Source organism: Bradyrhizobium sp. LeoB3 (assembly GCF_055456055.1).
Window position 1 is genome coordinate 1 of record NZ_JBVBEF010000050.1, and the last position, 57127, is coordinate 57127.

Below are 57127 nucleotides of genomic sequence, written 5' to 3' on the forward strand. Positions count from 1 at the left end.
GGTCCTACCCCCGTGCTTTTTGTTGCACGGGACCCATGGGTGCAACCGGCACCCGGCTTTCCCTGCGCCCTCTGTTCAATGAGAGGGTGGAATGAACGCAAAGCTCGGGCGTGACTCGCCGCGAGAACGCGAACTCACATCCCTCACCATACTCCACCGTCATGCCCGCGAAGGCGGGCATCCAGTAACCGGCGGCTTCTCGGCTCAAACACTGCTGCCTCTGGAATACTGGATCGTCCGCCGGAGCCTGTCATCGGGCGGCCGTTCGGCCGACCCGGTGGCGGACGATGACAGCAGAAAGCTGTTTGACAGTTGAATCAGAACCCACCCCGTGTCGTCCTGGCGAAGGCCAGGACCCATAACCACAGGCCTTTGTGATCTGCTCCGCTATCACCACTTGTTTCGCGCCACAACGCCTCCTTGTGGTTATGGGTCCCCGCTTTCGCGGGGACGACACCGGGGGTGACGAGGTCACACGCGGAACGGCTTCACTAATCGTCCACATCCTCCTGCGGGCGGCCGAACAGGTGCACGATGCCGGGCGTCGCCAGCGTCACGAACACGAAGCGCGAGAGGTGGTGCGCGCCGACGAAGATCGGGTCGATATGCAGCGTCAGCGCCAGCGCCAGCATGGCGTCCATCGCACCGGGGGCAAAGGCGACGACGACGTCGGAGAGATGGACCTGCGTCGTCAGCGTGATCGCGGCAACGAAGATCGCGGAGATCACGATCGCGACCGCGAACGAGCCCAGCCCGGCATTGATGTGGCTGCGCAGGGTCGAGAGCTTCATCCGTGCAAAACGCGAGCCGATCAGGGCGCCGATGCCGACCAGCGCGACGCCGCGCACCCACGGCGGCAAGCCGCCCTCGATCGCGCCGACGCCGTGCAACAGGCTGGACGCGAGCATCGCGCCGAACATCCAGCTTGCCGGAAATTTCGCCCGGCGCAGCACGAGCGCCGCTCCGATGGAGGCTGCGATCAGCGCCACGAGCTCGATCGGCGAGGCGCTGGCGGAGGCAATCGTCGGCGGCGCCGCCGGTGCTATGCCGAGCACCGCCAGCATCAGTGGTAAAGCGGCGGTCAGGATGATCACGCGCATGGTCTGCACCACGGCGATCGCGGCGACATCGGCGCCTTTCTCGATCGCGAGCATCGTGATTTGCGACAGCGCGCCGGGGCTGCCGGCGAGGAAAGCCGAGGTCTGGTCCCAGCCATGTACGCGCTGCAGATAGAAGCTGCTGCCGAAGATCGAGCAGACGGTGGCGAGCGAGAGCAGCGCGATGGTGAGCGGATAGGCGCTCACATGCTGGATCAGTTGCCGCGATACCAGGGAGCCCAGCGAGATGCCGAGCAGAATCAGCACGGTCTGGGTCACCACCGGCGGCACGGTGAGCGGCCGGCCGGCGAGTGCGGCGATGCCGACCGCGATCATCGCGCCGGAAATCAGCCCGCCCGGCAGGTTAGCCCACAAAAACAGCAGGCCGCCCGCGGCGCCGATGACGAGCGTCTCGGTCGTATTGAGGATGTTCGCGCGGCTGGGAATGGCAAGCGCCATCGATGCGGGAAGCTGGTTCACGCTGGCGTTATGCCAAATCCGCAGGCCCGCGACAAATGCATCTCGCGATTGCAGCAATGCGCCGGATTTTTAGAGCGTCGCTGCTCGCCATCCCCGTGTTCGGGAGGGCGGGGTGACACCCTTACTTCGTGCCCGCGCTTTTGTCGGCGGCTTCCTTCAGGCACTCCCGGCGGAATTTCTTGCGCTCCTTGCCGTGCAGGCTCTTCGCATCCGCCTGCTTGGAGCAGTCCAGCGAGGCGGCGCTGCGCGCCTTCTTCTCTTCCGGCGTCGGCGCCGCCTTGGTCTCGGTCTTGGCCGTGTCCTTCGGTGCGGGCGTGGTGGTTTGCGCAAAGGCGGTGCTCGTCAGCAGGAACGCGGCGAGGGCGGTTGTGGTGGCGAGGGAGGAAAACTTCGGCATGGGGCGCACCTCGAATGAGTGGACGCGAAACCGTCGTCGCCCGATGCTGAACCGCCGATGAATATCGCGCGTATCGGGCGCCACAATATTTTGAGCGGGCGGTTCGCCAATGCGTTGTCGCAAGTTCCGGTTGCGTTAGGATGCGGCCCTCGTCAACGCGCTGAGGTTTGACGGAAAGGGAGAACAACCATGACAATTCAAGCCAAACTGCTTTGTGCGATGGCCGCCTCGGGTCTGGCCGCATTCGTGATGTCGGCGCCGGCGCAGGCCCTCACCGCGCAGGAATGCAGCGCCAAGTACCAGGCAGCCAAGGCAGCCGGGACACTGGGCGGCCAGAAGTGGAACGACTTCCGCAAGGCCGAGTGCGGCGCAAACGCAACGCCAGCCGCTGCCGCGCCCGCTGCACCGACAGCCGCCGCGCCCGCGCCGGCCCCGGCCGCCAAGGAGGCCAAGAAGGAAGCCGCTCCAGCCGCAGCGCCCACGTCGCCGGCAGGACCGGCGGTATTCCCGAACGCGGTCGATCCGAAATACGCCAAGGAGACCGAGGGCAAGGCCCGCATGCACACTTGCGTCGACCAGTACAATGCCAACAAGGCCAGCAATGCCAATGGCGGCCTGAAGTGGATCCAGAAGGGCGGCGGCTACTACAGCGAATGCACCAAGCGGTTGAAGGGCGCTGCTTGACCTCGAAGCGGTTGGCGCGGCCGGAGTACGACACTGGCCGCACCAGCCTTCATGGTGCCGTGTTTCGGCCGACATTGCGATGGGCTGTGCGGGCTCGGCAAAGCGGCGTGACATCTCGGCCCGCCGAGCGTAGACAGCGCAGGCAGCCGCGAGATTTGACATGAGCCCATCGACCGATCGTGCCGGGATCAATCCGGAACCCACGCGCCGCGCCGCGCTCGGCGTGATGGCTGTCGGCGTTACGCTGCTCAGCCGCGCTGCCGCCGCGCAGGACGAAGAGAAGGTGTTGACCGAAGCGGCCGTGCTGCGCGATCCGGAGATCCCTGTCGCCGGCAACGCCAAGGGCGACATCAGCATCGTCGAGTGGTTCGACTATCAATGTCCCTATTGCCGCAAGATCGCACCTGAACTGCAGCAAATTGCGCAGGACGATGGCAAGGTGCGCCTTGTGTGGAAGGACTGGCCGATCCTGGGCGACGTGTCGAAGGTTGCATCGCGCATGGCGTTGGCGGCGAAGTATCAGGACAAGTTTCAGGCCGCGCATGAGGCGATGATGGGCCTCACCACGAAGCTGACCGAGCCGCGGATACAGGAGGTGCTCGCAGGTGCGAGCATCGATATGGATCGCTTGAAGCGCGATCTTGCGGCCAATGCCACATCAATCGATGCCATTCTTACGCGCAACAACGCGCAGGCCGAGGCGTTTGGTTTTCAGGGCACGCCGTCCTTCATCGTCGGTAAATTCCGCGTGCCCGGCATCCTGACCAAGGAGCAGTTCGTGCAGGCCATTGCCGATGCGCGCAAGGCGAACATGAGCCGCTAGTGACCGTCGTGCTCGCTAGCGCGACGAAATCCTCTGCCAATCCTCATGGGCGCGAGCCTTCAGCGCCTTCAGGTCATCGGCGGCAACGTCCCAGTTGACGATGGTACGGCCGTTCTGCGCGAGTTGGCCGCCCGCGACGCTCGACGTTCGCATCGAATCATAGAGATAAACGCCCGCAATCAGCAGCAGCGCACCCAAGATCATTCCGAAAAACGTTCGCATGACGAAACCTCCGGTGACCGCAGATAACGGGGATGGCCGGCGGATGGTTCCGGGTCGGGCCGGAACCGCACTCACGCCCGCCCGAAGGCGTGCATCACGTAATCGATGAACACGCGCACGCGCGGCGAGAGCTGGCGATTGCGTGGGTAGAGCAGGGATACCGGGACCGAGGGCGGCGGACATTCCGTGAGCACCTCAACGAGGGCCCCGCGCCCGAGATCGGCTTCGGCGTGGAAGCGCGGCACCTGGACCAGGCCAAGGCCGAGCCGCGCGGTAGCGAGGTAGCTCTCCGGTCCCGTCACCGACATGATCGCCGGCAGCATCACTTCGCGAACTGCGCCGTCGACCACAAACTCCATCGGCCGCAGCCGTCCCGTTGTCAGCGAGCGTATCCCGATCATGCGGTGGCCTTCGAGCACATCGGGACCAGACGGCGTGCCGAAGCGCTCGAAATAACGAGGCGCCGCGCAGGTGAGGCGCTCCAGCATCACCACCTGCCTTGCGATCATGTCGCTGTCGGGCAGATGGCCGAAGCGCAACACGCAATCGACGCCTTCCTCGATCAGGTCGATCCAGCGGTCGCTCTCGCTCATATTGATCTCGATGTCGGGATATTCCGCGAAGAAGCCCGGCAGGTTCGGCAACAAGAAGTGACGCGCCAGCGTGCCCTGCACTTCCAGCCGCAACAGCCCCTTCGGCTTGCCGCCGCCGAATGCACCTTCGGCATCCTCGAGGTCGGCGATCAGCGACAGGCAGCGGCGATAATACGCTTCGCCATCGAGGGTCGGGCGGACATGCCGTGTCGTGCGTTCGATCAGCCGCACGCCGAGCCGCGCCTCCAGTGACTTGACGGCGTCCGTCACCGTCGAGCGCGGCAGCCCGAGATCCTCCGCCGCCAACGAAAAGCTGCGCCGCTCCACCACGCGGGTGAACACCCGCATCGCATCGAACCGGTCCATGCGATTATCCGCATATTCCGAACAGTGTTTCCAGATAATGCATGATTATTCGGACAAAGGAAGTGATTACGTTACTCCCATCAGCCAGCGGCCAAGCCGCCAACTTGCAGGAGAACGAAAATGTCGGACGAAACCAACAAAGTAGCCTTGGTGACCGGCGCGTCGCGTGGGATTGGCGCCGCGGTGGCCGAACGCCTCGCCAGGGACGGCTTCACCGTCGTGATCAATTACGCCGGCAACGCCAAATCCGCCGAGGCGGTAGCGAGCCGGATCGAGGCGGCCGGCGGCCGGGCGCTCACGGCCAAGGCTGACGTCAGCGATCCCAACGCGGTGCGCGGCACGTTCGATGCGGCGGAGGCTGCCTTCGGCGGCGTCGACGTGCTCGTCAACAATGCCGGCATCATGAAGCTCGCCAGGATCGCCGAGAGCGATGACGCACTGTTCGACCAGCACATCGCGGTCAACCTAAAGGGCAGTTTCAACGCGATGCGTGAGGCCGCGCGCCGGCTGCGTGATGGCGGGCGTATCATCAATTTCTCGACCAGCGTCGTCGGCACCAAGCTCGAGACCTACGGGGTCTACACCGCAACCAAGGCGGCGATCGAGACCCTGACCGCGATCCTGTCCAAGGAATTGCGCGGACGCGCGATCACGGTGAACGCGGTCGCACCGGGCCCGACCGCGACCGATCTGTTCCTGAACGGCAAGTCGCCCGAACTGATCGACCGCTTTGCCAAGATGGTTCCGCTGGAGCGGCTCGCCGCACCCGAGGACATCGCCTCGGTGGTGTCGTTCCTCGCCGGTCCCGACGGCTCCTGGATCAACGGCCAGACGCTGCGCGCCAATGGCGGTCTGGTCTGAAGCCCCGACCTCGATGAGCACACATGCGCCAGCGTAGCTGATGGTCACGGGCTGCGCTGGCGCTTCGCCGGGCTACGGCACTTCGTTCAGCCATTCCAGGATCACCGCGTTCATCTCGCGCGGATAGGTGTGGCTGAGATCGTCGAGCTCGCGATAGGTGACGGCAGCGCCGGCTGCGCTCAGCGCTTGCTGTGTCTGGCGCGCGACCTGTACCGGGAACATCCAGTCGAGCTTTCCATGCACGATATGGATCGGCAGGCCGCGCAACCGATCCGCATCCGCCATCTGCGCCATCAACGGATGGAAGGTCGCGGCGACAGGCGCAAGATGGGTGAAGGGCGAGGCGCCGTCCAAGCCTGAAACATAGCAGAACGTGCCGCCGTCGCTCATTCCCGTCATCAGCATTCGCTTCTCGTCGATAGTCCAGCGCGCCCGCACGAAATCGAGAATGCGGACCAAATTCGGCGTGTCGATATCGTCGCCCATCAAGGCCCAGGTGCTTCCGCGCGCGGTCGGCGAGACCAGGATGGCGCCGCGGCTGCGGGCATCGCGCAGCCAGCTCCACAAGAAGCCGCGGCCATTGCCGCTGCCGCCGTGCAGCGCCATCACCAGCGGCCAGGCGCGCTCGGGTGTGTAATATTCCGGCACGTAGAGCGAAAAGCCGCCGCGGCTGCCGGGCTCGTTGCTGTCGTGCAGGATGCCGGTGGTTTCACCGGCGGGCTCGGCCAGCCGCGCCAGCAGTTCGGCATCCCCGCGCAAGGCGGGTTCGGTGAAGAACTCGTTCACCGGCGGTAATCGCGCGGCCAGCGGATAGAGCGCCTCCAGCGCGCGCGGCGTGTAGCGCAGCGCGCGGAACACGCTCACCAGATCGCCATTGCCGTCCTGTACCGCGCGCAAGCCTTGCCAGGCGGCAAGCGCCGCATCGCTTGCGGCTTCGAGCTGCGCGCTGATCGCGGCAAATTGCTCCGGCCAGTCGGCGAGCCGCGGGCGCACCGCACGCAGCGCTTCGTCCGGCTCGCCCGCGATCTGCACCACATGGCCGAACTCCGGCGGGTGCAAATGGCGCGCGATGAGCCGAGCGATTCGAGCGTCTGCAACAGCGGCGGCAGCACGGCCACGATGTCGTCCACCACGGCCTCGCTCATTGCGACGCTCCCGGTGCTCAATGCAGCCGCGGCCCCTTCAACAGTTTCGTGCGATCGATCGAGGCCAGCGTGACGTCGAAGGTGACGCCTTCGTGATAGACGGTGAGCGGCACGTCGACGCCGGCGGTGCCGAGCGACCAGAGCTTGCGATAGAAGCTCGCCTGGCTCATCACCTTTTCGCCATCGACGGCGAGAATGACGTCGCCGGTCTTCAGCTCGGCGCGCGCCGCCGGCCCCTTGCCGGCGATGCCGACCACGACAATGCGGTTGTCGATCTCGGTCGTGTACATGCCGAGCCAGGGCCGCGATGGCCGGTTGACGCGGCCATATTTGCGCAGATCGTCGAACACCGGCATCAAGAGGTCGATCGGCACCATCATGTTGACATGCTCGGCGCGGGCGTTGCGCTCGCGTTCGAGCTGCAGCGAGCCGATGCCGATCAATTCGCCTTTGCCGGAGATCAGCGCGGTGCCGCCCCAATTCGGATGCGCGGGATAGGTGAACATCGCTTCATCGAGCAGATATTCCCAATAACCTGCGAATTCCTGCTTCGCCACGATCTGGCTCGCCAGCGAGCGGGTGCGGCCGCCGGCGCCACCGACCACGACATTGTCGCCGACCTTCGTCGCGGCGGAGGAGCCGATCGGCATTGGCTCGATGCCCGGCCGTCCCAGCGCCTGCACCAAGCCGAAGCCGGATTCGAAATCGAAGCCGAGCGGATGGCCCTCGATCACACGACCGTCGCCGAGATGCAGCCACACGGTTTCCGCTTCAGTGATGAGATAGCCGATCGTCAGCACCAGCCCGTCGTCGATCAGGACACCGTTGCCGGCGCGCTCAGTGCCCAGCGTCTCCGCGCTGAACGCATCGGACGGGATGATGGAGTGCAGTCCCACCACGGCGGTAAGCGTGCGGTCGAGATCGAATTTGTAATTGCCGGAACTGGGCTGGTGCGCCGGTGGCACTTTCCATTCGGTCAAGGAAGACATGAAGGATCTCCGTAAGAATCGCGTTTCCTTCGACTAACGCCGCACCCAATATTCAATGTCCGGTCGATCGTCCCGGAGGCAATATAACAACGAAATGAGCCCAGCGCGAGCGGGCTTCATCGTTTGGAACGACTACAAATGCGTCAGCCCCGCCATTGCCGATAGTCGCGCCGAACCTTCCCGTTCGCGACGGTTGCCGCTGCTTGCAGCCAGCCGCGTGGGCGCCCTTTCAAGTCGGCTTCGATGGCCTGGCGTCCGGCCGGGCTGGCGGCGTGGATGGACGCAACATCGAATGCCATGGCGTGAAGCAGCTTCAGGTGCAGCTTTCTCCCGGCGCTCTTCCCGAGTTCGATTTTCTTGGAATCGGCGGAGATGCGGCGGAAGATGAACTTGTTGTGTACGGTCAGAAAGGGATCCGGCGAACGGTACCTGCCGTTGGCCGATTTGAGGAAGTTCGATTTTCCGTGTCCTGTCGGGTTGTGAGCCCAGGTCCACGCCGACGGCACCAGCGCCTTTGCCTCGCGAACGACCAGGCCTTCACGCCATTTCGCGATCACGGCGTAACGCGGCCGCCCCAGGCTGCCGCCGCCCTTCTTGAAAACCTGGCATAACCGGATGTGGCTAGCGTCCTTTGGCAGGCTTGCCTCCAGCACCTTCTCGACTTCCTTCTGTCGCGGGCGGGGCTTGCGATATTTTTCGATGTCCTCCCAGAATTCCTTCGTTTCTCGGTCGTCCGGCTCGGCGTGGGGCCTGAGCCAGGTTCGGTTCTCGAACAACAGCGCCGGTCGCGGGCGTTCCAGACCCTCGCGATATCCCTTCAACAGGGTGCTGGCGGCATCTTCATCGTCGACAGCCGAACGCGGCGCGAGCTGGATGCTGGTTGCCAGGCGGACGAGATCGAGCACATAGGGCATCTCGGCGGCTTCGTCGAAATCGTTGACGCCCCAGACCAGGCGGCCGTCGGCGTCGCGCCAGGTTCCGAAATTTTCCAGATGCAGATCGCCGACCGCGAGCACCTTGGGCGCGTCCATCAACTCCGGACACCAGTCGCTGATCTTCCTCGCCCAGCGGAAATAGGTCGCGCGCAGGAAGATGAAGGTGCTCTCCTTCATTCGCTCATGCTTGTAGTCGACGTCGCTCTTGACGATATTGCACCGCGTGGCCAGCCACTTTTCGTATTCCCTGTTATCATCGCGGAAAGACATGGGAGACCTCACAAGGTTGGATCAGTGGGATAGATTCTACCTTAAGGTGTTTCGCTGCGAACCTCGCATGTAGCTTCTTGAGCCGACGCGAAACGTCGCATACATGCCGACCAATCCGGTCCTGGCCGACGGAGCCGAAAATGCATCGTGGGAGCAAAGATCGTTGACGGCGGCACGTCGCGCGCCCGCAAGTGCGGGCATCCTGATGTATCGCCGTTCGGGGGCGCGGCTGGAAGTTCTGCTCGTGCATCCCGGCGGGCCTTACTGGCGCCGCAAGGACGAGGGCGCGTGGTCGATCCCGAAGGGCGAGATGGACGGGGAAGAGGATGCAATCGCCGTGGCGCGTCGTGAATTTGCCGAGGAGACCGGCGTCGTCCTTGATCAGCCGTTTGAGCCGCTGGGCGAGATCCGCCAGCATGCCGGAAAGCGCGTGATCGCCTTCGCCGTCGAAGGCGATCTCGATGTGCATGCTATCAGGAGTAATATGTTCGAGATCGAGTGGCCACCGAGAAGCGGGAAGATGCAGGCATTCCCTGAGATCGACCGCGCCGAATGGTTCGATCTCGCGGCCGCGCATGCGAAGATCCTCGAAGGCCAGCGGCCGCTGCTCGATCGTCTCGCCGAGCTTGTCGGCCCATCAGGGAGGAGTTTATGAGCGACCGCTTTGATCTTGCGCGCTTTGTCGATGCACAGGCACCGGTTTACCGGCAGGTTGTGGCGGAGCTCAGCTGCGGCCGCAAGCAAAGCCACTGGATGTGGTTCATCTTCCCACAGCTTGCCGGCCTCGGGTTCAGCGCGATGGCGCAGCGTTTTGCGATCGCTTCCCGCGACGAGGCGATCGCCTATCTCCAGCATGATATCCTGGGGCCGCGGCTCCTGGAGTGCACGCGTCTGGTCAACGCGGTCGAAGGCAAGACCATCCGGGACATTCTCGGCAGCCCCGATGATCTGAAGTTCCGCTCCTCGATGACCTTGTTCGCCGCCGTGTCGGCCGCTCCAGAATTTCCCGCTGCGCTGAAGAAATATTATGGCGGCGAAGCCGACCCGAGAACGCTGGAGTTGCTCGGCTAGCCAGTCCATTCGCTGTCATTCCGGGGCGCGACGAAGTCGCGAGCCCGGAAATCCATCAGGCCGCATGCGCAGGTGGAGAAATGGATTCCGGGCTCGCGCTGACGCGCGCCCCGGAATGACGGTGCTCCACTCACTCCGCCTTCGCCTGCACGCGCGACGGCATGATCCGGAATGGGCGATTCTCCTTCAGCCACGCGGCGCGCTCGTCGCGCAACAGCGTGCGGCGGACCTTGCCGGAATCGTCGCGCACCTGCGCGTCCACGATTTCAAAGCTCTCCGGATGCTTGTAGCGGCTCAGCCTGTCGGCGAGGAAATCGCCCATGCCATCGGCGATCGCCTGCGCGTTGACGGCTGGATCGCACTCGATGATCGCATGGATACGCTGGCCGAATTCGGGGTCGGGCAGGCCGACCACCACGCAGGAGCGCACGTCGGGATGCGCACACACCGCAGCCTCGACCTCCGCCGGATAGATGTTGGCGCCGCCGCGCAGGATCATGTCGGCGAGCCGGTCGCCGAGATAGAGATAGCCATCTTCATCCAGCCGGCCGATGTCGCCAAGCGACTCCCAGCCGTCGGCGCGGCGCTTCGGTTCGGCGCCGAGATAGTGATAGGTGGTGCCGGCGCCATCATTGGGCAGGAAATAGATCTCGCCGGTCTCGCCGGGAGCGACGTCATTGCCGTCCTCGCCGATGATGCGCAGGCGCGCAGTCTCGCCGATCTTGCCGACCGAGCCCTTGTGCGCGAGCCATTCGACGCCGGAGATGATGCAGGAGCCCTGCCGTTCGGTGCCGCCATAGAGCTCCCAGATCCGCTCCGGCCCGAGCCACTCGATCCATTTCTCCTTCAGCCATGGCGGCATCGGCGCCGCCATGTGGAAAACGACCTGCAGGCTGGAGAGATCGTAGCGGTTGCGTACCTCGTCCGGCAGCGACCAGATCCGGTGCATCATGGTCGGCACGAAATTGATCCATTGCACGCGCTCGGCCTCGATCTGGCGCAGCGTCTCCTCGGCGTCGAACTTGGTCAGGCCGGTGAGGCGTCCGCCGCCGAACAAGGCAAAATGCGAAACGATGAATGGCGCGTTGTGATACAGCGGCCCCGGATTGAGCAGCGAGGCGCCGAGCGGGATGCTGAGCGGTGGCGCCATGGTGGTATCGACCACGGCGGGCAGATGATCGAGGATCACTTTCGGCCGGCCGGTCGAACCGCCGCTCGTCATCGCCTTCCAATAGCGCGAGACGGGAGCCGCGAGCGGCTCGTCGGAAAATCCTTCGGGCACGAAGCCGATTGGCAGCGAGTTCGGCGCATTCCAATCGGGTTCGCCGCCCACCACCAGCGCGGGCTTGAGGATATCGAGCACCGCGGCCGCTTCGCCGCGCGGCAATCGCCAGGACAGCGAGGTCGGTGTCGCGCCACACTTCCATACCGCAAAGGTGGTCTCGAAGAATGCGTTGCTGTTGGGCAGCCCGATCGCGACGAAGTCGCCGGGCTTGACGCCCTTGGCCGCAAACGCCCGCGCGCGGGCATTGGCACCGCGCTCGAGTTGCTCCCACGTCAGAGTATCCTGTCCATGACGAATGGCGATCGTATCCGCCGGCTGGCGTTCAGCATACCAGCGCGGTACGTCGGCGATCGGGATCAGCATGAAGGCGTTTCCATTTTTAGTGGGCTGCTCGCAGCCGTGTCTGTGTCTTGATCGTGTGGCGTGGCGCACTTCATCAACAGGAGTCGAGGCGAGTCAAGCCGCGGGTGAGAGTCATTGCTTGACGATCGAATCGGAATCGTAGGGTGGGTAGAGCGAAGCGAAACCCACCATTCGTGCCGCTTGCTCCGAAGTTGATGGGTTTCGCTTCGCTCTACCCATCCTACGGGATATTGCGATCTGTGCCGCCGAACACAGCGCTCGTGTTACATGAGTGGTTTGGTGGGCTCGGGCCAGAAATCGCCGGTCGGACCAGCCGGCCGCAGCTTCTGCATCTGCTCCGCGGTACAGGTCTTCTTCTGGATGGCCTCGGTGGTTTTGTGGCCGTTCTTCAGCCGATCTCCCATATCAGTCGGAAACCGGCATTTCGCCGCACGCGACTCGACATAGTCGATCAACTTGCTTTCGGCCCGGTTGTAATTGTCGATCAGCTTGCAGGCTTCGCCCGACGACGCGCGCCGGGCGGCGGCAGCCCTGATCAACCGACCTCGCTCCTCGACTTCTGCCCGCAGCGAACTAAATTCTTGCTTGCATTGGTCGGGGATTGCCTCTTGCGGAGCTACGGCGACGAGTGGCGCGCCGCCGAATGGGAACGGGCTCACGAAATTTGCCGGGGGCGCGTTGCCATTCTCCACCGGCTCGCCCGGCGCGGCCTGGCCTGGCAGCGGTGCCGGAAACGTACCCTGCGCCCGCGCACCATCTCCAATGAACGCAACAATGGTGGCTGCCGTCAACGGCGCAATCAGGCGGCGGAAGGTCAAGGCTCGTTCTCCGGTAGGATTGTGAGGACGTCCCAACGTTCGAGCAAAGCGTAGTTTCTCTTACGGTCTCTTAGCTCAATTAACAATTGAATTCCGACGCCACGATGTCCTTCACGAGCGCGCGGACGCTGCAGGACGCGATCCACCCTGTGGCTTGCGCGTGTAGATTTGTTCGATCTCGGCCGCGAAGCGATGCTCGAGCGCCGGGCGCTTGTTCTTCAGCGTCGGCGTTAGCAGGCCGGCAGCAATGGTCCATGGCTCCAGCGTCCACCATACCGCGCGCGGTGTCGCATAGGCCGGGTAGGCTTTGACGGCCTCGGCGATCCGTTTGACGAGGAATGCGGTTTCTGCGTCCGCGCCGCTGCTCGCGAGCCTGGCCTTCTCCCGCTCCCAGGCCTTCGCATTCAGCACCACGAGCGCCGCGAGGAAAGGACGATTCTCGCCGATCACCATGGCCTGCTCGAACAGGGGATCGGCTAGGATCGCGGTTTCGAGATCGACGGGAGCGATCTTCTCGCCGGTCGAGGTCACCAGGATGTCCTTGATGCGGCCGGTGATGCTGATGCGGCCGCCTTCGATGCGGGCCTGATCGCCGGTGTGCAGCCATCCGTCGGCTTGCTTGATCCGGCGCGTCTCGTCCGGCTGGTGCCAATAGCCGAGCATCACGTTCGGCCCCCGCACCAATAGCTCCTGATCCTCACTGATGCTGACTTCGATACCGTCGAGCGGCCGGCCGACCGAGCGGGGATCGTTGTCATCAGCGGTGTTGACGGAGACAACGGGTGAGGTCTCGGTCATGCCATAGCCCTGCAGGATGTCCAGTCCGAGCGCCAGGAACAGCCGGATCACCCGCTCGCCGATCGCCGCGCCGCCGCTGACGGCCACCCGCAGCCGCCCGCCGAACTGAGCCAGCACCTTGTCGGCGACCAGGCGCCTGAGCAGCGGCCAGATCATCCGATCGAACAGCGACAGCTTGCCACCTTGCTGCCTCGCATCAAAGCGCCGTCCGCCGACGGCAATGGTAAGATCGAGCAATTCGCGTTCGAAGCGGCCGGCCGCCTCGCTGTGCTGCATGATCAGGGCATAGATGCGCTCATAGATCCGCGGCACGGAGATCAGCACGGTCGGCCGCACCTGCTTCAAATCATCGGAGAGCTGCTGCACCGATCGCGCATAGGCGACGCAGGCGCCGGCGGCGATCGGATAGTAGTAGCCGCCGGTACGCTCGAACGTATGCGACAGCGGCAGGAAGGACAGGAAGACATCATTTGGGCTGGCGGCGATGCGCGCGTGGATCGCCTTGACGTTCGCCACGATGTTGCCGTGCGAGAGCATGACGCCTTTGGGGCGCCCGGTCGTGCCGGAGGTGTAGACGATCGCGGCAAGATCATCCGGCTGCAACGCGACGTCGTCTGTGACGGCCTCGGCCGCCTGTCCGCGCTCCAGCCAGGATTTCAGCGCCATGAGGCGATGATCCATCATTGCCGGGTTTTCGGTACCTTGCAGATCGACGCAGACGACACGCTTGAGCGTATCCGTCGGCGCGCCGGCGCTTGCGAGGATCCGCCAGCGGTCGGTGGTGTCGACCAAGAGCAGCGACGCCGCGGAATCCTTCAGGATGTAAACGATGCTTTCGGGATTATCGATCGCGTGCATCGGCACCGGCACTAGGCCGCGCGATAATGCGGCCTAGTCCATCGCGATATGCTCGATGCCATTGGGCATCAGGATGGCGACGCGCTCGCCGGCCGCGAACCCCTCGGCGGCGAGTGCGCGCCGCCAGCGGTCGAACTCGCGATCGATCTGGCGCCAGGAATGGCTGACCCAGCGCCCGGCCGCTGCATCGAAATGCCGGTAGGCTTCCGTATCAGGCGTTGCCCGGACGCGCCAACGCAGCAGCTCGGGCAGCGTGCGGACCTGCGCAAGCGTATCCGGCGCGCCGGTTTGCGGGATCAAAGGGGCGCCGGACCGTTCTTCCATCTGCACTTAGCCTCCCGACGACGTTGAGCGTCAAACGAAAACATGAATCTGTCGCATGGGGGCTACCTCACATCTTTGACTTGGCGCAAGAACGGTTATGTGGCGCGCCGGATGTCCGGACTCACTCCTCCAATGTGAATCCAACTCGCAGCGTGACCTGGTAGTGGCGGACGGCGCCATTCTCGATATGGCCTCGCGTCTGCACGACTTCGAACCACTTCATCTCGCGAATGGTCTTGGCAGCGCGGGCAATGGCATTCTGGATCGCATCCTCGATGCTCTTCTCGGACGATCCGACGAGGTCCAGGATCTTGTAGACGTGGTCTTTCTCGGCTGTCGTCGGCATGGCAAACCTCCTTTGCAAGTGGTTTCAGGTCATTCGCGGCGTATCCGGATTGTTGCTCCGTCCACCCAGGATCAGTCGGCAGCGGCGCGGCGTCCAGTCTGAACGAGTTCACTGCACCTGGAGTTCCGCTCGCCTCGCTGCTCGCCCAACAACATGCGCCGGTGGTCATGGCCCCAGCGCCGGTTCTGACTGGTCGAGATGTCCCGATCACGCTATCATCCCCAGGTTGCGGATCTTTCCGAGACGATAAGTTCAGATCGTCGCGCCCAGGGGGGAGCCTCATGAGATCGAGCGCTGCGGCCGTTGGCCTCTTGATCTGGTCTTGTCTTCCCGCCACCGCCGCGCAGAGTGGCGCGGAGCTTTACGCGCAGCACTGCGCCCAGTGCCACGATGCCGGCGACCCGCAGAGCCGCATTCCCAACCGCGCCGCATTGCAGTCGATGGCGTTCGAGCATGTGCTCAGAGCCATCACGTCGGGGAGCATGGCTCCCATGGTCAAGGACCGCACCGATGATGAGCGCAAAGCGATCGCCTCCTTCGTCACGGGGAGACAGGTTGGCGACAGCGCTCCTGCCGCCAAGGCCGACGCAGCGGGGCACTGCGTTGAAGCCGCCCACGGCTTCGACGGGGCGTTCGACCGGCCGCGATGGACCGGTTGGGGCGCTGATATCAACAACAGCCGGTTTCAGGCCGCCGAGATGGCGGGCCTGACGGTGGACGAGGTGCCTCGGTTGCGCCTGAAATGGGCGTTCGGCTTTCCGGGCGTCTCCACCGCCAATGCCCAGCCCGCCGTGATCGGCGGCATGCTGTTTGTTGGCGGCGCCGATAGCAAGGTGCACGCGCTCGACGCCAGGAGCGGCTGCACGTTCTGGACGTTTGCGACGGACGCGCCAGTACGCACCGCGATCAGCTTCGGTCCGCTGCCGGGGAAGAATGAGTTCGCGATTTTCTTCGGCGATATCCGTGCCAATGCCTACGCCGTCAACGCAACAACGGGCGCACTGATCTGGAAGCAGAAGGTGGAAGACCATCCCGCCGCCCGGATTACCGGAACGCCGGCTCTGTTTTCCGGCGTCCTCTATGTTCCGGTCTCCTCCATCGAGGAAGCGACGGGATCGCGGCCCGCTTACGAATGCTGCACGCTTCGCGGCAGCGTGGTGGCCCTGGACGCGGCGACCGGCGCGCCGATCTGGAAGTCGTACACGATTCCGGAAGCGCCACGTCCGACGACCAGGAATGCCGCGGGGGTGCAGCTTTACGGTCCGTCCGGCGCCTCGGTGTGGTCCGCGCCGACGATCGATGTGAAGCGCGAGGCGCTGTACGTCGCGACAAGCAACTCCTATTCGAACCCGCCGGCGGATACGAGCGACGCCATCGTCGCATTCGACCTGAAGTCCGGCCGGATGTTGTGGCATCGGCAGGCAACCCCCAAGGACAGCTATGTCGTCGCCTGCTACGGGTACGACAAGACCAACTGTCCGGAAGATCCCGGTCCGGACCACGATTTCGGCCAATCGCCAATCCTGGTGAGCTTGCCGGACGGGCGCCGCATGCTGGTGATCGGGCAGAAGTCAGGAATAGTCCACGCTTTCGATCCCGATGACGAGGGCAAGATCATCTGGCAAACGCGGGTCGGCAAGGGAGGGCCGCTGGGCGGCAGCGAGTGGGGCTCCGCGGCTGATCAGCAGCGGATCTATGTCGCGAACTCCGACGTGCGGTTTCTTCGCGATGGCACAAGGCGTCTCGATCCGAACGCCGGCGGCGGTCTGTTCGGGCTGAATCTGGCTGATGGCAAGGTCACCATGCAGGTGGCGCCGGTCTCCTGTGGTGAGCGCGAGCGATGCAGTCCAGCCCTCTCCGCGGCGGTTAGCGCCATTCCTGGTGCTGTCTTCTCTGGCGGCGTGAGCGGCTATCTGCGCGCCTACGCGACCGACGATGCGCGTCTGCTCTGGGAGTTCGACACGGCGCGCGACTATGAGACGGTGAACGGCGTCCCGGCGCACGGCGGCGCGATCGACGGGCCCGGTCCGGTGATTGTGGACGGCATGCTCTATGTCAATTCAGGCTACGCGCAATGGAGCGGCGTGCCCGGCAACGTGCTGCTCGCGTTCGAGGTGAGCCCTCCGTGAAATGGGACGCGGCGACCGATCGGGCGCGTTACGAGCGTAACAGACTAATGATCCTGCGAAATCGAGCTGAAACTCTGCGCGACCAACATACCCCTTTCGTAGACCGGGGCATGTTAGAAAGGCGGAGACTGTACGATGAGGGCAGAGACCAGCGCCAAGAATTTTTCCATTGAACCTGCTAGCGGCGAAATCCCGACACTTACCGTGGAGGAGCTTGAAGCGGATACTCACGGTGTGTTCCGCACCTACCGCAAGGAATATCCAGTGGTGCTGCACGAGACCGGCGGATATTTCGTGCTGCGCTTCTCCGATGTTGACCGTCTGAGCAAGGATCCGCGCTTTCTCCCCAGCGGAACGAGCTTTCCCGAGATGCAGGGCTTCAGCAGTGGAACGATATTCGATGCATTCGACTATGGCATGCTGACGGCCGACGGCGATGTCCATCGGCGCCGCCGTGCGCCGTTCTCACGATTATTCGCTGCCCGCGCGATCAATGAGATGCGTCCAAGCATTCGCCGTGCGGCCTCGGACCTCATCGAGGAGTGGTACGGGGATGGCGAGGTCAATTTCTTCGATGAGTTCGCAGCCAAACTGCCCGCCCGCATCATTGCCGATCTTTTGGGACTCCCGCGCGAGGACATCCCGGAGTTTATGCTGCTGGTCTATGTGGTGTCCAAGGTCTTCTTTCTCGGGCTGAGCCCGGACGAAATCGTCGAGGTGGAAAAGGCAGGGCAGCGGCTACGCGAGTATGTCGACAAAGTCCTCGATGAACGTCGCCGCAGCCCGCGAGGGGATTTCCTGTCCGCGTTCCTGGCTGCCGCGACCGAAGGGGGTGAAATGTCTCCCGAGGAGATGCTTTACCAGATTTTCCAACTGATCGTCGGTGGCACCGATACCACCAGGGTCGCGATCGCAGTACAGGTCGCTCTTCTGCTTCAGCATCGCGAGCAATGGGAGCAGGTGTGTCGCGATCCGGATCTGGTTTCAGGCGCGGTCGCCGAGGCGATGCGCTTCGAGCCGAGCGTCGGGGGGACCGCGAGGGTCACAAGCGAGGATGTCGATGTTGGCGGGACTGTCATCCCGGCCGGCCGGCTTGTTACGTTATCGACCATGTCGGCCATGCGTGACGAGATGACCTACGATCGCCCTGATATCTTCGATATTCATCGCACCAACCAGCCACGGCTGCATCCGATCTTTGGCTATGGCGCGCATCGGTGCATCGGCGAGGCGATCGCCCGCGCCGAATTGGAGGAAAGCCTCAGCGCAATCGCTGGCCGCATACCGCAGCTCAGCCTGGACGTGCCGCCGAAAATCAGCGGCCATTTCGGAATCCGCCGCGCCGACACCATGCGGCTCTCCTGGAAGCCGTAAGACGGTCCGGCAAATTCCTGCGCTACAGACGCCGGCGCGAGCGCAATTGGCTGGAGATCCGGCGGCTGCGGTCGGCCAATTCGTCCGCCTCCAGATCGACAGCGGCGGAGGCCAGGCGATAGCTGCCGATCCGGCCGATGACATCGGCGGGCGAGACCTGTGGCCGGGCGCCGCTGGAGTCACGCTGAACAGATGGACTGCCGATGGTCCGCCTGGTCGCTGCGTCGACGCAGACTGCTTGATAAGCCTCCCTCTGGGGCTTGATGACGATCACGCAGTCCCGGTTGGCCGAGTAGGGCACGCGGAAGCTCAAGTAAGAGACGGTCATCGTCGGTCCTGTTCACGGGCAAAGTTCCGCCGTTCGCAGACGAGGACGCCTGCGGCTATTGCTTCGCGGCATTGGCAAGGGATTTACGTGTTGGTTTCGCCAGCCCGCAGCGTCAGGGCGCGCGAGCAGAGTGTGTAGGTCGGGGTGCTCATGACCCGATACCTAACGCAAATCCTTGAAAAGTCGCTTCGATCTATCTCTAAAATTTGATGCAATCGCGAGATTGCTGTCGGCCGCGCGCGCTTTGCTCGATCTCCTCGAAGAGGCGGTCGCTGGGAAAATGAAGTCGGTCCGTTGATCTGTATCAAAGAAACTGGCGTGGGGGCCGCCGGAATGCAGATTTGTCGATCGGCGGTTTCAACACAGGGGCAATGAGATGAGCATCCTTTGGACGATCATCATTGGCTTTATCGTTGGAGTGATTGCCAAATTCATCATGCCTGGCGACAAGACGGAGCCGAAGGGCTTTATTCTGACGACCATCTTGGGGATCGTCGGCGCATTCGTCGCGACTTACCTGGGCCAGTCCGTTGGATGGTATCAGCCCGGTGAATCTGCAGGTTTCCTTGGTGGCGTGGTGGGCGCAGTCGTCGTACTCTTTGTCTACGGCCTGTTCGCAGGCCGCCAAGGCCGCGCGACCTGATGTGGAGGAGAGACAGCGCCTCTGACCTATCGGTGCGGGCAGCGCTGCAAGGCGGCCGAGAATGCCGCGCTACGTGACCATATCCACGTCCTGCCTGATCCGGTTGCCATCCGGATCCATCGCAAGCACGTAAGCGGTAGGCCAAACGTGCAAGTTTAAGAAATCGCCAACGGACCGTGTTCAACACATGACCGGCGAATTGTCGAAACGACCAATCGCAATGGGCTCGATCGGCGTCCGCCGCACCCGGCCCCTCGTGTTTTGGATTGCGACTTTCGCGGCAATCACCGCGGTCGTGATCTTGTTGCGCGAAGTTCTGCTGCCATTCGTCGCCGGCATGGCGCTTGCGTATCTGTCAATCCCCTGGCTTCTCGCATCGAACGCTTGGGGGTGAACCGGCTCGTGGCCACGCTTGCCATTATCGCGTTCGTCGTTGCGCTGATCAGCATCGCGATGGTTCTGACAGTGCCCGTCATCGTCCGTGAGCTCTGGTATTTCGCCGAACACCTGCCGCTCTATGTCCGACGGGTGCATACGTTGGCAACCGATCCGGACCGACCGTGGGTAAGCAGGATCGTCGGAGAGGGACTGAACCACACCGAACGCTCGATCGGCGAGCTGACGAGAATGGCTACCAGTTGGTTCGACACCATCCTCAGGTCGCTGTGGTCCGGGGGACGGGCTCTGATCTCGATCGTCTCGCTTGGCATCGTCACGCCGATCGTTGCCTGCTACCTGCTCTACGATTGGGACAAAATGATTGCGACGGTCGACAATTGGGTTCCGCCGGCACATCGTGAAACGGTTCGGATGCTTGCACGCGAGGTCGATAAGACGATCAGCGGATTTGTCCGCGGGCAGAGCTTCCTCTGCCTCGTGCTCGCGGTGTACTACGCAGCGGCATTGAAACTGATCGGTCTCGAACACGGGATCCTGGTAGGCGTCGTGGCCGGCTTGATCAGCTTCATCCCGTATCTCGGTGCGCTTTCGGGCCTGGTGGTATCTGTGTGCATCGCGATTGCTCAATTCTCTCCGGACTGGAAGCCGATTTGGCTCGTGTTGGCCGTTTTCATTGTCGGACAAGCGCTGGCCGACTACGTCCTGGCGCCAAATCTGGTGGGCCGTCGTGTGCATCTGAATCCGGTTTGGGTGATGTTCGCGCTGTTCGCCTTCGGCTATTTGTTCGGGTTCGTAGGCCTGTTGGTCGCGGTACCGCTCGCTTCCGCCATTGGCGTGCTGACCCGGTTTTCATTCCGCACTTACTATGCGAGCTCGTTGTATGCCTCGAGCGCCACCGCAGCGACGGAGACTGAGCCTTAGGCGCGCGACCAGGCGCCGGAGGCCATCGCTCGGGTTTAGCCGCGACCGACGAGATGGGCTGCGGAGCGCCAGGCGTGACGCGACAGCGCTTCGAGGCTTCGAACCGTTTCGACGCGAACGAGCGCCGCGTCGGCGGTAAGCGTTCCATTGGCGACCGCGCCCAGCGTCGCGCTGCGGTGGGTGCGCAGCATTTCGCCAAGTTGCGTCGCGCAACGCTCGAGCTCGGGCATGGCCTCGTCAGTGGAGACCGCGCGCGGACCGGCCATGACGTCGCCATGCGGGGCTGTGACCTGCGGCGATCCGTCGGCGCGGGCCGGCGCCGCCACCCCGCGCGCAATCGCGGCCGCGCTTCGCATCGCTTCTGCGCATAGCTCTCCGGCGCGGATGTCCTCCGGTCCGCCGCTCACCGAACCGAAATTGATTCCGCTATTCGCCATCTCCGTCAGTCGAGACGCATGGTCGAGTGCGTGCAGTGTGCTCGTGAGACGCTGTTGCTCGTCGTCGCTCTCAGGCGGTCCGGTCACATCAGACAGGAATATCTGTGCCTGACGCAAGGCGTCTGCAGCATCCTGCACCGATGCGGTGTCCTTCCCCAGTCGGATTGGTTCAGCACGGCCGGCCAGTGCCGCCTCGATCGAACTGCATACCGTTACGAGCGCGCGTGCAATCGTTCGCCGCACCGCTTCCACCGCCACGATCGGGGTCTCAAGCGCGGAAGGGTCGAGGCACCGCGTGAGCGGCGAGCCACGCTCGGGCAGAATACGCTCGACCAGTCGCGTGAACCAGTTGATCAGCGGCAGCAGGACCACTACGCCGACAACATTGTATGCCGTGTGATACAAGGCCAGCAGCGTGACGCCATCGACGGTGCTCGAGGCGCGCACGAGCAGAGGGATGACGACGGGGAAAAGCGCCAGCGCGATAACGGCGGCGATAAGCTTGAAAAGGACGTAAGCGATGGCCAGCCGCTTGGCGGTGGTGCTGGCGCCAATCGCGGCCAGGGCGGAACTCGTCGCTGTTCCGATGTTCTGGCCGATGATCAGCGCACAGGCCTGGTCCAGCCCGACCGCGCCGGCGAAGTAGGCGGACAGTGTGACCGCGACGGCGGCCGTTGACGACTGCATCAGCGCGGTCATCACCAGCCCGACCACGACGAGCACCAGCACGCCGAACAGGCCCGACCACCACCCGGCCTCGGGACTGCCGAGAACGGCGGGCAGGTCCGCCGGGTGCAATCGTTCGGCGAGCCCGCCCATGCCCTGCTGCAGGGTCGTCAACCCAAAAAGCACAAGCCCGAACCCGGCGAGGGCGGCACCCATCCCGGATATTCGCCCGCGGGCCAGAAGCTTGGTCAACGCGCCAACAAAGATCATCGGCAGTGCCGCAGCCGTGAGCGAGACGCGGACGCCGATGAGCGCGACCAGCCAGCCGGTCCCTGTGGTGCCGACATTCGCCCCGAAGACGAGGCCCAGCCCCTGCTGGAACGTGAGCAGACCTGCGCTGACGAGACCGATCGTCGTCATGGTCGTTGCGCTGGAGGACTGCACCAGAAGCGTGACGATAGCGCCCCAGAACGAGCCGTGCAGCGGCGTCGCCGCCGCCTTGGCTAGCACCGTGCGCAGGGCGGACCCGGCCAGCGCCTTCAGGCCGTCCGTCATCACGGTCATGCCAAGCAGGAAGAGGCCGACGCCGCCGAGTGTTGAGATCACCATCGACATGCGGGCACTCTAGCGCAGTTGCCGGACGAAGGCAGCCGTCAAGGCCCGCAATGTTCAACCGGCGCGCATTGCGGCGTAGGTCGGGAGAGGGGCCGGTTATTCGCTGTGGCGCTCGGGAGGCGGTTCAGCGCTTCCCTTCCTCGGTGTGAACAATTTTGGCCAGACCGTAGGCCAACATTGCATCGTCGTTTCTTCCTAACTTTTTCAGGATAACACCGAACAAGTGCCAGCGCGTCGCCTCCCGCGGCTCGAGGATGATCGCCTTCAACATGCAATCCAGGGCGGCATGAGTTTGGCCATCTTCGTCCAAGCGAACGGCGCGTTTTGCCTGTCCGGGATGAAAGTAAGGGTATAGATAGCACAATCTGTCGAAGCACTCGCGCGCCGAACCGGCCTTGCCTTGTTTGAAGGCCCGATTGATGAAGTCGTCGATCTCGTCAGCGCAAATGCTGCGATACAAATCGCGCAGCGCAGACTCGGCTTCGTCTGGATCAAATTTGCCGACGGCGCGAAATAAATCGACGGCCTCCCGTGACATATCCTCAGATCCCACCTGTGCATACTTTTGATTGTACTGAGCAGAGATCGCCTCCAAACGCTCAATATCGCCGGTCTCTTCCGACGAACCTTCGGAGAAAGTGATCTGCTCATTCAGCGACGGAGCTTGCTTGCAGAGCAACTGGATCACCGCGTTCTTCATCGCCAGATTTCCGGAAGCGCCGATAGACTCCAGGAACTCTGCAAGGCCGGGAGCGTTTTCGATCTCGTTCGGCTGAAATAGCTCGACCCGGCTATACATGTAAGTGTCGTCGTGAAGCAGCGTTGGCCCAGCAATGGGAGCCAGAGCTTCTGAAATTCGCGCCCATCCATCCGGCAAGGGATGCTCTCTGATTCCGAATTCCGTGACGAGATGCTGCAGGCATGTAGGCACCAGTGCCCGTTCATCGAGCATGCGGTCTTTCCAATCCGCCGTCTTACCGCTCAAAAGGCAGCAAGCGGTCGCGCACATCGTGAAATCTGACGTATACTTGAACGTGAGGAATTGGCCACTCCATATTCGAAAGAGCCTTCCGAATCCGCCTGCATCGGCCCTGATCTCTTCAAGGTGCGTCAATTTCGTAACGAACTGCAGTTCGTCCTGAACCTGGAATTCCTGAAAGACCGAAACGACCGTGCTGAGCATTGGATGAAGGGCCATTTGCCCGAGCAACCACGCATCGTAGGAATCGGCACTCAACACTTGGTCAATTTCACTTTCCGCTAGCTCGAGAAGCAGCGAAAGATCGTCCGTCAACTCGGGTCGAACCGCCGGTTTGTCGAGATCGAATTCCTTGAACTGCGTGCGCGTCCATTCCGCCGCACTCGACGGCGCGCTCTCGAGGAAGAAGTCAGCCAGATCGGAGTCATCGTCAACGCAGCGGCGAGCCTTGAGTAACAAGATCATCGCCTGTATGGCCACCAGCCGGTCGACGATCACGCCTTTGACCTGAAGGTTGATGACGTATTGAATTGCCGCATCGATTCCGCCAGGGCTGTTCACGAGCCACAGGGCGGCTCTGACGACCTTCAGAATCATCGCCGATTGCGGACTTTCTCCCAACTGAAGATTCCAACTCAGGTACCATGAGTTCAGGTGCCGTTCGAGCGGGACGTTTCCCGACGGTTCAAACACGCCAGCGGGTGGGGCAGTCGGCGGCCAGTCCAAAGTATTGTAGATGATGGGATCACCTGATGCGATCGGCTCGCGCGATGCTTCCGGATCAAGGTGATCCAACGCTGCCAGCAGCATCTTGAGGAATGCCAGTCGCGGAAGGATTGCCGAATTGAGAACCTCAGATGCTCTTGTGGAGTGATTGGCGAGGATTCCGAAAGCCCTCATTTGCCCAAAGAGGCTTTGAGCTATGTGCAGGATAGGCGAGCCGCGAAGTTGCACCATCGCTTATTCCTTTGCTTTCTTCCCGAATGCCTTTCCGACAACCGGAATCAATGCGAGCAGGTCCCGGCGTATGTCCCAGAGCGCCCGAAGGAGGATTGTGAGATGCTCCCGAACCGAAATGCCTTCGCTTCGAGAATAGGGGATGCCTCTTAGGGCCAGGAGTTCGCCTAACGCCTGAATAAATGGCTTGTCCTTGCCGCGGCCTTTCCACGAGTCATTGATGAGGCCCCAGAGTTTTCTGAGACGGTCGGCCGCGTCAGCCTGTACCCCGGAATTGAGCGGGACGAACACGGCCTCCTTGCCCGTAAGGCGCTCAGCAATCACCACGCCGGGAAAGATGATTTGATTGTTGGGAAAAAGGCTTCGTGCGAAAGCAACAACCGGACTCTCGGTGCGAATTGCTCCTAGTCCATCGATTTTGATGTCGCGAACGACACGAGACTTAGGCGTCCCTTCGTAAAGGGCGAAGACATTTGGTCCGGTGTCGTTGGCGATGGAATTGCTCTTCAAGTATTGAAATACCGAGACATCGATCTTCTCGTCCACCAAAACGATCGCGAAAATGCCGGCGTGACGCGCTTCCAGCTTCGCCAGCGCTTCTGAACTCAAAAGGTCCTCGGCAGAGCGGATTTCACCGGAAAAGTTCTTCGACCCTGGCTCCGCGGATAGCGCTTCAAGCAGAGGCCTTAACGGTTCAGCCATGATCGCGAGGCTCCCAATTCTTGGTGCTGTGCCGTACTCGAATCCAGCTAGCGCGAGTTTTCAGGTAGCATGAGACTACCACAAGTTGTTTGCACTTGCAGTATCCATTCCCGGATCTATCGAAACTTCGTGTCCCGGAGCGCCGGCAGCCGAAAAAACCTCAATGATTCCGTAGCCGGTGCGACACATGAAACGGTCGCGTGGGACTCAAAAGAGCATCTAGGATGAGCATGATTGATCCGAACGGTGCGGCGCCGCCCCATCGAAGGCGATCACGAGGCGACGGTGTTGGCCTGTGACACCGTGGGCTCCCGAAGAAGTCGTCCTGATGGGACGGCAGCTGAGATCGCAGTTGGGCTCGTCGCGAAACTGCAACATTAGGCACACCTGCGGAGCGCTTGCCTGGTCCAGCTTGCCCGACAGTCGCTTCCTGACATCCGGCCGTCAAGGGTGGATCCCCGTATTGTGGCGGGCACCACAGCAGTGGGTGGAAGCGACAACCATTGGATGAGTGGTTGTCTTCACCGAGCCGGGTTCGTCCCGGTTGCCTGCACATTCGGACTGCCTACCAGCACGTCGGCTACCGGCCCAATACCAGACTTGGCCGCTGCGATCACATGATCGATCTCGCCTTATGATGCACAGCGGACCAAGCCATCTGATTTGCTTGCGACGCACGCGGCGTCAGCGGTGGTGCGGCCTGACACGAATTGTCGGGACGGTCGCAAAGTCGGGATTGGCAGCGCAATAGGCCATGCGGCCTGATGCGGTAGCCTGACATTGCTGGTAGTTGGTGAAGCTACAATCGCCGGTGCCGGCAAACTCTTCGCCTTGGAGGCAATACCGGTACTCGCTGGCTGCGACCGGGGTTACGCCAGTTGCGAGGACGGTCGCGGACGTCGCGAGAGCAAGAAGGAAGCTACGCATCTTTCTCTCCCACGTTGAAGTGCCCCACGCGACGCTGGGACCAAACGTGCGGGTTCGACGTGAACTGGCTCACATCACTGGATTAAAATTTTCGAGATTAACTGCGCAGATGCATTACAGCCTTTTTGTGGACCGGCGGCCAAGGTGATTGCAGACTGGTGCGACACAGCCGCCACGACATCTTGGTAGACGTCCATGAAAGACTGGCGCAATCTCCTGCGTTGTCATCCTCACGAGGAGCAGTCAAATGAAGGCCACGTCAGCGCTCGCAGCATTGGTGCTTTCGCTTGCCCCGGCTTGCGGCGCACAGGCATCCACGTTCGGTCATTGGTGTGAGCGGGCGGTGAAACAGCGGATGCTGGCGCCCTCGGCGTATCGCCGGGTCAACCTCATCGAATGGCAGCAGCCGGTCTTCTTCACGCCCTATTTTGCCTGGCCTCCGCAGCAGCCGCACAGCCGCCTCGAGGCGTTCGTGGAGTATGACATTCACAACAGGTTCGGCGTTCCGCTGCGGTCTATGGCCAAGTGCGTCTATGGTCGAGATGATTGAAGGCGGGAAACGTGACACGTGCTTTTGTCATGAGTCCCAGCACGACATGTGCTGGGACTCATGACAGTGTCTAATCAGCCAAAACCTTTCTTCGGCTTAGGAACGCAAGCCCGAGTCTTGTTTGGCCTTGATATGCCCTGTACCCGCGATTCAGGTGTGCGTCGGCCAGTGCCGCTCGCGGAACCAGTTGCGATATTCCGACGACATCTTTGCGCGCTGTGCCTGCGGCGCATGCCGCTTGCACGTGGATGCCTCCTCGCTGTTGTCAGGCGCGCCCCACCTCACCTCGACGCAGTCGTTCGGGTTATAGGCCATCTCGAAGCTCGGCGCCCGATCGAGGACCTCCTTGAGCGACAGCGTCCACTGCGAGCCGTCGCTGCGGGTGTAGGATATTTTTCGCGAGGCGAGTTCGGACGCTAGCACCCCTTGCAGCTCGTTCTTCACATCCGCGATGTCCCTGCCGTTCGGCATCGCGTAGCGCGCCCCCCGCCGCACGACGCGATCAGGATAGCCCCGCACGACGTCCATCGCGATCAACAGGCGGAAATCGCGCGCCGGTGTGGAGTAATCCTCCCAGGCTCCTGACGTCTCGAAGATCGAGGGGCCGTTAGGCATGGCCACGTCGCCAGCCTGCTTCTCCTGATATTTTCGTCCGTTTTCGACCGAGGTCACACGCGTCTTCACCTGCTCGTTCAAACTCGCGATGGCGTCCGTCATCGCTTTCACGGGATCGAGCGGCTCGGGCGACATCACGTCATCCATGCGATCGTAAAAGTCCTCGGCACTCATCTTTGACTGATCGAGCGAAAAATCGGCGTACTGCGGATTGCTGGTGATTTCGGCGTTGGCCAACCGCCGCAACGAACCGCCTTTGTCGCGCGCGATCGGCCGGAAGTGCTTGAAACCCGGGCTGCCGAGCGCGGGATCGTGCACGAACAGGAAATTGCCACGCCAGAAGCGCTTTCGCGTGATCGACCCGTCCGGCTCGGCATCGACGGCGAGGAAGACGCCCGGCTTGCCGTCCATCTCCGGCACGCGATGAACGAGCATCAACACGTGTCCATAGGGATCGGCGTACACCGTGCCCGGGCGGAGCGTCTCTTGCGCTAGCGGAACGGTGTAGAAATCGGTGTTTTCGTCGCTCGCGGCGACCCGCACGGCGCCCGTATGCACGACGTCGCCGACGTCCCGCAGATATTCACTGAACGTCGTCGGCGGCTTTGGCTGCGGCTTCGGCGGAGCCGCAACGGGAGCTGGTGTCTGGGCCGACGGGGCGCCGCCGAACATGTTCAGGATCCTCGGCGTTTGCCCAGGCAGTGTGGCGTCGGCGATCGTCGCCGGCGCGATCTCCTGCTCGGGCGGCGCCGGCGGACGTGTCATCTCCGGATGCTCCATGTCGAACCACTGGTAGCATTTGGGCGCCCTGCCGCCGGTGCCGCGTGAGCAGTTGGAATAGCCGAACGGCAGCCCGACCTTGTAGGCAAAATAGGCGCGCAGGAAGTACACGAAGTCGGCGCAGTCGGGGCGAAGGCCGGTCTTCACGTTGTCTTCGCCGCGACCAAGATAGTTGAACAGGAAGTTGCGTGACCGGTCGCGCAGGACTTCATGCCAGGCTTTCCAGGACAGATCCTGATCGGGCGGCGCGTCGAACAGTTTCTCGATCCACGCCGAGAACAAGGCTTCCGTCTCGTGATTCCAGCTGTTGCGCACCTTCCAGAAGCGGCCGGCGGGAATAGCCACAGGGTCCGGCTTGCGCGCGCTCACGGAGATATCGTGTGTGATCGTGCTGCAATCCGCCGTCGGGTGGTCGAGCGCGAGCGTGGCGTGCCACGTCCCCGCGGCCGGCGCGGCGACCTCGGCAAACCAGGAATATGGCGCACCGCCGTGCCGATCAGACGATTTGGCCGCGACGCTTCCATCGGGCGCGACCAGCGACATCACACCCTCGAGCGGCTTTTCGCTGACGATCATGACGCGCAGCGGCGTCCCCTTCCAAGGAGCGAACGGCGAGGGCAAGACCGATATCCCGGCCATCTCCCCGCACGGGCCCGCCGCGTGGGCAGGCGATCCAACTGTTGCGAAAATGAACGCGGCTGTTGCAGCAGCAAACCGGCTGGCGAGATACATTTTGACAACCTTTCTGGAGGAAGCCGGAACCGCATTCGGCCCTGCCGATCCCCACTCGGACGTCCGTGGCTCAGCCGCCGCTACCTTCACGCGCCGTCACTGTCCCGGCTGAGGTCAGTTGCCACTCCAACCGGCGTAGTTCTCAAAGTAGAAGCCGAGCATGCGAATAACCGAGGACCACGATTGTCACGCGAAACGCCGTAGATATGGCGAAAACCGGCACGGCGCGATTTTGTGAAGTGGTTGTTGCCGCGCCGCCACGCAGAGGTCAGTGATGCTGACCAATGCCGGATCCCTTTGTGTTCAGAGGCGGCGGTCAGGGCAGGCGCACGGCGACATCCGCCCTGGTTCGGACAGCCGACATGATGAAAGCGGAACCGCGGTTCAGCTCAGGGGCCCAGCAGGCGACATTACCCGAAGTCATTCCGTTGACAGAGGTACACCGTTCGTCCGCCTGCCTGCGCATCGTTCGTCGCGTGTTCCAGCACGCCGAACCCAAAACGCGCGGTAAACATCTCGTATTCGGCAGGTGATAGGCTCGCGTGATACAGCGGATCGCCCCTGTATTCGCCGACGCTCTCACAGTGCTGCGGTCCGGTATTGAACATCAATATCGTTCCGACAGAGGCGTGGTCGGCAAAAACCGCAAACATTCTTCGCTGGTCGTCGTGATTGAGATGAAAGAAGCTGTCCCACGCGAGAATGCCGTCGAACCGCCGACCGAGCGACAATCGCCGCATATCCGCAACAATCCATTCTTGATCGGGCAGGCGATCACGGCAGAACGAGATCATCGTCGGTGAGGAGTCGACGCCGGTCACGCGCAGTCCTCGTTCAATCATCTGCTGCGCAACCGGTTGCCCTGGACCGCAGCCGAGATCAAGCACCGTGGCGTTCTTGGCTAGTCGGCCGATGAAGCGGTCGTGCCAGACCTTGTCGTTCCAATAGGCGTTCCGACGGTCGCGGTCCCACGCTGCTGCGTGCTTTTCGTAATGAGGGATAATCTGGCTGGCGAGGTCACTCATGCATAGGAAGTGGGAAGTTCTTCAGACTCTGTGCTGGGACTCACGTAACGGATTTGCGGCGACGCAATAGGCGCCGATCGCCGGTTGCAGGACAATCCAGTGGATCGGGCGCCCAGGTGGTCAGCCTTACAAGCGGAAGCCGAACTTTTAGCTGCTGCCAGGAATGTCCCAGGAGGGCAAAAATCCGGAGTAGGGCAAAGCCGGTGCCGTGAAGGCGGCGACGCGCCCTGACTGCGCGGCGGGGTTATGTACACGCTATAATTAGCCACTGAATGTCTCGAGCGGCATCCGGGACAAAGCCGACCACCCCAGTCTCGCCGTGGGAGAATGGCGTGCCGAACGGCTGATCGGATCAATCCGGCGTGAGTGTATCGACCACATCATTGTCTTGGGCGAGGCACATCTCCGCCGGATCCTGCGATCCTACGCCCGCTATTACAATGACATTAGAACCATTGGTCGTTGGATAAGGACAAGCGCGCAGACTCTTTCCGCCGATTGTGAACACGGAAAGTTTTTGGATTTCGCGCTAATCGCCATCCGGCCGCCGCCAAGTCCGGATGACAGGGGCTCATGGCATGCACGCGCATGATCCATTGCCCCCCTGTCGCCGAATGTCTTGCCAGCGCTGCGCCCCTGTGCCGCCGGCTCGGCCTTTGCGATCGAGCCCGAGAGCGCCAAGGTGAGCGCCGCGACCGCCTTGTCGGCTGTCTCGTCTACGAAGCCGTGACAAATTGACACGCTCCGCAGGCATGTGAGCCACGTCACTTGTCAATGAGCAATTCTAGTACAAGGATTTATTCCGCTTTTGTACAGCGACAGCGAGTGCTCTGTAATTCCAGCTTGCCTTGTAATTTATTCTTTTTCGCTGGGAGTATTTCATGGCCGGTGAGGACCGACGATCCGTCGAGCTTGCTTTTCTGCACCCTGCCATTCGAGAACGCGTGCAAGCCATCCAGCACGAACTGAACGGCGCAGGCTTCAACTTCCACATCTTCGAGGCCTTCCGGTCGCCGCAACGCCAGGCCTATCTCTATGCGCAAGGCCGCACCCGGCCGGGCAACATTGTCACCTATGCGCGGCCATGGACGTCGTATCACCAATACGGGCTGGCAGTCGATTTCGTGCTCAAGACCAATGGCAATTGGGACTGGAGCGACGGCCGCGCTAACGCCGTGGCGTGGAAACAGCTTCATAAAATCGGCCGCGCGCATGGAATGGAGCCGCTGAATTTCGAGACCCCGCACCTGCAAATGGCGGGCTTGCGCGTCGAGAACCTTCACGCCGGACATTTGCCGCCCGGCGGCGACGCCGATTGGGCCGAAAATCTCGAAGCGGCCATTGCCGGATGGAGTGGATCGCCGCAGCCGCCGCCTGCGCCGATGGCCGTTTCGCGACCCGCGCTCGCGCCGGGCGCCGCGGTCACGGCGACAGCGGCGCCATCCGACGTCGACCGTCCCGCCAGTTCTGCGAGCACAGTCATGACTTCCAACAACTTCGCGCGAATTCAGCCTTTTATCGAGAAATGGGAAGGCGGCTACAGCAACCATCCCAGCGACCGGGGCGGGCCGACCAATATGGGGATCACGCTCGCGACGCTGCGGACCTGGCGCCAGAACGACAGCCTGACCGCGGAAGACGTCAAGCAACTGAGCCGCGACGAAGCCCGGCGCATCTTCAAGGCGCGTTATTATGACGTGGTGCGCGGCGACGACCTGCCGCTGCAGATCGCCGCGGCCGTCTATAATGCCGCGGTGTTACATGGCACCGGGCGATCCGCCGAGTTCCTGCAGAACTCGCTCGTGAGTTGCGGCGCGCAGGTGAGCGTCGACCGCATCATCGGCCCCGAGACGCTCGGCGCGGTAGGCGTGGTCGAGGTGCCGCGACTCTGCAAGGTGTTCCTCGACATCGAGGACGCCTATTTTCGAGCGCTTCCCGAATTTCCAGTGTTCGGCAAGGGTTGGCTCAACCGGCTCAACGATATGCGGAGTTTCATCGCCACGCTCCCTGCCGAGCCCATAGTCGTCGCAACCGGAGGAACAACGGTGTCGGAACAGCCGAAGGCCCAGCCGAACGTGGCCGAAGTTCTCACGAAGATCGAAGAGTTGCTCGAACTGTTCGGTCAGAAGCCAAACCCGCCGATCGCCAGCACCACGCATCTGGCTGCGAACGACACGTTGTCCCGGATCGGCCAGATCGTCGACGTGCTGCGCCAACTTGGCCTTGGCGTTGCTCCGGTCCCCACCACCCCGGGCGCCGCTACCACGAGGCCCCTGACGCCGGTCAACGGCGCGCTCGGGCAGACAATCGGCAATCTGCTCGACGGCAAGAAGAGCGCGATTGGAATCATCGGCAGCGTGCTGACCGCGCTGCTTGGCGCGGTGGCGCCTGCTGCGGCGACGTCCGGAGCCGCCGGAGCGGCGGGTGGCCTCATGGGTATCCTCTCCACGCTTGGCGTTGCGGTCCCCTATCTGCAACCGATCATGCTCGGTCTCGCGGCGTGGGGCGCGCTCGGCAAATTCGACAAGTGGAGGGTCGCCGCCCAGGCGCAAGCGCCGAAGACCGCTTGAGTGCGTGAAGCGGGAGCAGCCGGGACCGCGGCAGGCGGTCAAGCGCCACACCGCACCGCCGCCACGTGCGTCCTTAGCGTGGAGCGAAAAATGCTCGGCAACGATCAAGATGCAACTGCTGCTCCCGTGAGAGGGAGCAATGAGCGCAGCGCAACGCAAGCAACGACGATCGTGCCGCGGCCAAAGCGCAAACTGGTGCTGTTCGCGGACGGCACCGGCAACGCATTCACAAAGCAGGAATCCAACGTGTGGCGCCTCTATGAGGCGCTCGACCGTACCAGGCCCGACCAGGTCGCCCATTACATCAAGGGCGTTGGTACCGCGGGCTGGGCACCGCTGGCGGCGATCGACGGCGCCACCGGCATCGGCGTGCCGTCCAACGTCCGCAAGCTCTATCGCTTCCTATGCTGGAATTGGGAGCCGGGCGACGAGATCTACATTTTCGGCTTCAGCCGGGGCGCCTTCACCGCACGCACGCTTGCGGCCCTGATCGCCTCGCAAGGCTTGGTGCCGGCGGCGATCGGGGGCGAGACCGTGACGCACGCCGAGATGCAGCGCAACGCCATGGCGGCTTGGCGCGAGTATCGCCGCAAGACTGTGCCGTGGCGGAAGACTCTGCCGACGATCTGGATCACGCGTGCGGTTCGCGATCTCGCGCTAGGCATCTACCATCGCATCATGCGGCACCGATCCTATGACGATGTCCGCAAGGCGATGGATGGCCGCACCAACGTGGAGATCGAATTCCTTGGCCTGTTCGACACGGTGGAGGCGTTCGGCGTCCCGGTCGAGGAGTTGCGCACCGCGATCGACTGGGCGATCTGGCCGATCTCGTTCCGCAACCGAAAACTGTCCGACAAGGTCAAGCTTGCGCGCCATGCGCTGTCACTGGATGACGAGCGCGCAACCTTCCATCCGATCCGCTTCGACCAGAGCGCGCCGGCGAGTGCCGAGCAGATCAGAGAGGTGTGGTTCTCCGGCGTGCATTCCGATGTCGGCGGCGGCTATCCGGACGGCACGCTGTCCTTTGTGCCGCTCGTGTGGATGGTCGAACAGATCGAGCACAGGCTGCGTTTCCAGCCGGGCCGGATCGAACATTTCAGGGCTTACCAGTCGGCGATCGGGCCGATCCACGATTCGCGCAGCGGCGCCGCGGTGATGTATCGCTACGGCCCGCGTCCGATCACCGAAACGAAAGCCGACGGTGGTCCACCGGTCATACATTTCGGCGTCGTCGAGCGCATGCTGCACGGCTGCGACGACTACGCGCCGGTGACGCTGCCTGCCAGCGCCAAGGTGCTGACGAACGGTAAGGCGCAGCCGCTCACGGCGCCCAAGACGGGGGAGGCGATGAAATCGGCTTACGAAAGAACCGCGCGAGCGCACAACGGCCAGGCAAAAATTGCCGCGGACGCATTCGAGACGATGCCCCCGCCCAATGCGGAGATAGCCGACCAGGCGCTCGACACGGTGTGGTGGCGACGGGTGGCGTATTTCTCGCTGCTTGGCGGACTTGCCCTGCTTGCCACCTGGCCATGGGTGGCACGCTCGACTGTCGGGATGCTGTCGAAGCCGTTCGACGCGGTCAGCGTCGGCGGCACCACTCCGCTCGCGGCCATCCGCTGGATAGACGATGGCGTCGGCGCCGTAGTCGGATCGACCGCGAAACTCCTCAGCGGCTTCCTGCCATCCTATGTCGCACCTTGGCTCAACATCGCGATCTATTACCCGTTCGCGACGACCGTCTTGGTCCTACTCGTGCTTGCGGCATGGCACTGGAACGCGTCATTGCGCGACCGCATTCAGGAGCGCGCGCGGCTGGCATGGGATCACCCGAACCGCGCGGTGCCGAACGTCGGCAAGGCCAGCCCGCTTCTGAAGATCGGCCGCTTCATGCGGCTGCATGCCGGGCCAGTGCGTACGCTGTTCACCAAGGGGATATTCCCGGGCATGTTCCTGCTGATTATCTTCAGCATCGCCCTGCTCGCGGTCGGCCGCAGTTACTTCAACTGGCGCGTGGGTACCGGCGGGCTTTGTGACGGCACGGCAAAACCTGCTTCCGTCGGCGAACAGGTAGTGACCGCGAGCGCGCTGTTCGACATCAGCAATCCCTGCTGGGCGAGCGGGCTTAGGGTCGAAAAGGGCCGCCGATATCGCATCTGGATCAAGGCGCGCGATCCGTGGTTCGACCGCACCATCATGTCCGGTGTGACCGGATTCAGGTACGATGAGTTTCGTCATCTCTCGGCGCTGCCGATCCGCCGCCTGTACCGCGCGGACTGGCTCCAGCCGGTGGCACGTATCGGCGATGAAGGATCAGACGACCTGCCGCTACAGGCCATCAATGGAGTGCCGGCCGATGACCTCCCGCGCACCAGCAATGCGGCAGAGAAGAGGACGCTGCCCATCCGGCTTGACGAGGTGCTGCCGTTCAAGGATGAAAACAACGAGTCGGGGCGCACCCTCGCGAAGCTCGGAACTTTCGAGCCGATTCCGCAGGCCTTGCTGCAGGCCGCGCACGAGGTCTGGCGCACGCAGGGATTAGCGGACCTGATGGTGGCGGACTTCGTGGCGCCCGAATCCGGCGAGTTGTTCCTCTATGTCAACGACGCCGTCCAGGTGTTTCCGTTCCTGGGGCCATTCAATCTCTTCTACGGCAACAACAGCGGCACGGCGGAGGTGAAGCTGCAACGCGTGCCGTTGCCACCGCCCGACAAATAACGATGCGGAAGGGTCTTCGCCGGCGAAACGCAGGTTTGCACAGCGGACTGAGCCGCGCGCACTCCGCATCGGCTTGGACGGGCTTCGTCCTTTAGGTCGATGGCTCATCGCCTCACAAGGCAATAGGCTTGGGTCGGGGGTGGGAGCGGGCCCTTGGCGTGCGCTCGGGAAGTAAGGTTCACTACCCGATGCAGAGATCTGTATAACTTCGGATTGCCAAAACACGCAGCCTGTATCAAGCTGAGCTTTTCAAAGACATTTCGGGGGAGTGCCATGCCCCAGTGTTGGTCGATATGCTTTGCTGTTTGGTCCTTTGCTTTCGCGATGAGCTTCGGGAGTTGCTTAGCGCAACCGGCCATTGACGAAAAAATCGTCCTTCAGATTTGCGAAGCTTTCTCAAATCGAGCGGCCGATCGAATGCCAGCGATTGTTACGCCGGAGGCCAGCAAAAAGTTCATCGAGACCTATAGCAGTTTCTCCGAAAGGCTGGACGGTTGTTTGTCAGCGTCCGAGGCAAAGCTGCGGCGTGGCGAAACGGGCGCGACGTTTTTGATCCAGCACACTCGTTACGAGAGCTACTGGCACTTTTCTATAGACGACAGGTCAATCAACGAAATTTCTGTTCGCCATTACAGACCGGTGACCTTAGCAGCTGACGAAGAATGGGAGGAACCATTCCGAATTCGGCCGCCTGCGCCCCGAACAGGGACGATAGGTTTCATCGACATTGACACGCCGTCGAACCAACCGAACATCGTAGAATTTTTCTATGCGACCAACCGTAAAGAATCGGATCAGCCCGTATCTTTAGAAAGAAGTCCTAGGTCGGACTCTAAGGGCAATAGGGCTCTCGTTCTAGGCGCAAACGGTTGGACAGTCGTCGGTGACTACACGGGCGAACGCAATGCGAGCCTCAGTTTCGGCGCAGCTAGGGTTCGCGTGCCGGAGGGGCATCGGATCGGGAAACTAGAGCTGCCTTCGAGCGTCAAAATTTTTGGATTCACACTTAGAACTGACAGCCCCAATCCATCTATGCACTTCACGATACGCAGCATCGCAAAAACGAGCGAAGATCAGTGGATCAAATCACTTTCCTCAACCAAGAAAAAGAGAGCGCTAATATTTGTCCATGGATTCAACACGAAGTTCCGGGATGCTGCATTTCGCACAGCGCAAATAGTCTGGGATCTTCAGTACCAGGACACAGCAGTTCTGTTCTCATGGCCGTCTCGCGGGGAAATAGCCGACTATCTGTATGACAAGGATAGCGCCCTAGGCTCACGTGACGCGTTGCTCCACGTTGTAGCCGACTTACGGAAAGCTGGATTTGACCAAATAGACGTTCTCGCCCACAGCATGGGCAACTTGATTGCTGTGGACGCGCTAGCCAATAGCGCGGCGACACGATCGCGGCCAGACGTCGCTCAACTCATTATGGCAGCTCCCGATGTTGATCGCGACATGTTTGTCCAAGCTATCCCGAAGGTGGCAACAGTCGCCAAAGGCCTAACCCTCTACGCATCCGCAAAAGATAAAGCTCTGCTGCTCTCGAAACGAGTTGCTGGAAATATTCCGCGTGCTGGGGATGTACCCGCGTCGGGACCGATCGTTGTCGCATCGGTCTCGACAATCGACGTAAGCGCTATCGGTGATGAGCTGTTTGGGCTCAATCATAACGCGTTCGCTACAACACGAAACGTTTTGAACGATCTCAAAATTCTTCTTGAAACAGGCGCTCCACCACCGAGGCTAGCCGAAATTCGCGGCTATCCTGAGCCTCCCCAAAAAGCCATCTATTTCCGGTACGCTCCTTAGGTGGAACGCTAGCTTCAAACGCTAGCTTCAATGGGCCGATGCTGTCGAAAAAGTCTCATATTGCTTAGTGACGAGTTTCCCGCTGACCGATGAAACGCGAAGAAGCCGCCGGTCGATGCATGGCCGCACGTCTTTTGGGACGCTCAGCCCACCACTTCGCAACGTCCGGGACCATGTCGCGGATGGGTTCAAAGATTTCCCTCGTCTCTGACATGGCGCACCTGCTTCCCCCTTTTTGGGTATTTTGACGTTTAATTGAGTCCCAGCGAGTTCTTGAAACTCCCGACAATCCCTTACGGATCCAGCTCGGTGTCCCAGTACAGGTAGTCGAGCCAGCTATCGTGCAGATAGTTTGGCGGGAACAGGCGGCCGTTGCGGTGGAGCTGGTGCACGGTCGGCGCGAACGGCGTCTGCTTCGGAAACATCTTGGCCTGCTGCGGCGTCAGGTTGCCCTTCCTGAGGTTACAGGGCGAGCACGCCGCGACCACATTCTCCCAGGTGGTCTGGCCGCCTTTGCTACGCGGGATGATGTGATCGAAGGTGAGATCGTCAGGCGAATTGCAGTATTGGCAGGCGAAACGATCGCGCAGGAAAACGTTGAAACGCGTGAATGCGGGATGCGTGGTCGGCTTGACGAAGGATTTCAGCGAGACGACGCTCGGGAGCTGGATTTCGAAGGAGGGGCTCCGGACCGCCCGGTCGTAATACTCGACGATATTTACGCGATCGAGGAAGACTGCCTTGATCGCGTCCTGCCACGACCATAGCGACAGGGGATAATAACTCAGCGGCCGAAAGTCCGCGTTCAGGACCAGTACCGGCCAACCGCCTTGCGAGACATGTGCGTTCAAGTAACGCTCCCGGCCTCCATATCGCTGCGAAGCAGCATGTACTGACATACTACATGCAGCGTGACGGGATTGTGAAGAGCATTGAGCCGTTTATCCGGCTCTGCGCTGCCATGATCCCGCCGTGATTGCCACCCGCCTGCAAGGCCCGTAAACGAGGCCGCAGATACCACTTGCGTCGGCGGCCTCTGCAATGCTCACCAAGTCCCGCTATCTCGAGGCACCACGCCGGCTGCGCGCCTTCGTCCGCGCGCATGAAACCAGCCTGGTGGTCCTGGCGGCGCTGACCGGAACCATCGGTGGGCTGGTGGTGGCCGCCATGAGCGGCGCGGTCTCGGTCCTGCACGTGGCCCTGTTCGACCTGCCGTTCGGCGAGCGGCTCTCCAGCCAGATCAGCCTCGATCCGCTGCGCGCCGTGCTGGTTCCGAGCCTGGGTGGGCTATTGCTGGGCCTGGCCTTCCTCGCGCTGGCGCGCTGGCGGCCGAAGCGCGAGATTGATCCGATCGAGGCCAATGCCCTCTATGGCGGGCGGATGTCGTTCCGCGGCAGCGTGATCGTCGCGCTGCAGACGATCTGGTCCTCCGGCGTCGGCGCCTCGGTCGGGCTCGAGGCGGGCTATACGCAGCTCTCCAGCGGCATCGCAGCTTCGGTCGGCCGCGCCTTCCACCTGCGGCGCATCGACCAGCGCATCATGGTCGGATGCGGAGCGGCGGCGGCGATCGCCGGCGCCTTCGGCGCGCCGCTGGCCGGCGCCTTCTATGCTTTCGAACTTGTGATCGGCGGCTATACGCCCGCGAGCCTGGCGCCGGTCGGGGTCGCCGCGGTTGCCGGCTATTTTGTCGCCCATTCCTTCAGCGTGCTGACGCTGGGGGTCGGCGTCGATGCCGCCGGCGACGTGCTGGGGCGCGACCTCGCCATCGCCGCGCTGCTCGGCGTGCTGGCGGCGCTGTTCGGCATCGCCATCATGCGCGGCGTCACGCTGTGCGAGACGCTGCTCGGAAAGACAGGGCTCTGGCCGCCATTGCGTACGGCCCTTGGCGGCTTCGCGGTCGGACTGATGGCGCTGCTGACGCCGCAGGTGATGTCCTCGGGTCATGGCGCGCTGCATCTCGGCAGCATAGTGTCGATACCGTTCGCCTTCATGGCCGGCGTGCTGTTCCTGAAAGCGATGGCCTCGATCGTCTCGCTCGGCAGCGGATTTCGCGGCGGCCTGTTCTTCGCCACGCTGTTCATGGGCGCATTGGGCGGCCGGCTGTTCGCCGCCGGTTGCGACATGTTGTGGCCGGGCCTCCAACTCGATCCGGATGTCTATGCGGTGATCTGCATGAGCGCGTTGTCGGCGTCGGTCATCGGCGGACCGCTGACGATGTCCTTCATCGCGCTGGAATCGACCGGCAATCTCTGGCTCACCACGGCGGTGCTGGTCTCCGTCATCATCTCCACGATGATCACGCGGGAACTGTTCGGCTATTCATTTGCGACCTGGCGCTTGCATCTGCGTGGCGAGACCATCCGCAGCGCCGCCGATGTCGGCTGGATCCGCGATCTCACGGTGGACAAATTGATGCGTCGGGATATGACGACGGTGAATGCGGATATGCCAATGGCGCAGTTCCGCAAGCAGTTCCCGCTCGGCTCCAAGACGCAGGTGGTCGCGGTCGATAGCGAGGGTCGTTATGCCGGGCTGGCATTGATCGCGGAGGCGCATGCGCCCGATATCGACATGCACAACGGTCTCGCCGGCATCCTCCGCCACAGCGACGTGGTGCTGCATCCGTCCATGAACATCCAGGAAGCGATCGCCGTGTTCGACGCCGCGGAAGCGGAATCGCTCGCCGTGGTCGAGGAGGGCGCGGAGCGCTGCCCGATCGGCCTCCTCACGGAGGCGCACGCGATGCGGCGCTATGCCGAGGAATCCGAGCAGCGCCGGCGCGAGGTGATCGGCGAGGTCTGATCGCGGCTCTTTAATTTGCGCATGATCTTTTCGGAAAACCGGTTCCCACTTTTCCGGATCATGCTTTAGCTACGCCGGAATCTTCTCCAGCTTCTGCAGGCAGCGCGCCACCCTTACCTCGGCCGGCATCTCGGTCTCGGGAAAGCTGGTCTTCCAGTCGGTGACGCCGACCTCGCCGACATAGATGTCGCCTTTGGAGTCGAGCGCGATGCCGTGCGGCGCCAGGAACTTGCCGGTCTCCACGCCCGGGCCGGTTTCGCCGCCGAGCCGCGCGATGCGATTGCCCTTGGCATCGACGATGGTCAGCCGGGGTCCAAGATTAGGTACCTTGCGGTTGACCGTCATGCCGGGACCGAGTTCGCCGATCACGAAATTGGGTTGCCTGCCGCCACAACAGCAGAGCGCGCAGGGACGGTGCAGATTGTTCCACTGCGTCTCGTATTCGCCGTTGCCGTCGAACACCTGCACGCGATGGTTCTCGCGGTCGGCGACATAGACAAAGCCGTCGGCATCGGTCGCGATGTTGTGAACGATGTTGAACTGTCCGGGATCGGTGCCGGGCGCGCCCCAGCTCCGCATCAGCTTGCCGTCGGGCGTGAATTTGTGGACACGGGCGTTGCAGTAGCCGTCGGAGACATAGATCTCGCCCTTTGGCGATAGAGCGGTGTGGGTGCAGCGGTTGAACGGCTCTCCGCTCATGAACGGCGCGGGCTTAGCTGGGATGCCGATCGTGAGCAGCACCTTGCCCTCGCTTGCGCATTTGCGCACGGTGTGGTCGCCGTCATCGGTGCAATAGAGATTGTCATCGGCGTCGATGTGCAGGCCGTGGGCGCGGGAGAACAGGCCTTCGCCCCAGCTCCGCAGGAAATTGCCGTCGCGGTCGAACACGATCATCGGATGCTCGCCGCGATTGAAGGCGTAGATGCGGTCCTTGCTGTCGACCGCGACGGAGGCGACGTCGGTGAGCTGCCAGCCGTCGGGCAGCTTGGCCCAGTTCTGCACCACGCGGTAGCGATGCTCGCCGGAGCCGAGGATGGTCGACATGTGTGTCTCCCCAGGATGTCATTCCGGGGCACGCGCAGCGTGAACCCGGAATCTCGAGATTCCGGGTTCGCTTCGCGCCCCGGAATGACGCCATTAACTACGCAAACGTCGCCCGCGGCCCGACGTCGCGCGGCAGCAGGCCTTCCTCGATCGCCTTGATCTGCAGCGCCAGATGCTTCGAGCCGATCCGGCATTGCGCCAGTCCGCCGGCGATCAGCCAGAGGCCAGCCTGGTGCGTGCGGGTGTACATGTTGCGGAGCTCCTGCTCCTCGCCAAAGCCCCAGATCGTGCCGACGCGGTCGGCGACGTCGGCGCCGAACAGCTTCTTCACCAGTTCCTCCTGGCGCTTGTAGCCGGTCGCGAGCACCACGAGGTCGGCGGGGAGGAGTTCGCCGTTCTTCATCCTGGCGCCGGCGGCAACGAACGTCTCGATATCGGCAAACTGCTTCAGCGCGATCTCGCCTTTGACGATCAGATCGGAGCAGCCGACGTTGAAATAATAGCCGCCGCCGCGGGTGAGATATTTGAACTGCCAGCCGGTGTTATCCTCGCCGTAGTCGAGCTTGAATCCGACGCGCGTCAGGCCCTCGAGCAGGTCCTTGTCGAGCGCCTTCGATTTCTCGGTCACCATCGCGTGGCTCTTGCGGCCCAGCTTGAGCGGCATCGACATCGCGATCAGGTCGTTGTCGTCGAGCGTTCCGTCATTGTAGGGCGCGTAGACGAGCTGCGCCGATGGCTCGATGCTGACCACCAGCGTCGGGCTGCGCTGCACCAGCGTCACGTCGGCGCCGCTGGATTAGAGGTCCTGGGCGATGTCGTGGCCACTGTTGCCGGTGCCGATGACGATGGCGCGCTTGCCCTTCCAGTTCTCGCCGTCGTCATAGCCGCTGGAATGCAGGACCTTGCCGGAAAAATCCTTCAGGCCGGGGATATCAGGCACGCTCGGAATCCCGCTGACGCCGGTGGCCAGCACCACATGGCGCGGATGCATCTGGCGTTTCGAGCCATCGGCGCCGCGCAGCGTCACCGTCCAGCGGCCTTCGTTCGCGTCGTAGTGCCCGCCCTCGAACTCGGTGCTGGTCCAGAAGTTCAGCTCTATGGCGTCGACATAGGCTTCGAACCAGTTGGCAAGCTTGTCCTTCGGGATATAGGTCGGCCAGTTCGGCGGAAAGTGCATATAGGGCAGGTGGTTGACCTGCACCTGGTTGTGCAGCGTCAGCGCGTGATAGCGCTTGCGCCAATTGTCGCCGATGCGCTCCTCGCGGTCGACGATCAGCGTATCGACCTGCAACTGCTTCAGCCGTGCGGCGATGCAGAGCCCGCTCTGGCCGCCGCCGACCACGAGCACGGTCGGATCGCGGTCGGCATAGTCGGTCGACGCCTTGCGGAGGTCAAGCCAGTTCGGCCCGCGGAAGTCACGCGAATAGGCGTTACCACGGGGGCGGTTGACGCCGAGCTGCTCCTCAAAGCCCTTGAGCTCGCCGAGCTCGGTCAGCAGCGTCCAGGCCTTGAGCGCGTTGCCGTCGGTAGGGTCAGGGATCAGGCGGACGATGCCGCTGCCGCGACCGATCGTGGTCTCGAACTTGAACATCGCCTCGATCGCATTGGTGCCGGCCCGCATCACCTTGCGCGGGGCGCGGCGGTCGGGATCGATCACAATGCGGCGTGGTGCCGCGCGGCCCGCATGCCGCTTCAACTCGGCAATGATGGCGTCCGCGCCGTCGATGGTCTGGATGTTCCAGCTCAGCGCCAGTATATCGCGCCAGAAGCTATCGGGGAGAAAAAGGAAATTGAGCGCGCCGTCGCCGGGCTTGCGAAGTGCGTCCTCGAATCGCGCGAGCCAAGTGTCGGCGGCCACCGAGATGTCGTCGGTCTTGTCGAGCATGAGCGTTTCCCATCACGGCCGTCTCCGCGGCGTGTTCCCGTGCAGCCTATACCTATTCGGCAGGCCGCAGAAAGACCGTGACGGGATGTCGGCTATTCCCAGAGTGAGAGAATAAGCCCCAGTTCCGGCGGCACGCGGCCGCTCAGGATATCGAGATAGGCGATGCGCACCGCCGCAGGGCCGAGACCTTCGGTCACCTCAAGCCATTGCTCGAGCTTCGGCGCGAAGCCAGCCCATGCGGGGCCCAGGCGCGCCTCGATTCCGCCCGGTCCCCACTCTTTGGCACGCTTGCGGATCTGCTCGGGCGCGGAGAACCAGCTCGGCTTTGCGCCCGGCAGTTCCGGCTCATTCTCCGATGAGCGGCGATGCGTCAGTCCGACGCGCCCGGAATATTTCATCTGCGCGCCGAAATGCCGGTGCAGCACCTCGCGCAAGCCGCTGTTGCCGGCCATGTCGACGAACGCCGCCGGTCGATCGGCAGCCAGTGACGCGACGCGATCATAGGTGATGACCTCGTCGTAGCAGCCTAGCGATGTTACGAAGCTGGTATTTGCCTCCGAGGTCAGGCCGATCACCTTGATGCCTCTGGAGTGCAAGAGATGCGCGAGCCCGAAGGCGGTCTTGCTGGAGGCGGAGGAGAGCATCACGCTTTCCGCGCCGAAAAATCCGTTCTCGGCGAGGAAGTCGTCGACCAGGAACGACAGCATGAACAATGGCCGCAGCAAGGCCTGGTAGTCGCCCTGCCGTCCGGCAAAGGCGGAATTGCCGCTCACGCGCGCATAGGCGTTGTAGACCGGCGCCACGCCCTGCCGATGTGCGGCGCCGTCACGCAGGCCGCGCTTGCTGACGTCGGCGGCCTCGATCACAAGGTGCGTCGCCATCGGGAAATACCCGAACAACCGTTCACCCTCGGCAACGTTCGGATGGCGGGAGGCGATGACCTCGCCAAATCCCCACACCGGAATGTTGCCGAACCCATCCGGTGCAGGAAAGAGCTGCCAGTATTTCAGCTCGTCGCCGAGCACCGCATAGGTGATGTTGTTGGCGGTCAGCGCAAAGCGCGTCACCTTGATCAGCAACGTCTCGCTTGGAAGCGCGGCGGCATCGGGCACTGTCTGCTCGATGAATTTGCATTGCTTGAGATCTTTGCGGGCGACGACGAAGTCGGTCGATTTCATGGCGGCGGCTCCGGCTCGTGACGTGCCGCCATCTTTGCGTTGGGCGATGGATGCTTTGCAACAGCAACATAGTTTAAAACGCTGTTCGCTTCCGGCGGCTGCGATGAAGCGGACACCGGCCTGACAAGCCGTTTGAAATTGTGGGTCCGAGGCAGACGCGGGGCCGCTCCTCTTGCCCTGAAGGCGGTCAAAATGAACGCGACGGTGGTGCTAACGATAGAAATCAGCATGCTTGTCCTCAACGCTTATGCCGAACGCGGCAGCGGAATGGCGGAACGGAACACGTCGTCGGGATCGTAGCGTCGCTTGATCTCCATCAGTCGCTTGGCATTGCCGCCGTAGCTCTGTCTCGCGCGATCGAGTTCATCCTTGCCGAGAAAGTTCGGATAACCGCCGGGTAGCGCTGAGGCGAAGCGCTCGCGCGTTGAGCGCGTCCAGTGCAGGTGCCGCGGCCAGTCGCTGGCGTTGGAGCGATCCGGAAAGCTTGCCAGGATTTCGACCAGCAGGTGATCGCGACGCAGTCCGAACGCCGTCGCAGCCTCCGCGACCCGGGACGCCGCGCCGCGGAATTCGTGGGTGATGATCGCACATCCCGGCGAGACCGCGTTTTCCATCGCGTGGATGAACACGTCGATGGCGTCGCAGTCGAGCGCCGGCAGCCAGCAACTGTCCATCACGGTCTGCAATCCGCTCGCGATGTAGGGATCGAACATCCCGAGCAGAGCTCTATAGGATTTCAGTTCGATTCCGCCTGCGAGCAGCGTTCCCAGCCGCGCGAACGGCTGAAGTCTCGCTTCGCTTTCCTCCGGCCGGCCGCTCCAGGTTGGAATGACCAGGACCATCACGGCGCCGCTTGGATCGGCCATGAGCGTGTGCTGCACCGTCAACTCGTCCGGCGCCGACGCCATCAATGCGCTGCATCGTTCGAGCACCGCGCGGGCCTCGGAAAAGGGATAGACGAGCATGCCGGAATGGACGCTCGGCAGTTCATGGACGCGATGACGCATCGCCGTCACCACGCCGAAATTGCCGCCGCCGCCACACAGCGCCCAGAACAGATCGGCGTTGCTCTCGCTGTCGGCATGCACGATGCGGCCGTCGGCCAGCACGATCTCGGCGGCGAGCATGTTGTCGATCGCCAGTCCGAAGCGTCCGATCAGCGGACCATAGCCGCCGCCGAGCGTGAGTCCGGCGATCCCGACGCTCGAAACCGATCCCGCCACCACCGCCAGCCCGTGTGGATCGGTGACAGCTATGACATCCGCGGCGCGGGCGCCGCCCGCAATCGAGGCGCTGCGGCGGTCGGCACTCAGCGCGACGCTGCGCATGCCGCACAGGTCGATCACCGCGCCGTCGCAGAGCGCGCGGCCCGCCCAGTCGTGGCCACCGCCGCGGACCGACAGTGGCAGCTCGCGCTCGCGCGCAGCCCGGATTGCATCCTGGACATCCCCAGCGGTTCGGCAATGCACGACCGCACCGGGCGCGACGCCGACCTGCTTGGCCCAGATACTGGTCGCCGCCGCATAGCGATCATCGCCGGGCAATGACACCAGCCCAGGCAAGTCCTCGCTCAGGCCGTAAACGGCGGCATCGATCGTAGCAGACATGGCTTCACTCTCCTGTGATCGGCGCGAGCGGAGTGCTCGGCGTGTCTGCCGATTTACGGAGAAGCGGGCCCTGCGTTCGTGAAGATTCCTGCGGTTTTGCTGGTTCGCTCAGACAAACTCGGAGGGCGCGACGCCGTACACGCGTCGGACCCATCGCGACAAATGGCTCTGATCTGCAAACCCGGTGTCGACAGCGATTTCAGCGAGACCCATTCGTCCTTCGCGCATATGCCGCGCCGCCGCCTGCAGGCGGAGATGGACCACGTAGCGATACGGCGTCATGCCGACCGATCGAGTGAATACGCGCGAGAAATGGAACGAGCTGCGGCCGGCGAGTGCGGCCAGATCGGCGACCTCGATCGGCTCGGCGAGATTGATCAGCACATAGTCTCTGATCCGCTGCAGCGCGCGTTGACCGAGCCGGCCGCGAACTGGGCGTCGCGGCGTCGACGTATAGTTGGACACCAGGCGGCCGATGAAGCGGCTCGCGGCTTCGCTCCAGAACAGCGGACCATTGGGATAGCCTTGCGCACTCTCCGCGGCCAGTGACTGCGCCGCCTGCTGAAGCATTTGGTCGTACCCCGACAGCCGTTCCGGCAGCTCTGCTTCGAGCGCGTAATCTTCCGCGGCCGCAAGCGCAAGCTGGGTCGGCTTGACCGCGACCAGCAGCATATCGGCGGTGCCGTCGGCGTCGGCGGACGAGTCAATGCCGGCCGGACAGATCGCGAGCGCGCCGTGGGTCGTCTCGTGCCGAAGCTGCCGTCCGGCTATTCGGCAATCGAGCTGCAGATGGGGTGACATCTGAAGGAAGACGAGGTGCTGATCCGGTGTGGCGCTGAAATGCGCGCCGCCGTCGAACAGCGCCCGGAACACCCGCACGCCGCTTTCGCCTGCCGGGCCGTCCGCTTGGGACGTCGTCGGCGGGCTGCCATCCTTCTGAGCCCAGCGCACCTGACCGAACTTCGTCACGCCGATCGCGCTCCATTGGCAACGCATGAAACAACGTTGCTAGGTTGGGAGCGGATGGAGGCTGCGAAAGGGCGGCGAAGCCGTTCCTAACGCACACGTGAAAAGGCGTGAGAGCGCATTTGCCTCGGCCGCATCAAACGGCTGCGCGGAGCGTGCCTTCGCGATGCAGATCGCGCAGCTTGCGTTTGAAGATCTTGCCGGTGGCTTCGCGCGGCAGCGCGTCCATGAACTGGATGTCCTTCGGCACCTTGAAGTTGGCAAGTTTGCTGCGCAGAAAATCCTGCACGGCGGCGACCGACAGCGTCGCGCCCGGCTCGGGCTCGATGCAGGCGAACAGCCGCTCGCCATATTCGTCGTCGGCAACGCCGAACACCGCGCAGTCGCGCACGCCTTCCATGCCGATCAGCGCGTTCTCGATCTCGGCGGGATAGATGTTGACGCCGCCCGAGATCACCATGTCGCGCTTGCGGTCGCACAGGAACAGATAGCCGTCCGCATCGAGATAGCCGACGTCGCCGACGCTGACGAGGCCTTCACGCCCGGCGTCGGCGCGCGCCTTGGCGTTGCCGTGATAGTCGAAATCCGGGATTGCCGTCTGCCGCATGAAGATCTCGCCGGGCTCGTTGACGTCGCATTCGGTCCCGTCGGGGCGGAAGATCTTTACGATGCCGCCCTCGATCACGCGGCCGACGGTGCCGGGCTTTGCCAGCGCCTCCGCCGCCGAATGCCAGACCGGGATCCCGGTCTCGGTGGAGCCCAGATACTCGTTCACCACCAGTCCCCACCAGTCGATCATCGCGCGCTTCACATCCTGCGGACAGGGCGCGGCGCCGTGAATGATGAAGCGCAACGAGGAGACGTCGTAGCGTCGTCTCGTTTCCTCCGGCAGCCGCAGCAGCCGCACGAACATCGTCGGCACCATGTGCATGTGGGTGACGCGGTGGCGCTCGACGAGCTGCAGCAGATCCTCGGGATCGAAGCGCGGCTCGAGCACGATGGTGCAGCCGCTGCGGAACGCCAGCATGCCGTAGCTGTGCGGCGCCGAATGATACATCGGCCCGTTCATCAGAACGATCTGGTTGTCGTTCGGCTTGATGCCGTAGGCGATCGCGCTGACGCGGGCGGCCGCGGCCTGCAGTTCGGGCGGCATCGGCTTGCGCCGCACGCCCTTGGGCTGGCCCGTGGTGCCTGAGGTGTAGAACATCGGCGAAGCGCCGATCGGGGCATCGGCCAGGGGCGGATGCGTGTCGCGCCAGTGGTCCCAGTCGGTCAGGCCGTCGGGTACCTGCGCCATCGCCGGCGAGACGCCATAGGCCGCGGCGATCTCGGGCGGCGTCGCTACGACCAGAAGCTTGAGCCCGGCGGGCAGCCCGTCGCGTATTTGCGGCAACAGGTCGGCATGACAGATCAGGACGTCTGCGCCGCTATCGGCGAGGATATACGCGACTTCCTCGGCCTTCAGGTGCCAGTTGATCGGCACGATTGGGCTGCCGAGCGCGGCGGAGGCGGCCACCGCCTCGAACAGCGCGAAATCGTTGCGCAGCATCATCGCGACCGGCCGGCGATCACGCACGCCCAGCGCGCGCAACCCGGATGCCGCGCGGGCGACGCGCTCGTTGATCTCGCCATAGCCGATCCGGCGTTCACCGCTGATGATCATGCTCACATCCTCAATCTTTTGCGACAGGCCTAGCGGTCGTCCAGGATCTCGCCGAAAGCGACCCAGCTTTTGCCGTTGAAGCGCCGCAACTGCAACTGCTGGAACGGCAGATAATCATCCGAACCGGTCGTAACGGTCATTCCCGGCAACAATAGCGGCAGCTTGACCTCGCGCAGCGACGTCGCCTGGCGCAGGATGTTGTCGCGGCTGAAATCGTCCTTGCATGCCCTGAGCACGGCCATCAGAAGCGTCGCATAGTGGTAGCCGGCGGCGTAGTTCGAATTGTTGAGGTCGGCGTTCGGCAGATACTGCTTCATGAACGCAAAATATTGTTTCACACCTGCGTCATCGGCCCACTGCACATCCATCGTGTCCTTTTGATTGCTCGAGGAGATCAGGCCGACTGCATTCTCCAGTCCCGCCGGCTCCAGGAATGAGGTCGAGGAGGCCGAGGTCGGCACGAAGAACAGTTCGGGCTTCCAGCCGAGCTCGGCCACGCCCTTGATCGACTGCGAGGTGAATTTCCCAAGCACGACGGCGAACAGCACGTTGGCGCCGGAGGCCTTCAATGTCGCCAATTGCGAACTGATTGTCGGCGCGCTGGTCTCGTAGCTCGCCTCCGCGACGATCATGCTGGCTGCCTTGGGGCCGAGCGCGCGCTTGAAGCCGGCGACATAGTCGCGGCCGAAATCGTCGTTCTGGGAGAGGATAGCGATCCTGGCGTCGGGCTTGGCCTGCAACACATATTTGGCATAGACGACGCCCTCGGATTCGTAGGCGGCCATGCCGGGCATGGTCCAGGGAAAGTTCTTCGGGTCGGCCCATTTGGTGGCGCCGCTCAAGAGGAACAGTTGCGGGACCTTCTTGCCGTTGAGGTAGCGGTGCACGGCGCTGTTGGTCGCGGTGCCGAGCGAACCGAATATCATCTGCACCTCTTCCTGCTCGACCAGCTTGCGGGTCTGCTCGACCGCCTTGGGCGGAGAGTAGGCGTCGTCCATCGTGATGAACTTCACCTTGCGGCCGTTGATGCCGCCTTCGGCATTGACCTTGGCAAAGAAGGCTTCCTGCGTCCGCCCGATGATGCCGAAGCCGGACAGCGGACCGCTATAGGGCAGGGTCTGCCCGATGCGGATGTCTTCCTTGTCCTCGGCGAAGGCCGTTGCGATCGCGCCCAAGGTAAACAGAACGGCCAATGCGTGCCGCAGCTTCATGGTCTCTCTCCCGATGACTAAAGATTTTTATTCTGAATTGAGGGCGCTTGATCGCGCCTTTCCCTCGCCCCGCTCTTGCGGGGAGAGGGTTGGGGTGAGGAGCTCTCTCCGCGAATACGATGACAGAGACATTCGCGGAGGCAGCCCCTCACCCGAAATTCAAGCGCAGCTTGAATTTCGACCTCTCCCCGCGAAGAGCGGGGCGAGGTGAATTCACGCGCTCGCGCGTCTCAGGAAATCGCTGCTCGCTTCGGTGAATTCCGTCTTGAGCCGCTCCACCAGTTCGGCGACCGGCGGGATGTCCGCGATCTGGCCGATGCCCTGGCCCGAACCCCAGATGTCGCGCCACGCCTTGGCCTTCATGTTGCCGCCGGAGCCGAAGTTCATCGTCGACTTGTCGGCAACAGGCAGATTGTTCGGATCGAGACCGGCGGCCACGATCGACGGTCCGAGGTAGTTGCCGTGCACGCCGGTGAACAGGTTCGAATAGACGATGTCGTGGGCGGCATGTTCGGTCAGCGCCTGCTTGTAGCGCGGATCGGCATTGGCCTCCTGCGTGGCGATGAAGCGGGTGCCCATGTAGGCGAGGTCGGCGCCAAGCGCGAGCGCGGAGGCGATGCTCCAGCCGTCGGAGATCGCGCCCGACAGCAGGATGGTGCCCTTGAACCATTGCTTGACCTCGCGCACCAGCGCGAACGGCGACAGCGTGCCGGCGTGCCCGCCGGCGCCGGCGCAGACCAGGATCAGGCCGTCGACGCCCTGCTCGGCGGCTTTCCGTGCATGCTTGACGTTGATGACGTCGTGAAACACCACGCCGCCATAGGAATGCGCGGCCTCGACGATTTCCGACGGCGGCCGCAGCGAGGTGATGATGACAGGAACCTTGTGCTTCACGCAGGTTTCCATGTCCCGCATCAGCCGGTCGTTGGAGGCGTGGCAGATCTGGTTGACCGCGTAAGGCGCGACCTTCTTGTCCGGATTTCGCGCCTTGTACTCGCCGAGCTCGTCCTCAATCTGCGTCAGCCATTCGTCGAGCTTCTCGGCGGGCCTGGCGTTCAATGCCGGAAACGAGCCGACGATGCCGGCCTTGCACTGGGCGATCACGAGATCGGGCCCTGACACGATGAACAGCGGCGAACCGACCACCGGTAATTCGAGACTGTTGGCGAGCGAGCCTGGCAACGGCATGTCTGGTCCTCCCGGCGCCTGCGGCACCTTATCTTGATCTTGACGCTGTCAATATAGGACTGGACGGGGCGATGGTGACGTTCAATATTGAACGGTCGATCTATCAGGAATGAACGGGGCTATCGACACCGAGAGGCAGTCGGATGGATTGGGACCTGTGCAAGACCTTCGTCGCCGTCGCTGACACCAGGAGTTTCGCCGGCGCCGCACGCCGCCTGCGCGCCAGCCACCCGACGATCGGCCGCAAGATCGCGGCGCTGGAGAAGCAGCTCGGCACCCGCCTGTTCGCGCGCTCCAATGACGGGTTGTCGCTGACCTCGCAGGGCCGCAAGTTTCGCGAGCATGCCGACGCCATGGCGGCCGCAGCGCTGCGCGCCGAGGCCGCGGCGTCCGCAACCGGCGAACAGGCTCGAGGCGTCGTGAAGCTGTCGATCGGCGCGACGATGGCCGCGCACTGGCTGATGCCGCGGCTGGGGCCGTTCCTGCGCGACCACGACCATATCCAGCTCGAGATCATCACCCATCCGTTTCCGGCGAGCGTGCGCCGCCGCGAGGCCGATGTGGTGTTGCGGCCGGTCGATGCCGGCGAGGAGAACCTGATCGGGCGCAGAATAGGCCGGCTCGGCACCGGGTTCTACGCCTCGCGCGACTATGCCGCGCGGCGCAAGCTGCCGGAGCGGCGCGAGGAGTGGCGCGGGCACAGCGTGATCGGGTTTGCCGACCAGGCATCGAACGCGCATCTGGCGCGCTGGAGCGATTTCATCACCCGGGAGGGGACTTTGGTGATGCGCTGTTCCTCGCAGGGCGACATGCTCGCCGCCGCGCGCGCCGGGCTCGGCATCTCGGCGCTGTCCTGCTTCGTCGCCGAGAGCTGCCCTGACCTTGTGCGGGTCGCGCCGCAGAAGCTCGGCAGCGTCTCCGACCTCTGGCTGCTCGCGCATCCCGACCTGATCGAGCTGCCCGCCGTCCGAGCCGTGACCAGCTTCGTCACCGCCTGTGCCCGCGAAGACCGCATCAGGCTGCGCGGCTAGTGCCCCGTAGCCCGGGTGGAGCGCAGCGCAACCCAGGACATCTGCATCAACATTGACGATCGGTCCCGGGTTACGCTGGCGCTTCACCCGGGCTACGGGCCAGTCCAGAGAACTTTCGCCGGCCGCCGCGCTTGTCAAAGGACATGAGGCTCACAATCATGCGCCGACGCTCTGTAAGCGTTACAGTCAACGACAAGATGCAGCGCGGGTACCGCTACGTCCTTACCGAACCTGCCGGACGCAATTTCGATCCGGAGTTCCGTCCCGAACTCACGCCGAAGCAGCTGCTGGCCCTCGGCATCTTCTGCGGCAAGTACATGACGGACTGCCGCAAGGAATTCCCGGCGAGCTGGTTTGCCGGCGCCCGACTTTCCCCTTCGAGACGCGACTGCTCGCTGAACTACTTCGGCGTCAACGCGAGCCAGCCTCTTTCGGTGTGGCGACAGAAAGGATGGATCCACCCCGACGATCCCCGCGGCTGGTTTCAGTGGTATTGCCGCTATTACATGGGCCGTCGCATATCGATGGAGGATGCGCGGCAGATCAGGCGCTGGAAAGCGATCCGGCGACATGTCGCGCAGATCAAGCGCAGTTGCGGACCCGGTGACCTGACGTGCAGGCCACGGCAACGCCAAGCGTTGCTCCATTGGGCCTACGACAGCCGCAAACTTTGACGCAGGCTGTGTTAGTCGTGGCACGCAGGGACAATCCTCTGCGTCGATGTCAGCGGCGGCCAAGATTGGCGAACAGTCTTGCTGAAAGCCAAGTTACCGCGGCAAACAGGACGCCAGCGTAAAGTCCAAAGAATGGACGATAGGACGAGCCTTCGAGATATCGATGAAGTTCAAGAGCTTGGAAGAAAGTGATGCTGACGATCCATATCGACGCAACGAACCATTTCCACAATATCGGGTCTAGATCACTTTCTTTCCGGGCTCTTCTGAGGAAAAAGAAAACGATCAAAGCGACAAAGATCGAAAACCAAGTCATGGTGGGTTCGTCCAATTTGACGCACAGGTAGCCCAAGACAGTTTCGGTTTTGGTCGATCATAGATCGCAATTTGATTAAATTTCGTGTGCACGCACACGGGCATGACGGGATACGTCCTACTTCGCGCCTGCAATCACGCCTTCGCGCTTCTTCAGCACACGGTAATAAGCCCACCACAGATGCGCCGCGGCGCCGCGCAGCGGGCGCCAGGGCTCGGCCAGCGGCGCCATCTGCTTTGCCGTCGGCCGTTCCTTCAGTCCCAGCCCGATCTTGACCGCTTCCTGCACGGCGAGGTCGCCCGCCGGCCAGGCGTCGCCATGGCCGAGGCAGAACAATAGATAAATGTCCGCGGTCCATGGTCCGATGCCGGGCAGCGCGGTCAGCGTGTTGTGGGCGATGTCGGCGTCTTCGTTCGCGAGCACGTCGAGGTTCAGCCGCTCGGCGGCGAGCTCGCGCGCGATGTGCTTCAGTGTCTTGATCTTCGCCGCCGACAGGCCGAGCCGGCCAAGCCGGTCGGCGCGCGCCTTGCTGATCGCATCATGATGAAAGGGATCGAATGCCTTGCTGACCCGGCCCCAGATCGCCGCGGCGCTCGCGGTCGAAAGCTGCTGGCCGCAGACGATCGCGGCAAGCCCGGCAAAGCCCGGCTCGCGCTGCCGCAGCGCCGGCATGCCGGTGATCTCCAGGACTGGCCTCAGCCGCTTGTCCTGCTTCACAAGAGTTTTGATCGCGTCTTCGAGGTCCGATTGGGTTTCGAAGTGGATGAGCATGGAGGAACAGTCTCGTCGCGTCATGCGCGGGCTTGACCCGCGCATCCATCTGCTATCGATAAGAGTCCTAGAGGATGGATTGCCGGGTCAAGCCCGGCAATGACGAATTCCAATACAATGTCGCCACCCGTTTTCCGATTCGCGCCGAGCCCGAACGGTTATCTCCATCTCGGCCACGCTTTTTCGGCGTTGTTGAATTTTGACCTCGCGCGCGAGGCCGGGGGACGCTTCCTGCTGCGGATCGAGGACATCGATCCGACGCGCTGCCGGACGGAGTTCGAGACTGCGATCTACGAGGACCTCGCCTGGCTCGACATCGCCTGGGAGATGCCGGTGCGGCGGCAGTCGGAGCATCTTGACGCTTATCGCGAGGCGGTCGAGCGATTGACCGCCGAGGGCCTGCTCTATCCGAGCTTTGAAAGCCGCGCTGAGATCGCGCGCCTGGTCGCCGAGCGCGAGGCGGCGGGACCATGGCCGCGCGATCCGGATGGCGCGCCGCTTTATCCGGGCGCCGCGCGATCGCTGCCGGCGCCGGAGCGGCGGCGGCTGATCGAGTCGGGGGCGCCTTACGCGCTGCGGTTGAACATGGCGGCGGCTCGCGCGCGGGTGAAAGATCTGAGCTGGGCCGAACAGGGGGCGGGACCTGCCGGCGAGCACGGAACCGTCATCGCCCGGCCGGAGGCGTGGGGTGACGTCATCCTGGCGCGCAAGGAGACGCCGACCAGTTATCACCTCTCGGTCGTGATCGACGACGCCCTGCAAGGGGTGACCGAAATTATCAGGGGGCAGGACCTGTTCTGGTCCACCAGCGTGCACCGGCTGCTGCAGGCGCTGCTCGGCATCGCTTCGCCGGCCTACCGGCACCACCGGCTGATCCGCGATTCGGTCGGACAGAAGCTGTCGAAGTCGACCAAGGCAACCGCCTTGCGGGAACTGCGCGCCGGCGGTGCGACGCCCGCTGATATCCGCCGTCTGGTGGGGTTACCCTAGGTGCTTCACCTCTCCCCGATGGGGAGAGGTGGTCCTCGCGGCCAGATCGAGCTCAACCAAACGGCCTCAGCCCACTTTCGCGTAATGGCGCCGTCGCCCAAAAGGTCTCCGTGACACCCACCACCCTCGCATGCCATTCTGCCGGCCGGGGCAGGGTTCACGGGAATCATGGCGGCAAGATCGCGCGTTGGGCGCACCATTCGGCATCCCAAGAAGACGCCGTCGCGGAAGCGTGTCTTGAAGGCGGCAAAGGCACGCCGCGGACGCGCGCCTGCCAAGGCGGGCCCCGGCGTGGTCGAGACTGCGCTGGCGGCCTTCGCGCATGAGGTGCGCACCCCGCTTACCGGTATTCTCGCGATCAGCAACCTGCTTGCGACCTCCGACCTCGACGAGCGCGAGCGGCGCTGGGTCGATACCATCCAGGCCGGCGCCGAGCATCTGGCCAGCCTTGCCACCCTGTTCGTCGATGCCGCGCGAAGCCGTGGCCCCGGCCTTGAGATCCGGCAGGATTTTTTCGACCTGCGCACGCTTGCCCGCAACGCCGGGAATTCACTCGCCGGGCGGGCGGCGGCCAAGGGCCTGCAGCCCTCGGTCGATATCTCCGAAAAGCTGCCGGCCTTCGCCGTCGGCGATCCCATTCGGCTGCGTGCGGCGCTGGAGAACCTGATCGACAACGCGGTCAAATTCACCGAACGGGGAACAGTCGCGTTCGAGGTTACGCCGACGCGCGCCGCGAAAGGCAAGGTCGGGGTCGCCTTCGCGGTCTCTGACAGCGGCATCGGGCTTTCGCTCGCCGAGATCAAGCGCCTGTTCCGTCCGTTCTCGCAGGCCAATGTCCGGGTCGCCTCGCGCTTCGGCGGCGCAGGCCTCGGCCTCTCCTCGGTCAAGCAGCTTGCGCGGGCGATGGGCGGCGACATCGTCGCCAGGCAGCGGCGAGGCGGGGGCACCACCTTTACGCTGACGATCGTGCTGGCGTCCGCCGGCGAACCGGCCGCATCCAACGGTGATGCCGGGAGCGACGTCCCGGCCGGGTCGCCGCGCGCGCTCCGGCTGCTCAGCGTCGAGGACAATCCGTTCGGCCGCGTCGTGCTCAACACCATCCTCACCGAGCTCGGCCATCAGGCGGAGTTCATCGGCGATGGAGAAGCGGCGCCGGAGCGGCTTCAGCAGGGCGCCTTCGACGCCGTGCTGATGGATATGGTGCTGCCCGGCATCGATGGGGTGGAGGCGATCAGGCGTATCCGCGCGCTTCAGTCGCCGCTTGGCCGCATTCCGATCATCGGGATTTCCGGCCGCAGCGAGGACGAGGCGGCATCGCGGGCGGCCGGCGCCGACGCGTTCCTGGTCAAGCCTGTGAGTCCGCGTGCTTTAGCGACTGCGCTGCTTGAAGCGATACGCCCTTCGGCAGGCGCGACTTGATGATCGCCGCGTTCAATTCGCCGCCATAGACGAAGATCGCGGCGATGAAATACAGGAACACCAAAGCGATGATCACCGACGCGAGCCCCGCATACATCGTGACATAGTTCTTGGCGAAGCGCGCCAGGTACTGACCGAACACGATGCCTGATATCAGCGAGGCCACCATGGTGAAGATGATGCCGGGCAGGATCTGCAGGAAATTACGGCGCCCCGCCGGCAGCCAGGCATGCAGGATGAACAGCGCAACGGTCAACGCCGTGATGGTGATGCCGTAGCGTGCAATGTTGAGGATGCGCTCGTTGCTCTCGACGAAGAACGGAATGTAGTGCCGTGCCGTCTCGAGCATCAAGGGACCAAGCACGATCAGGAACGCCATCACCAGTGAGGAGATGGCGGCGACAAGGGTGTAGCCGATCGATTCCAGCCGCAGCCAGTACCAGCGACGCCGCTCGACCACGGCATAGGCGCGGTTCAGCGCTACCCGCAGCGCCTCGACGCCGTTGGAGGCGAAATAAACCGCGAGCGCCGCGCCGACGGTGAGGATGTCACCGCGCGTGGTCGTGAGGACGTCATGAACCTGGCTGGACAGCGTGTCGGCGACTTGTTTGGGCCAGGTCTGCAGCAGCAGGCTCGCGGCCTGGTCGGCCAGTTCCTTGGAGCCGAAAAAGCCGGCGAGGGAGGTCAGCACGATCAGAAACGGGAACAGCGCCATCAGGGTCGACAGCGCGATATGGCTCGCAATCGCCCAGCCGTCGTCGGCGAGGAACGTGTAGAACGCATCCATCACGACGTGGTAGACGTACCGAACCTGCTTCACTTCCCACCCTGATCCGGCCAGCGAGGCCGCGCGCCAGCTTCCGATATAATCGCGCCAAACGCCAGATCGTTGCACTTGCCCCATGTGGCGCTTCAGATATCGCGGTGTTATGTAGCGCAGATGGCATCCTTCTTAAGTACGTTCATCCTCCCGATCGCGGTCGGCGCCGTCGGGGTGGTCCTGTTGCTCGGTCTCGCCAACATGATGCGCGGCGGCTCCCCGAACACCTCGCAGAAATTGATGCGGCTGCGCGTCTTGCTGCAATTCGTCGCCATCGTAATCGCGATGCTCGCGGTCTGGGCGATGGGGCGCTAGTTCCTACCTCTCCAAAAGGAAGAGGTGGTCGCAAATACCGGAGCTGGAACATGGTCGTGCTCAACAAGATCTATACGCGCACCGGCGACGACGGTACGACGGCGCTCGGAAGCGGCGAGCGGCGGCCGAAATATGATCTGCGCGTCAGCGCCTACGGCACGGTGGACGAGACCAATGCCGCGATCGGCGTGGTGCGGCTTCATCTTGCGGATAATCCCGCGCTCGACCGCATGCTCGGCCTGATCCAGAACGACCTATTCGATCTTGGCGCCGACCTCGCGGTGCCCCAGCGCGAGGGCAAGGCGGAGCGTTTGCGGATGCTGGCGAGCCAGGTCGAGCGGCTCGAGCGCGACATCGATACGCTCAATGCCGAGCTGGCGCCGTTAACCTCTTTCGTGCTTCCCGGCGGTACCCCGGCGGCAGCCTATCTGCACCTCGCCCGTACGATTTGCCGCCGGGCGGAACGAATGATGGTGGAACTTGCGGCCAAGCCGGATGAGCCAGTCAGCGAGGCTGGCATCCAGTATATGAACCGCCTGTCGGATTTCCTGTTTGTCGCCAGCCGTTTCCAGAACGACAAGGGTGCCGGTGATGTGTTGTGGGTGCCGGGCCAGAACCGCTAGAATGGGTCTCATAT

General features: G+C 63.1%; 49 protein-coding genes and 3 pseudogenes. 22 read left to right on the forward strand and 30 right to left on the reverse strand.

Translation table 11 applies throughout. The annotated features are described in order from the left end of the window. Window positions 1-91: 91 nt before the first annotated feature. The gene (locus ACZXDY_RS27150) at window positions 92-316 is read left to right on the forward strand and encodes a hypothetical protein (protein ID WP_464347615.1); all 225 of its coding nucleotides are present in this window, start codon (window positions 92-94) and stop codon (window positions 314-316) included. A 175-nt stretch (window positions 317-491) separates the two neighbouring features. On the opposite strand, the gene ACZXDY_RS27155 is transcribed toward ACZXDY_RS27150, so the two are convergent. Then, the gene (locus ACZXDY_RS27155; protein ID WP_464347656.1) at window positions 492-1556 is read right to left on the reverse strand and encodes an AbrB family transcriptional regulator; all 1065 of its coding nucleotides are present in this window, start codon (window positions 1554-1556) and stop codon (window positions 492-494) included. A gap of 142 nt (window positions 1557-1698) precedes the next feature. Then, entirely contained in the window at window positions 1699-1974 is a 276-nt protein-coding gene (locus tag ACZXDY_RS27160) for a PsiF family protein (RefSeq protein WP_464347616.1), read from the reverse strand. Between the two features lie 189 nt (window positions 1975-2163). On the opposite strand from ACZXDY_RS27160, the gene ACZXDY_RS27165 reads away from it, so the two are divergent. Both ACZXDY_RS27165 and ACZXDY_RS27170 read left to right on the forward strand, forming a co-directional pair. Beyond that, window positions 2164-2658: a hypothetical protein gene (locus tag ACZXDY_RS27165; RefSeq protein WP_464347617.1), complete on the forward strand. Its 495-nt coding sequence runs from the start codon at window positions 2164-2166 to the stop codon at window positions 2656-2658. A gap of 160 nt (window positions 2659-2818) precedes the next feature. Next, a complete protein-coding gene (locus ACZXDY_RS27170; RefSeq protein WP_464347618.1) occupies window positions 2819-3481 on the forward strand; it encodes a DsbA family protein in 663 nt (220 codons plus the stop codon). Window positions 3482-3496: 15 nt separating this feature from the next. Here ACZXDY_RS27170 and ACZXDY_RS27175 read toward each other — a convergent pair whose 3' ends face one another. Together ACZXDY_RS27175 and ACZXDY_RS27180 are read right to left on the reverse strand one after the other, a co-directional pair. Further along, complete coding sequence (locus tag ACZXDY_RS27175; RefSeq protein ID WP_464347619.1) at window positions 3497-3703, reverse strand: hypothetical protein; 207 nt, start codon at window positions 3701-3703, stop codon at window positions 3497-3499. A 71-nt stretch (window positions 3704-3774) separates the two neighbouring features. Then, window positions 3775-4662 carry a LysR family transcriptional regulator gene (locus ACZXDY_RS27180; RefSeq protein ID WP_464347620.1) on the reverse strand — a complete coding sequence of 296 codons (888 nt, stop codon included), beginning with the start codon at window positions 4660-4662 and terminating at the stop codon, window positions 3775-3777. Window positions 4663-4782: 120 nt separating this feature from the next. Between ACZXDY_RS27180 and ACZXDY_RS27185 the strand changes: the two genes are divergently transcribed. Beyond that, a complete protein-coding gene (locus ACZXDY_RS27185) occupies window positions 4783-5523 on the forward strand; it encodes an SDR family oxidoreductase (protein WP_464347621.1) in 741 nt (246 codons plus the stop codon). A 72-nt stretch (window positions 5524-5595) separates the two neighbouring features. Here the strand turns inward: ACZXDY_RS27185 and ACZXDY_RS27190 are convergent. The 3 genes and pseudogenes from ACZXDY_RS27190 to ACZXDY_RS27200 form a co-directional block, all read right to left on the reverse strand. Continuing rightward, window positions 5596-6668, reverse strand: a pseudogene (locus ACZXDY_RS27190) (carboxylesterase family protein). 17 nt (window positions 6669-6685) lie between these two features. After that, window positions 6686-7657 carry a S1C family serine protease gene (locus ACZXDY_RS27195; RefSeq protein ID WP_028164452.1) on the reverse strand — a complete coding sequence of 324 codons (972 nt, stop codon included), beginning with the start codon at window positions 7655-7657 and terminating at the stop codon, window positions 6686-6688. Window positions 7658-7800: 143 nt separating this feature from the next. Further along, on the reverse strand, window positions 7801-8862 hold the full coding sequence (locus tag ACZXDY_RS27200) for a DUF2252 family protein (protein ID WP_464347622.1): 1062 nt from the start codon (window positions 8860-8862) through the stop codon (window positions 7801-7803). A gap of 163 nt (window positions 8863-9025) precedes the next feature. On the opposite strand from ACZXDY_RS27200, the gene ACZXDY_RS27205 reads away from it, so the two are divergent. Continuing rightward, on the forward strand, window positions 9026-9517 hold the full coding sequence (locus ACZXDY_RS27205; protein ID WP_464347623.1) for an NUDIX hydrolase: 492 nt from the start codon (window positions 9026-9028) through the stop codon (window positions 9515-9517). Continuing rightward, the gene (locus ACZXDY_RS27210; RefSeq protein ID WP_464347624.1) at window positions 9514-9933 is read left to right on the forward strand and encodes a DUF1810 domain-containing protein; all 420 of its coding nucleotides are present in this window, start codon (window positions 9514-9516) and stop codon (window positions 9931-9933) included. Before ACZXDY_RS27205 ends, ACZXDY_RS27210 begins: the two co-directional genes overlap by 4 nt. A gap of 130 nt (window positions 9934-10063) precedes the next feature. Here the strand turns inward: ACZXDY_RS27210 and ACZXDY_RS27215 are convergent, their stop codons facing one another. The 4 genes and pseudogenes from ACZXDY_RS27215 to ACZXDY_RS27230 all read right to left on the reverse strand — a co-directional run bounded on the left by ACZXDY_RS27215 (window position 10064) and on the right by ACZXDY_RS27230 (window position 14725). After that, complete coding sequence (locus ACZXDY_RS27215; RefSeq protein WP_464347625.1) at window positions 10064-11581, reverse strand: AMP-binding protein; 1518 nt, start codon at window positions 11579-11581, stop codon at window positions 10064-10066. Between the two features lie 263 nt (window positions 11582-11844). After that, window positions 11845-12399, reverse strand: coding sequence for a hypothetical protein (locus tag ACZXDY_RS27220; RefSeq protein ID WP_464347626.1), 555 nt, complete (start codon window positions 12397-12399; stop codon window positions 11845-11847). Between the two features lie 111 nt (window positions 12400-12510). Continuing rightward, window positions 12511-14379 (reverse strand): annotated as a pseudogene (locus tag ACZXDY_RS27225) (AMP-dependent synthetase/ligase). Between the two features lie 121 nt (window positions 14380-14500). Further along, window positions 14501-14725: a dodecin gene (locus ACZXDY_RS27230; RefSeq protein ID WP_028164458.1), complete on the reverse strand. Its 225-nt coding sequence runs from the start codon at window positions 14723-14725 to the stop codon at window positions 14501-14503. Window positions 14726-15006: 281 nt separating this feature from the next. On the opposite strand from ACZXDY_RS27230, the gene ACZXDY_RS27235 reads away from it, so the two are divergent. Next, window positions 15007-16854, forward strand: coding sequence for an outer membrane protein assembly factor BamB family protein (locus ACZXDY_RS27235; RefSeq protein ID WP_464347627.1), 1848 nt, complete (start codon window positions 15007-15009; stop codon window positions 16852-16854). A 264-nt stretch (window positions 16855-17118) separates the two neighbouring features. After that, window positions 17119-18228, forward strand: coding sequence for a cytochrome P450 (locus tag ACZXDY_RS27240; RefSeq protein ID WP_464347628.1), 1110 nt, complete (start codon window positions 17119-17121; stop codon window positions 18226-18228). Between the two features lie 22 nt (window positions 18229-18250). On the opposite strand, the gene ACZXDY_RS27245 is transcribed toward ACZXDY_RS27240, so the two are convergent. Then, window positions 18251-18556: a hypothetical protein gene (locus ACZXDY_RS27245; protein WP_028164461.1), complete on the reverse strand. Its 306-nt coding sequence runs from the start codon at window positions 18554-18556 to the stop codon at window positions 18251-18253. Between the two features lie 376 nt (window positions 18557-18932). On the opposite strand from ACZXDY_RS27245, the gene ACZXDY_RS27250 reads away from it, so the two are divergent. The 3 genes from ACZXDY_RS27250 to ACZXDY_RS27260 all read left to right on the forward strand — a co-directional run bounded on the left by ACZXDY_RS27250 (window position 18933) and on the right by ACZXDY_RS27260 (window position 20519). Continuing rightward, complete coding sequence (locus tag ACZXDY_RS27250; RefSeq protein WP_028164462.1) at window positions 18933-19199, forward strand: GlsB/YeaQ/YmgE family stress response membrane protein; 267 nt, start codon at window positions 18933-18935, stop codon at window positions 19197-19199. A 220-nt stretch (window positions 19200-19419) separates the two neighbouring features. After that, window positions 19420-19593 (forward strand): hypothetical protein, encoded by a 174-nt coding sequence (locus ACZXDY_RS27255; protein ID WP_464347629.1) that lies wholly within the window; start codon window positions 19420-19422, stop codon window positions 19591-19593. Window positions 19594-19601: 8 nt separating this feature from the next. After that, window positions 19602-20519, forward strand: a complete 918-nt coding sequence (locus ACZXDY_RS27260; protein WP_464347630.1) for an AI-2E family transporter — start codon at window positions 19602-19604, stop codon at window positions 20517-20519. Window positions 20520-20554: 35 nt separating this feature from the next. Here the strand turns inward: ACZXDY_RS27260 and ACZXDY_RS27265 are convergent, their stop codons facing one another. The 4 genes from ACZXDY_RS27265 to ACZXDY_RS27280 all read right to left on the reverse strand — a co-directional run bounded on the left by ACZXDY_RS27265 (window position 20555) and on the right by ACZXDY_RS27280 (window position 25802). Next, the gene (locus tag ACZXDY_RS27265) at window positions 20555-22237 is read right to left on the reverse strand and encodes a Na/Pi cotransporter family protein (RefSeq protein WP_464347631.1); all 1683 of its coding nucleotides are present in this window, start codon (window positions 22235-22237) and stop codon (window positions 20555-20557) included. 124 nt (window positions 22238-22361) lie between these two features. Further along, on the reverse strand, window positions 22362-24173 hold the full coding sequence (locus ACZXDY_RS27270) for a hypothetical protein (protein WP_464347632.1): 1812 nt from the start codon (window positions 24171-24173) through the stop codon (window positions 22362-22364). Between the two features lie 3 nt (window positions 24174-24176). Beyond that, on the reverse strand, window positions 24177-24875 hold the full coding sequence (locus tag ACZXDY_RS27275) for a hypothetical protein (RefSeq protein ID WP_464347633.1): 699 nt from the start codon (window positions 24873-24875) through the stop codon (window positions 24177-24179). Window positions 24876-25559: 684 nt separating this feature from the next. Then, on the reverse strand, window positions 25560-25802 hold the full coding sequence (locus ACZXDY_RS27280; protein WP_080663745.1) for a DUF3551 domain-containing protein: 243 nt from the start codon (window positions 25800-25802) through the stop codon (window positions 25560-25562). Window positions 25803-26049: 247 nt separating this feature from the next. Between ACZXDY_RS27280 and ACZXDY_RS27285 the strand changes: the two genes are divergently transcribed. Then, window positions 26050-26352 (forward strand): hypothetical protein, encoded by a 303-nt coding sequence (locus tag ACZXDY_RS27285; RefSeq protein WP_464347634.1) that lies wholly within the window; start codon window positions 26050-26052, stop codon window positions 26350-26352. A 150-nt stretch (window positions 26353-26502) separates the two neighbouring features. Here ACZXDY_RS27285 and ACZXDY_RS27290 read toward each other — a convergent pair whose 3' ends face one another. Together ACZXDY_RS27290 and ACZXDY_RS27295 are read right to left on the reverse strand one after the other, a co-directional pair. Further along, on the reverse strand, window positions 26503-28479 hold the full coding sequence (locus ACZXDY_RS27290) for a hypothetical protein (RefSeq protein WP_464347635.1): 1977 nt from the start codon (window positions 28477-28479) through the stop codon (window positions 26503-26505). A gap of 410 nt (window positions 28480-28889) precedes the next feature. Then, window positions 28890-29504 (reverse strand): class I SAM-dependent methyltransferase, encoded by a 615-nt coding sequence (locus ACZXDY_RS27295; protein WP_464347636.1) that lies wholly within the window; start codon window positions 29502-29504, stop codon window positions 28890-28892. Between the two features lie 881 nt (window positions 29505-30385). Here ACZXDY_RS27295 and ACZXDY_RS27300 point away from each other — a divergent pair. From ACZXDY_RS27300 to ACZXDY_RS27310, 3 genes are all read left to right on the forward strand, one after another. Beyond that, window positions 30386-32074, forward strand: a complete 1689-nt coding sequence (locus ACZXDY_RS27300) for a glycosyl hydrolase 108 family protein (RefSeq protein ID WP_464347637.1) — start codon at window positions 30386-30388, stop codon at window positions 32072-32074. Window positions 32075-32164: 90 nt separating this feature from the next. Further along, window positions 32165-34795 carry a DUF2235 domain-containing protein gene (locus ACZXDY_RS27305; RefSeq protein ID WP_464347638.1) on the forward strand — a complete coding sequence of 877 codons (2631 nt, stop codon included), beginning with the start codon at window positions 32165-32167 and terminating at the stop codon, window positions 34793-34795. A gap of 273 nt (window positions 34796-35068) precedes the next feature. Beyond that, window positions 35069-36610, forward strand: coding sequence for an alpha/beta hydrolase (locus tag ACZXDY_RS27310; protein WP_464347639.1), 1542 nt, complete (start codon window positions 35069-35071; stop codon window positions 36608-36610). A gap of 293 nt (window positions 36611-36903) precedes the next feature. Here ACZXDY_RS27310 and ACZXDY_RS27315 read toward each other — a convergent pair whose 3' ends face one another. Then, entirely contained in the window at window positions 36904-37461 is a 558-nt protein-coding gene (locus ACZXDY_RS27315) for an HNH endonuclease (protein WP_027582737.1), read from the reverse strand. 190 nt (window positions 37462-37651) lie between these two features. Between ACZXDY_RS27315 and ACZXDY_RS27320 the strand changes: the two genes are divergently transcribed. Beyond that, window positions 37652-39412 carry a chloride channel protein gene (locus tag ACZXDY_RS27320; RefSeq protein WP_464347640.1) on the forward strand — a complete coding sequence of 587 codons (1761 nt, stop codon included), beginning with the start codon at window positions 37652-37654 and terminating at the stop codon, window positions 39410-39412. Window positions 39413-39481: 69 nt separating this feature from the next. Here ACZXDY_RS27320 and ACZXDY_RS27325 read toward each other — a convergent pair whose 3' ends face one another. The 8 genes and pseudogenes from ACZXDY_RS27325 to ACZXDY_RS27360 all read right to left on the reverse strand — a co-directional run bounded on the left by ACZXDY_RS27325 (window position 39482) and on the right by ACZXDY_RS27360 (window position 50154). Continuing rightward, window positions 39482-40456 carry a peptidyl-alpha-hydroxyglycine alpha-amidating lyase family protein gene (locus ACZXDY_RS27325; RefSeq protein WP_464347641.1) on the reverse strand — a complete coding sequence of 325 codons (975 nt, stop codon included), beginning with the start codon at window positions 40454-40456 and terminating at the stop codon, window positions 39482-39484. Window positions 40457-40553: 97 nt separating this feature from the next. Beyond that, window positions 40554-42341: pseudogene (locus ACZXDY_RS27330) on the reverse strand (flavin-containing monooxygenase). Window positions 42342-42433: 92 nt separating this feature from the next. Continuing rightward, a complete protein-coding gene (locus ACZXDY_RS27335; protein WP_464347642.1) occupies window positions 42434-43519 on the reverse strand; it encodes a DUF2855 family protein in 1086 nt (361 codons plus the stop codon). 245 nt (window positions 43520-43764) lie between these two features. Further along, window positions 43765-45126, reverse strand: coding sequence for an FAD-binding oxidoreductase (locus ACZXDY_RS27340; protein ID WP_464347643.1), 1362 nt, complete (start codon window positions 45124-45126; stop codon window positions 43765-43767). 108 nt (window positions 45127-45234) lie between these two features. Next, entirely contained in the window at window positions 45235-46095 is an 861-nt protein-coding gene (locus ACZXDY_RS27345) for a helix-turn-helix domain-containing protein (RefSeq protein ID WP_464347644.1), read from the reverse strand. A gap of 133 nt (window positions 46096-46228) precedes the next feature. Beyond that, window positions 46229-47755 carry an acyl-CoA synthetase gene (locus tag ACZXDY_RS27350; RefSeq protein WP_464347645.1) on the reverse strand — a complete coding sequence of 509 codons (1527 nt, stop codon included), beginning with the start codon at window positions 47753-47755 and terminating at the stop codon, window positions 46229-46231. Window positions 47756-47784: 29 nt separating this feature from the next. After that, window positions 47785-48966 carry an ABC transporter substrate-binding protein gene (locus tag ACZXDY_RS27355; protein WP_464347646.1) on the reverse strand — a complete coding sequence of 394 codons (1182 nt, stop codon included), beginning with the start codon at window positions 48964-48966 and terminating at the stop codon, window positions 47785-47787. A gap of 213 nt (window positions 48967-49179) precedes the next feature. Further along, window positions 49180-50154, reverse strand: coding sequence for an NAD(P)H-dependent flavin oxidoreductase (locus tag ACZXDY_RS27360; RefSeq protein WP_464347647.1), 975 nt, complete (start codon window positions 50152-50154; stop codon window positions 49180-49182). Between the two features lie 143 nt (window positions 50155-50297). On the opposite strand from ACZXDY_RS27360, the gene ACZXDY_RS27365 reads away from it, so the two are divergent. Together ACZXDY_RS27365 and ACZXDY_RS27370 are read left to right on the forward strand one after the other, a co-directional pair. Further along, window positions 50298-51185: a LysR family transcriptional regulator gene (locus tag ACZXDY_RS27365; RefSeq protein ID WP_464347648.1), complete on the forward strand. Its 888-nt coding sequence runs from the start codon at window positions 50298-50300 to the stop codon at window positions 51183-51185. A gap of 158 nt (window positions 51186-51343) precedes the next feature. Further along, the gene (locus ACZXDY_RS27370; protein WP_464347649.1) at window positions 51344-51859 is read left to right on the forward strand and encodes a hypothetical protein; all 516 of its coding nucleotides are present in this window, start codon (window positions 51344-51346) and stop codon (window positions 51857-51859) included. 49 nt (window positions 51860-51908) lie between these two features. Here the strand turns inward: ACZXDY_RS27370 and ACZXDY_RS27375 are convergent, their stop codons facing one another. Both ACZXDY_RS27375 and ACZXDY_RS27380 read right to left on the reverse strand, forming a co-directional pair. Continuing rightward, window positions 51909-52175, reverse strand: a complete 267-nt coding sequence (locus tag ACZXDY_RS27375; protein WP_464347650.1) for a hypothetical protein — start codon at window positions 52173-52175, stop codon at window positions 51909-51911. Between the two features lie 117 nt (window positions 52176-52292). Then, window positions 52293-52946, reverse strand: coding sequence for a DNA-3-methyladenine glycosylase family protein (locus tag ACZXDY_RS27380; RefSeq protein ID WP_028163783.1), 654 nt, complete (start codon window positions 52944-52946; stop codon window positions 52293-52295). Window positions 52947-53063: 117 nt separating this feature from the next. On the opposite strand from ACZXDY_RS27380, the gene gluQRS reads away from it, so the two are divergent. Continuing rightward, a complete protein-coding gene (gene gluQRS, locus ACZXDY_RS27385; protein ID WP_455997907.1) occupies window positions 53064-53936 on the forward strand; it encodes a tRNA glutamyl-Q(34) synthetase GluQRS in 873 nt (290 codons plus the stop codon). Window positions 53937-54104: 168 nt separating this feature from the next. Beyond that, the gene (locus tag ACZXDY_RS27390; RefSeq protein ID WP_464347651.1) at window positions 54105-55355 is read left to right on the forward strand and encodes an ATP-binding protein; all 1251 of its coding nucleotides are present in this window, start codon (window positions 54105-54107) and stop codon (window positions 55353-55355) included. Here the strand turns inward: ACZXDY_RS27390 and ACZXDY_RS27395 are convergent. Further along, a complete protein-coding gene (locus ACZXDY_RS27395) occupies window positions 55282-56175 on the reverse strand; it encodes a YihY/virulence factor BrkB family protein (RefSeq protein ID WP_028163780.1) in 894 nt (297 codons plus the stop codon). The two genes, ACZXDY_RS27390 and ACZXDY_RS27395, sit on opposite strands and share 74 nt — an antisense overlap. Window positions 56176-56295: 120 nt before the next feature. Here ACZXDY_RS27395 and ACZXDY_RS27400 point away from each other — a divergent pair, with 120 nt between their 5' ends. Further along, window positions 56296-56490 (forward strand): twin transmembrane helix small protein, encoded by a 195-nt coding sequence (locus tag ACZXDY_RS27400; protein WP_035690040.1) that lies wholly within the window; start codon window positions 56296-56298, stop codon window positions 56488-56490. A 50-nt stretch (window positions 56491-56540) separates the two neighbouring features. Continuing rightward, window positions 56541-57113, forward strand: a complete 573-nt coding sequence (locus ACZXDY_RS27405; RefSeq protein ID WP_028163779.1) for a cob(I)yrinic acid a,c-diamide adenosyltransferase — start codon at window positions 56541-56543, stop codon at window positions 57111-57113. The last annotated feature ends 14 nt before the right edge of the window (window positions 57114-57127 follow it).

Coding starts and splice junctions, on each gene's coding strand:
- ACZXDY_RS27150 (WP_464347615.1), top strand. CDS start 92: ATGAACGCAAAGCTCGGGCGTGACTCGCCGCGAGAACGCGAACTCACA.
- ACZXDY_RS27155 (WP_464347656.1), bottom strand. CDS start 1,556: ATGGCGCTTGCCATTCCCAGCCGCGCGAACATCCTCAATACGACCGAG.
- ACZXDY_RS27160 (WP_464347616.1), bottom strand. CDS start 1,974: ATGCCGAAGTTTTCCTCCCTCGCCACCACAACCGCCCTCGCCGCGTTC.
- ACZXDY_RS27165 (WP_464347617.1), top strand. CDS start 2,164: ATGACAATTCAAGCCAAACTGCTTTGTGCGATGGCCGCCTCGGGTCTG.
- ACZXDY_RS27170 (WP_464347618.1), top strand. CDS start 2,819: ATGAGCCCATCGACCGATCGTGCCGGGATCAATCCGGAACCCACGCGC.
- ACZXDY_RS27175 (WP_464347619.1), bottom strand. CDS start 3,703: ATGCGAACGTTTTTCGGAATGATCTTGGGTGCGCTGCTGCTGATTGCG.
- ACZXDY_RS27180 (WP_464347620.1), bottom strand. CDS start 4,662: ATGGACCGGTTCGATGCGATGCGGGTGTTCACCCGCGTGGTGGAGCGG.
- ACZXDY_RS27185 (WP_464347621.1), top strand. CDS start 4,783: ATGTCGGACGAAACCAACAAAGTAGCCTTGGTGACCGGCGCGTCGCGT.
- ACZXDY_RS27195 (WP_028164452.1), bottom strand. CDS start 7,657: ATGTCTTCCTTGACCGAATGGAAAGTGCCACCGGCGCACCAGCCCAGT.
- ACZXDY_RS27200 (WP_464347622.1), bottom strand. CDS start 8,862: ATGTCTTTCCGCGATGATAACAGGGAATACGAAAAGTGGCTGGCCACG.
- ACZXDY_RS27210 (WP_464347624.1), top strand. CDS start 9,514: ATGAGCGACCGCTTTGATCTTGCGCGCTTTGTCGATGCACAGGCACCG.
- ACZXDY_RS27215 (WP_464347625.1), bottom strand. CDS start 11,581: ATGCTGATCCCGATCGCCGACGTACCGCGCTGGTATGCTGAACGCCAG.
- ACZXDY_RS27230 (WP_028164458.1), bottom strand. CDS start 14,725: ATGCCGACGACAGCCGAGAAAGACCACGTCTACAAGATCCTGGACCTC.
- ACZXDY_RS27235 (WP_464347627.1), top strand. CDS start 15,007: ATGAGATCGAGCGCTGCGGCCGTTGGCCTCTTGATCTGGTCTTGTCTT.
- ACZXDY_RS27245 (WP_028164461.1), bottom strand. CDS start 18,556: ATGACCGTCTCTTACTTGAGCTTCCGCGTGCCCTACTCGGCCAACCGG.
- ACZXDY_RS27250 (WP_028164462.1), top strand. CDS start 18,933: ATGAGCATCCTTTGGACGATCATCATTGGCTTTATCGTTGGAGTGATT.
- ACZXDY_RS27255 (WP_464347629.1), top strand. CDS start 19,420: ATGGGCTCGATCGGCGTCCGCCGCACCCGGCCCCTCGTGTTTTGGATT.
- ACZXDY_RS27265 (WP_464347631.1), bottom strand. CDS start 22,237: ATGTCGATGGTGATCTCAACACTCGGCGGCGTCGGCCTCTTCCTGCTT.
- ACZXDY_RS27270 (WP_464347632.1), bottom strand. CDS start 24,173: ATGGTGCAACTTCGCGGCTCGCCTATCCTGCACATAGCTCAAAGCCTC.
- ACZXDY_RS27275 (WP_464347633.1), bottom strand. CDS start 24,875: ATGGCTGAACCGTTAAGGCCTCTGCTTGAAGCGCTATCCGCGGAGCCA.
- ACZXDY_RS27280 (WP_080663745.1), bottom strand. CDS start 25,802: ATGCGTAGCTTCCTTCTTGCTCTCGCGACGTCCGCGACCGTCCTCGCA.
- ACZXDY_RS27285 (WP_464347634.1), top strand. CDS start 26,050: ATGAAGGCCACGTCAGCGCTCGCAGCATTGGTGCTTTCGCTTGCCCCG.
- ACZXDY_RS27290 (WP_464347635.1), bottom strand. CDS start 28,479: ATGTATCTCGCCAGCCGGTTTGCTGCTGCAACAGCCGCGTTCATTTTC.
- ACZXDY_RS27295 (WP_464347636.1), bottom strand. CDS start 29,504: ATGAGTGACCTCGCCAGCCAGATTATCCCTCATTACGAAAAGCACGCA.
- ACZXDY_RS27300 (WP_464347637.1), top strand. CDS start 30,386: ATGGCCGGTGAGGACCGACGATCCGTCGAGCTTGCTTTTCTGCACCCT.
- ACZXDY_RS27305 (WP_464347638.1), top strand. CDS start 32,165: ATGCTCGGCAACGATCAAGATGCAACTGCTGCTCCCGTGAGAGGGAGC.
- ACZXDY_RS27310 (WP_464347639.1), top strand. CDS start 35,069: ATGCCCCAGTGTTGGTCGATATGCTTTGCTGTTTGGTCCTTTGCTTTC.
- ACZXDY_RS27320 (WP_464347640.1), top strand. CDS start 37,652: ATGCTCACCAAGTCCCGCTATCTCGAGGCACCACGCCGGCTGCGCGCC.
- ACZXDY_RS27325 (WP_464347641.1), bottom strand. CDS start 40,456: ATGTCGACCATCCTCGGCTCCGGCGAGCATCGCTACCGCGTGGTGCAG.
- ACZXDY_RS27335 (WP_464347642.1), bottom strand. CDS start 43,519: ATGAAATCGACCGACTTCGTCGTCGCCCGCAAAGATCTCAAGCAATGC.
- ACZXDY_RS27340 (WP_464347643.1), bottom strand. CDS start 45,126: ATGTCTGCTACGATCGATGCCGCCGTTTACGGCCTGAGCGAGGACTTG.
- ACZXDY_RS27350 (WP_464347645.1), bottom strand. CDS start 47,755: ATGATCATCAGCGGTGAACGCCGGATCGGCTATGGCGAGATCAACGAG.
- ACZXDY_RS27355 (WP_464347646.1), bottom strand. CDS start 48,966: ATGAAGCTGCGGCACGCATTGGCCGTTCTGTTTACCTTGGGCGCGATC.
- ACZXDY_RS27360 (WP_464347647.1), bottom strand. CDS start 50,154: ATGCCGTTGCCAGGCTCGCTCGCCAACAGTCTCGAATTACCGGTGGTC.
- ACZXDY_RS27365 (WP_464347648.1), top strand. CDS start 50,298: ATGGATTGGGACCTGTGCAAGACCTTCGTCGCCGTCGCTGACACCAGG.
- ACZXDY_RS27370 (WP_464347649.1), top strand. CDS start 51,344: ATGCGCCGACGCTCTGTAAGCGTTACAGTCAACGACAAGATGCAGCGC.
- ACZXDY_RS27375 (WP_464347650.1), bottom strand. CDS start 52,175: ATGACTTGGTTTTCGATCTTTGTCGCTTTGATCGTTTTCTTTTTCCTC.
- ACZXDY_RS27380 (WP_028163783.1), bottom strand. CDS start 52,946: ATGCTCATCCACTTCGAAACCCAATCGGACCTCGAAGACGCGATCAAA.
- gluQRS (WP_455997907.1), top strand. CDS start 53,064: ATGTCGCCACCCGTTTTCCGATTCGCGCCGAGCCCGAACGGTTATCTC.
- ACZXDY_RS27390 (WP_464347651.1), top strand. CDS start 54,105: ATGGCGGCAAGATCGCGCGTTGGGCGCACCATTCGGCATCCCAAGAAG.
- ACZXDY_RS27400 (WP_035690040.1), top strand. CDS start 56,296: ATGGCATCCTTCTTAAGTACGTTCATCCTCCCGATCGCGGTCGGCGCC.
- ACZXDY_RS27405 (WP_028163779.1), top strand. CDS start 56,541: ATGGTCGTGCTCAACAAGATCTATACGCGCACCGGCGACGACGGTACG.